Source organism: Pseudomonas sp. BF-RE-21, assembly GCF_019947305.1.
Classification (GTDB): domain Bacteria; phylum Pseudomonadota; class Gammaproteobacteria; order Pseudomonadales; family Pseudomonadaceae; genus Aquipseudomonas; species Aquipseudomonas migulae.
Genome location: NZ_JAGYGF010000036.1, coordinates 1 through 56,209 on the forward strand (window position 1 = coordinate 1; position 56,209 = coordinate 56,209).

The following is a 56,209-nucleotide window of genomic DNA, read 5'->3' on the forward strand; positions in this document are numbered from 1 at the left end:
TCCATGTTGTTTGATCCGCCGCCATCGCCAGCAAGCCGGCTCCTACAAGGGGGTTGCGCAGGTTTCACGGCCATCATCAGATCAATGATCAGAGGTACAGCAATGAGCAAGGTCGAACACAACCCCGCCGGACAACTGATACAAGAACAGGCGCCGATCCGCCTGCTGGACAGCGAGGCTCAAGCCATCGCCGTGGCCAGGGACATCGCCCGGGAGATTGCCGAGATCGCCGCCGACGCCAGTCAAAACGGCCAACTGCCACGGCGTCAGGCGCAGCTGTTGTCGGAGAGCGGCTTGACCGCCATTGGCGTGCCCAAGGCGTTTGGCGGCCTCGGCGCCTCGGTGGAAACCATCGTCGAAACCGTGCGCCTCATCTCGGTGGCCGACGGCGGCGTCGGTCAGTTGCTGCAAATCCACAACGTCATGCTGCGAGGGATTTTTACCGGGTACTCCGACGAGATTCGCGACCGACTGGTTCGCGATGTATTGGCCGGCAAGCGCTTCGGCAATGCCCTGGCGGAAGTCGGCGGCAAGAACAAATTCGCCCTCAAGACTCGCGTCGAACGCCGCGCCGACGGCAAGTTGATCCTCAATGGCAGCAAGTTCTACTCCACCGGCTCTTATCTGGCCGAGTGGATTTCCCTGACCGCCGCCAGCGATGACGGCGGTGCCGGGGTGCTGCTCAATCGCAACACACCGGGCCTGACGCTGGTGGACGACTGGGAAGCGTTCGGCCAGAAAAACTCGGTCAGCGGCACAGTGATTTTCGACAACATCGAACTCGACGAAGGTTTTGTCTCCCAGCGCAAAGGGCCGATGAGACGCACCGGGTTGACCTTCCCGCAGATCCTTCATGCGGCCATCGATACCGGCATTGCCGAAGGCGCGCTGTCAGCTGCGGTGGATTACCTGAATCACAATGCGCGGCCGTGGGTGGAAAGCGGCGTCGATCACGCCAATCAGGAGCCGCACATCATCAAGCAGATCGGCGAATACGCCGTGGCCCTGCGCGGTGCGCAATCGTTGCTGCGCGACGCGGCGCGGGTATTCGATCAGCACGAACTGGACCCGGACAACAAAGAGCTGCAGGACGAGCTGATTCTGTCGGTGGCCACCGCCCGCGCCCACTCCGACGCGGCGTCGCTGAAAATCTCCAGCGACATTTTCTCCCTACTCGGCGCCAGTTCCTCGCTGAGCAAATGGAACCTCGACCGCTTCTGGCGCAACGCAAGGGTCCACACCACCCACGACCCGATCCGCTGGCGCTTGCACCACGTCGGCAACTACTACCTCAACGGCGTCGACCCCGGCGAATACACCGCGATCCTCAACGCCAAGGAAAAACAGGGCGCGACCAGCCCCGGACGGTGATCCCCCAGGCACCGCCTCCCCTTGTAGGAGCGAGGCTTGCCCGCGAAGGCGCCCTAAAGCCCTATGCAAAATCCAAAGGCCCCATCGCCAGCAAGCCGGCTCCTACAAGGACGGCGTTCCACCTGAACAAATGCGAAACCCTGTAGGAGCGAGGCTTGCCCGCGAAGGCGCCCTAAAGCCCTATGCAAAATCCAAAGGCCCCATCGCCAGCAAGCTGGCTCCTACGGGTTCGGCGTTCCACCTGAACAAATGCGAAACCTTGTAGGAGCTGGCTTGCCGGCGATGGCGTCCTCGAAATCGATGCAAATTCAAAGGCCCCATCGCCGGCAACCTGATCGTGTCCGCACACCACACAGAGCTTTTTCATGATCGAAAAACATCCTCTCTTGCGCAGCCTGGCGATTTACCGGGAGATGCCCTGGCGCTTCGCCCTGGTGGCGGCGTTGTACATCGCGGTGAACCTCGGGCTGGTCTGGCAGCAATGGCTGATCGGCCACGCCGTCAACGACGTCAGCGCCGGCCGTGCGGTTGTCCGGCAAGCCGATGGCAGTCTCGACGCCAGCCTCGGCTGGTACTGGTTGTGGCTGATGCTCGCCGTGGCGTTCGGCCGTGGCGTGTTGCAATACGCCGCCAGCGTACTGTCGCTGGTGCTCAGCCAGGAACTGCTGACGCGCCTGCGCGAGCGCATCCTGCAGCAGGTGCAAACCCTGCACCTGGGTTATCACTGGCAGCACGGCATGGGCGAAATGATCACCCGCACCACCCGCGATGCCGACAAGGTGCGCGATGCGCTGATCAGCTTCTGGCGCCAGGTGGTGGAAACCCCGCTGGTGGTGCTGGCCACCGTCGGCCTGCTGAGCTGGTACAACCCGCTGCTGGGGTTGGTGCCGCTGCTGCTGACGGTGTTCGGCCTGTGGATTTTCGTGCGTCAGACCGAGCGTCTGGTCAGCCTCGACCGCACCGTCGGCGAGGCCTACGACCGGGTCAATCAGGACCTCAGCGAAGGCATCGGCGGCGTGCGGGTGATCAAATCGTTTGGTCTGGAACACAGCCGCATCCAGCGTTTCGCCGGGCAGGTGGCGGTGTTCGCCGAGCACGCCCGCCAGGCCCTCGCCTATTCCAGTTCGCGGATTCCGTTGCCTCAAGCGGTCGTCGCGCTGGGGCATGTGTGGATTCTGGTGTACGGCGCGCACCTGGTGGCCACCGCGCAATTGGGTATCGGTGAACTGGTGACCTCACTGCTGATCGCCACCACCCTGGTGTTCCGCATCGAAGGCATTGGCCGGGTGATGCAGACCTTCGCCGACGCACGCTCCAGCGCCGAAAGGATCTGGCAACTGCTGGACGAGCCTGCGGCGATCCGCAGCGGCAACGCAATCCTGCCCGATACGCCGCTGGGGCTGAAACTGGAACACGTCAACGTCAGCGCACCGGGTGGAGGCCTGGACATTCTTCATGACTGCTCACTGACCGTGCAGCCCGGCGAAATCGTCGCGCTCGTCGGCGCCACCGGCACTGGCAAGAGCCTGTTGGCGAGCCTGCTGCCACGCCTCAGCGACATCAGTTCCGGGCGCCTGCTGATCGGTTCGGACAGCGCCGGCTGGCAAGACATTCGCCAGTTGAACCTCGACGAATTGCGGCGCCGGGTGCACGTGGTGCCGCAGGAAAGCTTCCTGTTTTCCGACACCCTGGCGGCCAACCTGCGCCTGACCGCACCCGACGCCAGCGACCAACAACTGCGTCACGGTTTGCGCCTGGCCGCCGCCGAAGATGTGCTGGAACGCCTGCCACACGGCCTGGCCACGCCGCTGGGGGATCGCGGCGTGACCTTGTCCGGCGGCCAGCGCCAGCGTCTGAGCCTGGCCCGCGCACTGCTTGGCGAGCCGGACATTCTGTGCCTGGACGACGCCACCAGCGCGCTGGATGCGATCAGTGAACGCCAGGTACTCAACAACATTCGCCAGTTGCGCCGCGATCAGGGCCGGGCCACCACGTTGCTGGTGATCTCCAGCAAGCTCTCGACCATCCTCCTGGCCGACCGCGTGCTGATGCTGCAGGGCGGCAAAATCGCCGCCAACGGCACCCACGAAGCCTTACTCAAAACCCATTCGGACTACCGCGACCTGCTAGGGATCGACCATGGCTAACCCAATCGCCGGCAAGGCCCTGAGCGATATCGAAATCGAAGAAATGCTCGCCCGCAAGACCCTCGACCGCAGCATGTTCAGTCGGCTATTGCCGCTGCTCAAACCGATTCGCCGGCACATTGTCGGCGTCATCGGCATTGAACTGCTGCTGGTGTTCACGGTGTTTCTGCGGCCGTGGTTTGTCCGCGAATTGCTCGACCGTGGGCTGATTCAACAGAACGATCACTGGCTGCTCGACGAACGCCTGGTGCTGTGGCTCGGTCTCGGATTGGCGGCCAGTTGGCTCGGGCGTTTCCTGCTCGCCGGTGTCTCGCAGTTTGTCGCAGGCAGCGCGGCGATCCGCGTACTCAATGACTTGCGGGTGCGCGTATTTGCCCATGTGCAGAGCTTGAGTGTCAGCTACTTCGACCGGACCAAGGCCGGGCGGATCATTTCTCGCGCCGACCGCGATGTCGACGCCCTCGAACCGCTGCTGATTCAGGGCCCGCCCGAACTGCTGGGCGCATTGCTACGCTGTGGCCTGGCTTCGGTGATGCTGTGGCGGATCGACCCGCGATTCTTTCTCAGCCTCGCCGCCACGGTGCCGTTGCTGGTGTTGGCGACCTGGAGTTTCAAACGCATTTCCCAACGCAACTGGGCCAAGGTCGCGGAAAACCGCAGCCGTTTCACCGCGCATCTGGTGGAGAGCGTCAGCGGCGCACGCATGTTGCAACAATGCGCCCAGCAAGCGCCCAACCTGCGGCGCTATCGCGGCTTGCTGGATGATTTCAATCAGGCGCTGATTCGCGGCAGCCTGCGATCCAGCTGGTTTGCACCGTTCACCGCGCTGCTCAGCTCCGCCGGCATGGCGGTGTTGTTGCTGGTGGGCGCCTATGGTCTGGCGCAGGCGGATGTCACCGTGGGCCAGGTCGCGGAAAGCCTGTTTTATGTGTTCCTGTTTCTTGGGCCGTTGCAGGAACTGTCGGACCTGTTCGAGCGTTACGCCACCGGATCGGCCTCGGCGCAGCGGATCTTTTTGCTGCTCGACACGCGTCCGGAGATCAGCGACAGCACCACCCCGCAACACTTGGGCAAGGCCCGCGGCGAAGTCAGTTTTGAACGGGTGCGGTTTGCCTACGATGCCGGCAGTTCTTCACCGGTGATCAATGACCTCGACCTGCAGATTCCGGCCGGCGAAGTGCTGGCGATCGTCGGCCCCTCGGGCCATGGCAAGAGCACGCTGGTGCAGTTGCTGACGCGTTTTTACGAGGTGCAGTCGGGGGCGGTGAAGCTCGATGGCGTTGATATCCGCGACCTCACCCAGCATGAACTGCGGCGCAACGTCGGCGTGGTGCTGCAGGACAATGTGCTGTTCAGCGGCAGCATCCTCGACAACCTGCGCCTCGCCGCGCCCCAGGCGGACGATGCCCGGCTGATTGCTGCTGCCCGGGAACTGGGAGCGGACGAAGTGCTGGAACGCCTGCCGCATCAGTACCAGACCGAAGTCGGGCCGCTGGGCGGGCACTTGAGCCATGGCCAGCGGCAACTGGTGTGCCTGGTGCGCGCCTACCTCGCGGACCCGGCGGTGCTGGTGCTGGACGAAGCGACTTCGGCGGTCGACATCCACACCGAGCGACGCATTCAGCGCGCGTTCCGCCGACTGTGCGAGGGCCGCACCGCGATCATCATCGCCCACCGCCTGGCAACCATTCGTGATGCCGACCGCATTGCAGTGATCCGTCATGGCCGCCTGGTCGAACAAGGGCCGCACAGCCAATTGATCGACCAGGGTGGCGCCTATGCGGCGTTGTACCAGACCTATCTGCGCAGCGCCGAAGCGGGTGCATCGATCGATGACATCGTCGCCACCACACCGGCGTAACGAAAACCGCAATCGCTTGTAGGAGCCGGCTTGCTGGCGATGCGGATTGCGCGGTGTGTCAGGCAGGCCGCCATCGCTGGCAGGCCAGCTCCCACAGGGGATTGGCGTCGTACACGAAACCTGTAGGAGCCGGCTTGCCGGCGATAGCAATCTGCAAAACACCACAAACCCCTCTGCTGCACCCCGAACAACCATTGCTGACAGACTGCTGCTACAGCAGCACCTCCCACCGCCAACACCGTTTCTCCCCCCGTCAAACCCCTGCCTCCGCTGACTCAAACCCACCCCGCCGACCATGGCATGTCCGTTGCAACCACCCCTGCCAAGGCGTCCTCGCACCTGCGCGACGCAACGCGTACTTGAATCAGGAGCATCCCATGAGCACTGAATTTTTCTGGCGTCTGCCGCTGGGCACCGATGGTCCGCAACTGACCACCGACAAACACAATCGTGGCAATCCGGACTATCGACCGGGCAACATCGCACCGGGGCGCTTGCCCAACGGCGAACCGGATGACTTCACTTACATCGACTACATCGCCCAGGTCGCGAAAGCGGCGGAACTGGCCGGGTTCGAAGGTGCCCTGCTGCCCACCGGCCCGGAGCCGTGGATTGCCGCAGCGGCCCTGGCCCGGGAAACCCGCCGGATCAAATTCCTGATCGCCTTCCAGGCCACCTGGACCTTGCCGGCCTATGCCGCGCAACAAGCGGCCATCCTGCAAAACCTCAGTCGCGGCCGCCTGGAGTGGAACATCATCACCGGCGGCAACCCGGCCAGTCAGCGGGCCAACGGTGACTTCCTCGAACACGACCTGCGCTACAAGCGCACCGGCGAATTCCTCGACATCATCCAGGGTCTTTGGCAGAACGAACGCTTCTCCTACGACGGCGATATCTACCAACTGGAGAACGGCGCCCTGCCCCATGGCTTGCAAAACGAACGCAAACCCGGCGTGTATTTCTCCGGTTTTTCCGATGCCGCACTGGATGTCGCCGCCAAACATGCCGACGTTTACCTGAATTGGGCCGAGCCGATCGACAAGCTCAAGCCGCACATCGAGCGGGTACGCGAATTGGCGGACAAACAAGGTCGCAGCGTGCGCTTCGGCCTGCGCGTCGACCTCTTCGCACGCGAAACCGAAGAGCAGGCCTGGAAAGATCTGCGCCGCCAGTTCGACAAGCTCGAAGGCAAGAGCAGCGTGGTCGCCAAAGGCTTTACCAGCGGTTCCGATTCAGTCGGTGGCGCACGGCAAACGGCTTACCACCAGAACGTCGATCGCTTTGATGACCTGATCATTGGCCCGAACCTGTGGGCCGGTTTCGCCAAGGCCAAACCCGGGCCGACCGTGGGCCTGGTGGGCAGTCACCAGAACATCGCCGAACGCCTGTCGGAATACCGCGACGCCGGTTTCTCGACCTTCATCCTCGCCGGCAATCCGCACCTGGAAGAAGCCCTGCGCATCGGTCAGGAAGTGCTGCCGCTGGTGCACCAGCGCCCTGTCGCCCAACCGCAAACTCACTTGAAGGCCAGCGCCTGAGCGCGGCGGGAGAATCATTGATGACGCAAGCCCTCGACACCCTCTGGTACACCCGCTGCCCGGTCCCGACCGGGCTCGGTATCGCCGTGCAAAAAGGCTGGCTGCAAGACACCGTCGGCGCGCTCGGCACCGAGGTTCAATCGCTGCGCGAGTCCACTGACAAAGCGGTTCGCGAATCGCACTTCGATCACACCTTGCGCAACTCGGTACGCCACGGCGGCAACATCCCGGCAATCTGGGCCCGTGCGCAGGGCCGGGAAACCCGGGTCATCGGCCTGTCCTGGGCTGATGAAGTGCAACTGATCCTGACCCGCGCCGACAGCGGCATCAAAACCGTCAAGGACCTCAGGGGCCGTCGTTTCGGTCTGCCGGACTGGGCCGGCGCGCAGATCGACTTCACCCGCGCCCAGGCCCTGCGCGGCCTGGAAAACGCCCTGAAACTCGAAGGCCTGCAAGTCGGCGACGTGCAATTGGTGAACTTCCGTTATGACGGCACGTTCAGCGACCCGCAGGTGCAAACCGTCAACGGCACACCGGTCAGCGCGCAACGGGTCGAGGGGCGCAACCTGGAACTGGTGGGCCTGCTGCGCGGTGAGGTCGATGCGATTTTCCTCAAGGGCGCGAGTGCCGCCCGGCAGGCCCACGAGTTTGGCCTGCACACGGTGATCGACACCGGCTCGCACCCGGAACCGCTGATTCGCAGCAACAACGGCACCCCGCGCACACTGGCCGTGGACCTGAACCTGCTGGACCAGCATTTCGATGTGGCCACCGGCATTCTTGATTCGGTGCTGCGCGCCGAACAATGGGCGCACACCCATCCGGAAGAAACCCGTCGCTACCTGGCTCGGGAAACCAACAGCAGCGAGTACTGGGTCAGCGCCGCGTACGGCGACGACGCGCACCTGCGCCTGCGCACCGAACTCGACGAACAGGCCATCGCCGCGTTGCAGGATTTCACCCACTTCCTGCATCGCTGGCGCTTCATCCCGAAAAGCTTCGACGTGCGCGACTGGATCGATCCGCGGCCGTTGCAAGCGCTGCTGGCAACACCCACCGCACTGGCTGGCTAACCCGCCGGATTTCATGGATTGGAACTGAAGACCCTTATGAGCAAACCACTCGATACCCTTTGGTACACCCACAGCCCGGTGCCCACCGGGCTTGGCATCGCCGTGCAGTCCGGACGCCTGGCGGAAGCCTTTCTGCCGTTCGGCACCAATATCCAGTCCTTGCGCGAGTCCAGTGAACGGGAAGTTCGCGAAGCTCATTACGACCATCACCTGAAAAATTCGGTGCGTCACGGCGGCAATATTCCAGCGATCTGGGCCTACGCCAGCGGCGTGCAAACCCGCGTACTGGGGTTGTCCTGGAGCGACGAGGTGCAGTTGATCCTGACCACTGCGGAAAGCGGCGTGAAGAGCATTCGCGACCTGAAGAACCGCCGCTTCGGCCTGCCGAAATGGGCCAACGTGCAGATCGATTTCACTCGCGCCCAGGCCCTGCGCGGACTGGAAAACGCCCTCAAGCTTGAAGGCCTGGAGGTGTCCGACGTCGAGCTGGTGGATTACCCCTACGGCGGTACTTACAGCGACGATCAAAAACAGCATGTCTTCGGCTCGGAAGTCAGCCTCGGTGTCACGCGCTTCAGCAAGCGCAACAACGAACTGATCGGACTGCTGCGCGGCGACATCGACGCGATTTTCCTCAAGGGTGCGCACGCCGTGCACCTGGCGAACGAGTTCGGCTTGCAGGTGGTGGTCGATACCGGCTCGCACCCTGACCCGTTGATTCGCTCGAACAACGGCACGCCACGGACCCTGACCGTGGACACGCACCTGCTGCACGAACATTTCGATGCCAGCGTGAAAATCGTCGACACCGTGCTGCGCACCGAGCAATGGGCGTGGGCCAATCCGGAAGAAACCCGACGCTTTTTGGCGCGGGAACTCAATACCAGCGAGTACTGGGTGGCCGCTGCGTATGGTGAGGATGCGCATCGGCGTTTGCGCACAACCCTGGATGCGCGCTCGATTGAAGCGTTGCAGGATTTCACCGATTTCCTGCATCGCTGGGATTTCATTCCACGCCGGTTCGATGTGCGCGACTGGATTGATTTCAGCGTGCTGGAAAAGGTGATTGGTTCGACGTCACGATTGGCGGTTTGAGGTTTTTTTCGTTTGTGAGGGCCCCATCGCCGGCAAGCCGGCTCCTACAGGATCACCGATAACCTGTAGGAGCCGGCTTGCCGGCGATGGCGTATTCAACATCACCGCATTGCTCGCCTGGCAACACACCCTCGCCCCACTCCTGCTGCTCCAGCAACACCCGCCAAGCAACTTTCTGCTGAATCCCCGACAGGCACTTAGCGCCAGACTGGATCCAACTAACTCACTTATTAAAAATCGTCTTTAACGGCAACTTAAAGAAACTATTTAATCGTTATATTTCAATCATTTAACAAAACTAAAACCCCTAAAAAACAATCTGGCACGATCTCTGCTCTACCCCTATTAGCGAAACTTTAACGGGGGAGATTCACATGCATAAACTTAATCCAATCACCAAGAGTATCTGGTTAACCTTGCTGCTGTCCGGGGGGACTGTCAGCGAGGGGCTGCTGGCGGCGCAATCCAAGGACGCAGACAGCGACAAGACCACCACGGAGCCTTCACTCAAGACGGTCACCGTCACCGCTCAACACCGGGAAGAAACCCTGCAAGAGGTTCCGGTGGCCGTGTCGGCGGTACAGGGCACCAGCCTGATAGCCGATGGCGTGCGCAATATCGGCGACATCACCACATTCGTTCCCAACGTAGCGGCGAAGAACCCCGACGGTGATGGCCGGCCGCGTTGGTACATTCGCGGCCTCGGCACCGGTGATACGGGCGCGGCCACGGTGTTCCCGGTGGGGATCTACGCCGATGACGTGTACCTGAACGCGCCGATTGCCGGTGGCGGGCCGTTGTTCGACCTGGAACGCGTGGAGATTCTGCGCGGTCCGCAAGGCACGCTGTACGGCAAGAACACCACCGCCGGCGCGGTGAACATCATTTCCAAAAAGCCGACTTTCGACACTGACGGTTTCGGCACCATCGGCTTCGGCAGCAAGAACGAACGCATCGTCAGCGGTGCCCTCGGCGGCGCGCTGGTGGATGAAAAACTCGCCGCACGGGTGGCGCTGTATTCCGAAGAGCGCGACGGTTTCCAGAAGAACCTCGTCGACGACAACACCTACGGCGACGTCAACAAGAAAGCCGTACGCCTGCAATTCCTCGCCCAGTTGAACCCGGACCTGGATGCCCTGCTGAAGATCCACAGCCGTGAATTCAAAGGCGATGGCAGCAACGGCTCGCTGGCCGTCGGGCGTTACTACAACGTCGGTTATCAACGACCCAACGGGCGCGACACCGCGCTGAACGTCAACGAGGATTCCAAGCTTGATCACGACGGCACGTCGCTGACCCTGAACTGGAATTTGGGTGATTACACCCTGACGTCGATCAGCGCTTATGACTACATCCGTGGCCAGTCCACCAGCGATGCCGACTACACGCCTTTTGAGGTGAACGGCGCGGCGATTTCCGATAACAAATACACCCAGTACTCGCAAGAAATCCGCCTGGCGTCGCCGCAGCAGGAGACCCTGCGCTGGCTTGCCGGTGCGCATTACTTCCACGAAGACCTCGACAGCTCGGCCCAGCGCATCATCACGCCCGGCCCGACGCCCAACGGCACCGGCTCGAACCAGACCGGCGGCGCCACCGATTTTCGTGACCTCAACTTCGACCACACCACCGACAGCTATGCGTTGTTCGGCAACCTGACCTACGACTTCACCGACGATTTCAGCGTCACCGGTGGCCTGCGCTGGACCCAGGAAAAGAAAGACATCGACCTCAACCTGACCCAACTGACCCGCACCACCGCCAACGGCCCGCTGGTGCCACTGGGCGGCGCCGGCACCAACGGCAATCGTCAGGAAGACAAGACCTGGGAAGCCTGGACGTACGACCTGACGCCGGAATACCGGATCAACGACAACGTGCGCGTGTTCTTCCGTTATGCCCATGGTTTCCGTTCCGGCGGCTTCAACACCGGGCTGTCGACCAGCCTTGCGCAACTGACCACGGTTGATCCGGAACAACTCGACGCCTACGAAATCGGTCTCAAGTCCGAGTGGTTCGACCATCGCCTGACGGCCAACGCCAACATCTTCTACTACGACTATTCGGACATTCAGGTGAACCTGCTGACGGTCAACAACGGCGTGTTGACCACCGCGCTGACCAACGGCGCCAAGGGTACGGTCAAGGGCGCCGAGCTGGAGCTCGAAGGCCAGCCGACGGACTACCTGCACTTGCGGGCGGCGGTGTCGTTCCTCGATACCGAATACACCGATTTCAAAAACACTAACCCGACCACAGGCGCCGTCACCGGTGACTACAGCGGCAACAGCTTCGTGCGTTCGCCACGCAACGTGGTGTCGCTCGGTGCCGATTACACCTTCCCGCTGGAGATCGGCGGCAAGCTGGTGGCCGGTGGTGACGTGAGTTTTCGCGACAAGGAATACTTCCTCGCCGATCGCCAGAGCAGCGCCGACAAGACGCTCAGCCAGCCCCATTACACCCTGGCCAACACCCGCCTGACCTGGTTCAGCCCGGATGAAAAACTCAGCGTCACCGGTTTCGTCAACAACCTCACCGACCGTCGCTACCAGGTCCATGGCCGGCCCAACGGCACCCTCGGTCAGTACGTCATCACCTACGGCGACCCACGCACCGTCGGCCTGAGCGTGACCAGCCGCTTCTGATCCCGGTTCACACACCTCTCCTGTAGGAGCCGGCTTGCTGGCGATGGGGCCCGTGAGCCTTGCATCGCCGGTTAGGACGCTATCGCCGGCAAGCCGGCTCCTACAAGGGTCGTGTCGTCCGCAATTTATGTAACACCGCTCAACCTGTAGGAGCTGGCTTGCCAGCGATGGGGCCCTGAAGGCGCGCATCGCCGGTTAGGACGCCATCGCCAGCAAGCCGGCTCCTACAAGGTCCGCGCACTTTTGGAAGGACTCTTTTATGTTCCATCGCACTCCGTTGGCCGGCGCTATTGCGCTGGTCATTGGCAGCCTTGCCGTGCCTGTTTCGGCTGCCGAAACCCAACCCACCGCCAGCAGCGATCACCTGGACACTGTCGTGGTGCTCGGTACCCGGCGCAGTGATGTCACCGCACTGGAAAGCGCCGCGCCGGTAGACGTCTTGACCGGCGAGCAATTGCAGCAGACCGGTGCCAGCGACCTGTCCGGTGCGCTCACGGCCCTGTCGCCCTCGTTCAGCTATCCGCAATCGCCCCAGGGCGCGTTCGCCGGTTCCATCGCCCAGGGCGCTTCGTTGCGAGGCCTCGCTTCCGATCAGGTGCTGGTGCTGGTCAACGGCAAGCGCCGCCACACCAGCGCCAACGTCACGCGGCAAAGCCTGGTCAATGGCCGTGGCGCCGCCGCGGTCGACCTGAGCCTGATTCCCTTGAGCTCGATCCAGCGCGTCGAAATCCTGCGCGACGGCGCCGCCGCTCAATACGGCTCCGACGCCATCGCCGGGGTGATCAACATCGTGCTCAAGGAAAAGGACGACGGCGGCAACCTCGGTTACCGCTTCGGCGGCTACGACAAGGGTGACGGCATCCAGCGCAAGCTCAGCGGCTGGAAAGGTTTCGCCCTGCCCAACGACGGCTTCCTGACCCTGAGTTTCGACGCCGGCAGCCAGGACCCGGCCAGCGACACCAACCCTGACAACCGGATCTTCTACCCCGGTTCCACCAGCATCAACACGCCGCGCGAGCAGAACAACCGCTACCGCACCTGGCGCTGGGGCTCGGGCAATGTCTCGGACCAGTACAACTTCGCCGCCAACAGCGAAGTCGGCATCGGCGACGGCCTGACGGCCTACGGTTTCGCCACCTACTCGCACAAAAACACCGACGCCGAAGGCTTCTTCGACCCGCCCACCACCCTGCGCAACAACTACAGCAGCACCGCGTTGCAGCGCTTCCCGGACGGGCGCCTGCCGATCACGCGCTATTCGCTGGAAGACTATGCGCTGACCGGCGGCCTGCGTTACGAAGACGACCTTCTGGGTAAATTCGACTTCGCCGTGAACCATGGCAACAACACCCTGAAGTCCACCGACCGTAACGCGATCAACCCCAGCTGGGGCGCCACCAGCCCGGAAAAAATCTTCACCGGCGAACGGGAGGCCGATCAGACCAACGTGACGCTGGACTGGGTGCGGGATTTCCCCACCGACCTGCTGTTCAAGCCGCTGACGCTCTCGGCCGGCCTGGCCTGGCGTCAGGAGAATTACGAGCTGAGCGCCGGCGAAGCGGCTGGCTGGCAGAACGGCCCGTTGTTCAACACCGTCGACCCGGTCACCGGCCGGCGCATTCCGGGTTACTACTCGGGCATCACCCAGGTCGATGCGGCTTCACTGGACCGCAACGTGCTGGGTGCCTACATCGACGTCGAAGGGCAGATCACCGAGAAATTCCAGGCCGGCGTCGCGGTGCGCACCGAGCACTATTCGGACTTTGGCGACACCACCAACGGCAAACTGTCGCTGCGTTATGACTTCACCCCGCAGATCGCCGCACGGGCCACGGCCAGCACGGGTTATCGCGCGCCGTCGCTGGTGCAGAGCGGCTTGTCTTCGTTCAGCGTGCAGGTGGTCGAGCAGCCGCCCGGCAGCGGCAACTTCGTCGAAGTGCAGCAACGCACATTGCGCGCCGACAGCCCGGAAGCGGCGCTGCTGGGCGGCAAGTCGCTGAAACCGGAAGAGTCCACCAGTTATTCCCTGGGCCTGGTCTGGCGCCCGTTGGCCAACGCGTCGGTGACGCTGGACGCCTACCGGATCGACATCGACAACCGCATCACCCTCTCCGATCAGTTGCCGGCGACGGTGGTGTCGCCGATTTTCGCCGGCACGCCCTACGCGAACATCCAGAGCGCGGCCTTCTACACCAACGTTGCCGACACCCGCACCGACGGGATCGAGCTGATGGGTAACTATCAGCTGGACCTGCAGCAATGGGGCCGCCTGAACCTGAGCAGCGGCATCAGCCAGAACAACACGAAAATCACCGCGTTGCGCGATGTCGGCAATATCAAGGGCTCGCAGATTGTCGGCCGTACCACCCAGGGCCTGATCGAGGACGGCACACCGGAAACCAAACTGGTGCTGAGCGCCAACTGGCTGTTTGATGAATGGGGTGTGACCGTGGCTCAGCGTCGTTACGGTGAATGGAAAAGCCTCAACGCCACCAACCCGACCCTGGACCAGACCTACAGCCCGCAATGGGTCACGGACCTGGATGTGTCGTACACCTTCAACAAGGCGCTGAAGCTGTCGGTGGGCGCGATCAACCTGTTCGACACGCACCCGGACAAGGCGGAAGGCGCGCAGTTGTACGGCGTACCGAAATACTCGATCACCAGCCCTGAAGGTGCGCAGGGTGCGTTCTATTACACCAGCGTCAGTTACGAATTCTGACGCGGGTGCTGATGGGGTGTTGCTGGGGCAGCAATGGGTGCTGGTGAAGCACCACCGCTCTTGTAGGAGCCGGCTTGCCGGCGATGCGGTCTGCACGATTTCGGGTGTGCATGATGCCGTCATCGCCAGCAAGCTGGCTCCTACAGGGGCTGTGTGTTGCCAGGTGCATCGCGGCTGGCACAGCTCTTGCGATATCCCTGCGGTACTTCGCCGAAATAAGACCCGCCATGCGTACCCGACGTCTGTTGTTTTCCCTGACCTGGCTCATCTCCCCTGCCGCCCTGCTGTTGCTCTGGGCGGTGGTGGCCGAGGCCGGGATTTTCCCGCGCAACCTGCTCGTCCCGCCCGCTCAGGTGTGGCAGACCTTCGAGGAACTGTCGGCCAGCGGTGAGCTGCTCGACCACTTGCTCAACAGCCTGTCACGGCTGGGGCTGGGTTTCGGCATCGGCTCGCTGCTGGGCCTGGCGTTCGGGGTGCTGATGGCGTTGTCGAAGAACGTCGAGATCTACTGCTCGCCGCTGTTCCATACCCTGCGTCAGATCCCCAGCATCGCGCTGATCCCGATGTTTGTGCTGCTGTTCGGCATCGATGAAACCTTCAAGATCATCATCGTCGCCAAGACCGCGTTCTTCCCGGTGGCGTTGGCCGCCAGTGAAGGGGTCAAGGCCATTCCGCGCAGCTACTTCGAAGTCGCCGATGTGTATCGCCTGCGCTGGCCGACGTTTGTTCGCGCCATCGCCCTGCCCGCTGCCGCGCCGCCGATCATCACCGGTTTTCGCATCAGCCTGACCCGCGCCTGGGTGGTGTTGGTGGCCACCGAGTTGCTGGCCGCCGACAGCGGTCTGGGGCAGATGATCGAAATGAGCCGGCAGATGTTGCGCATTGATGTGGTGATGGTCGGGATTGTGGTGACCGGCGTTATCGGTTTCGCCCTGGACTTCACCTTTCGCCAACTGGAACAGCGGCTGTTCCGCTGGCAGACCCGCTAGGAGCCGATGATGATTCGATTGCTTGCCAAATCCCGTGGCCTGCTGCTGCCGCTGCTGTTGATCGGCGGCTGGGAATACCTGTCGCGCCAGGGTGCCGCCGGCGCGTACGCCTTTGTGCCGTTGTCCGCGATCGGCGCAGCGTTGATTGAACTGTTGGCCAACGGCGAGTTGCTGGTGAACCTGCTGGCCAGTCTGGCCCGCACCAGCACCGGCCTGGCACTGGGGATTGTCTTCGGCGTGCTACTGGGGGTGCTGATGGCGCTGTCGGCTGTGGCCAATCGGCTGGTCGGACCGCTGTTTCATTCGATCCGCCAGGTACCGATGCTCGGCTGGATTCCGTTGATCGCCATGTGGTTTGGCAATGGCGAGTTTTCCAAAGTGTTGATCGTCAGTCTCGCGGCGTTCTATCCGATGGTCCTCAACACGTATCAGGGTTTCAGCCATGTCGAGAAGCGCTATCGCGAGGTCGGCCAGGTGCTGGTGCTGAGCCGCCGGCAACGCTTTCGTCATGTGCTGCTGCCGGCGGCGCTGCCGAGCATTGCCACCGGCGTGCTGCATGCGCTGGCGTTTGCCTGGGTCACTGCGGTAGGCAGCGAACTGTTCCTGTCTTCGGGCGCCGGCCTGGGCAACCTGATGATGAACGCCGAAGCCGGCTCACGCATGGAAGTCATCGTCCTCAGCGTGCTGTGCATCGGCCTCTGCGGTTACCTGATGACCCTGCTGTTCACTCTTCTTAGCCGCCATCTGCTGCGCTGGCGCAACATTCGCTGAAAGGCCGATAACCATGAACGCAATTGCCCAACACGCTGTGCCACACAGCACCTCATTACACACCGGTGCGCTGCAGATTCGCGGCCTCAGCAAGGCCTACCGGATCGAAGGCCAGCCTTTGCCGGTGCTGCAGCAGATCAATCTCGACGTTCGTCCCGGTGAGTTCGTCAGCATCGTCGGTGCCAGCGGTTGCGGTAAGTCGACGCTGCTGCGGCTGATCGTCGGGCTGGAGGACGACTATGAAGGCGACATTCTGCTGGATGGCAAACGGGTGGTCGGCACCAGCCTGGAACGCGGGATCGTGTTTCAGGACCATCGGCTGTTTCCGTGGATGACCCTGAACCAGAACATTGCCCTGGCGTTGAAAAACCATCCGTTGTCCAAGGCAGAAAAGGACCGTTTGGTGGCCGAGCACATTGCGCTGGTCAACCTCGAAGGTTTTGAAAACGCCTACCCACACCAGTTGTCCGGCGGCATGGCGCAGCGCGCGGCCATCGCCCGCGCACTGATCAACCAACCGAAAGTGCTGCTGCTCGACGAACCCCTCGGCGCCCTCGACGCCTTGACCCGGGTGCGCCTGCAACACGAGTTGCAACGCATCTGGGTGCAACAGCGCTGCACAGTGATCATGGTCACCCACGACATCGAAGAAGCGCTGTACCTGGGCGACCGGGTCATCGTGATGGACGCCCACCCGGGCCGGATCAAGCACGAAATCAAGGTCGACCTGCCCCACCCACGGGACCGGGCTTCAACGGTTTTGCAGGGGTACAAGGAACAGCTGCTTGAGGAATTGGTGGGGCATTAAACGCTGGACCTGTAGGAGCCGGCTTGCTGGCGATTGAAGCGACGCGGTGTGTCCGATGCGCCGCCATCGCCGGCAAGCCGGCTCCTACAAGGTCATTTGATAAACACAGAATCCTGTAGGAGCTGGCTTGCCGGCGATGGCGTCTGGCTTGACACACCGCGTCGCTTCAATCGCCAGCAAGCCGGCTCCTACAGGGTCAGGGGGCATTTAGAGTCCTCCTGGCAGTTGGCTTTCAAAAGAACCAAAAGGAATTAATAAATACATAAACAGTATTTATCGTTATAAAAATATCCGCGTAGTCTCAGACCATCCCGTCATTCACCACGACAGTGAAGAGCCCTATGAATCCGACCGCCAACATCATCGACTTCGCCAACTACCGCAAACGCAAACAAGCGCAGCAACGGGCACGGGCCATGTGGGAAATGTATGCACGCAATGCTGGCCTGCAGGCCTTTCAGTGGGTTCAGGCTTCGCGTTCGACCGAGACTCGTCAGGCGTGAATACACAAAACCCCTCGCGCTTTCTGGCGAGCGCTGACGAACCCGTGCTGGACCTGAACAACCTCGAATCACTGGAAGAAGACCCGATCTGCGAGCGGGTCGCGCAAAACCTGCAACGCCTGCGGGGCAAGCGTCACCTATCCCTCGACGCCCTTGCGCGACAATGCGGTGTGAGCCGGGCGATGCTCGCGCAGATCGAATCCGGACGCAGCGTGCCGTCGATCAAAGTGCTGTGCAAAATCGCCAAAGGCTTGAAGGTTTCGGTGGCCGCATTTCTTGAACATCGGGCCTTTGAAGGGGTGGCCGTGTTATCGGCGAGCCAGAGCAAACGCCTGGTCAGCGCCAGCGGCGCCTTTGTCAGCCGAGCGCTGTTCCCGTTTGACGTGGCGCGCCAATCGGAGTTTTACGAACTGCGCTTGAGCCCATTGGGGGAGGACGTCTCCGAGGGCCATGGCCCCGGCGTCCAGGAGAACCTGGTGGTTTCGCAGGGCGTACTGGAAATCAGCGTCAACGACGAACGCTACCTGCTTTCCACCGGCGATTCGATCCTGTTTTACGCCGACCAACCCCACCGCTATCGCAACCCGGCGGACAGTGAAGCGGTGGCGTATCTGGTGGTGACTTACCCGGAACGCCTCGACTGACAAAACCGGCTTGCGGGTGATGGCGGCTCTGCTGACGCCATCGCCGGCAAGCCGGCTCCTACAGGGTGGGTGGTCAACTCCAACTCATCGAACGACGCAGACATTGTAGGAGCCGGCTTGCCGGCGATGGCGATCCCAAATACGCCTTCGCCGGCAAGCCTGGCTCCTACAGGGTCGTGGTTACCGCTATTTTTTCGGACGACATCAAACTGTAGGAGCCGGCTTGCTGGCGATGGCGATCTCAAGTACGCATTCGCCGGCAAGCCTGGCTCCTACAGGGTAGGTGGTCAACTCCAACTCATCGAACGACGCAGACATTGTAGGAGCCGGCTTGCCGGCGATGGCGATCCCAAATACGCCTTCGCCGGCAAGCCTGGCGCCTACAAAAAACAGCACATAAAAAAGCCCGGCCAATCTGCATTGGCCGGGCTTTTTAATGGCTGTCGCTCGAGATCAGCAGGTGCAGCACATCATCGGCATGCCATTGCAGCTCATCATCATCGGCATGCTGCAATCGTTCATCATTTTCATCATCAGGGTGCAGCAGTTTTTCATCATGTCCATGTTCATGCCCGCCATCGGCATGATTTTGCACATCATGCCGTCAGCCATCATGGTGCATTCCATCACGCACTTCATCGACGGCATCGGCATGCCCATCATCGGCATTGGCATCATCATGTTCATCATCGGCATGGCCATGGCCGCCTGGGACATGCACATCATGCTCATGTTGCCGCAGTGCATCATCATCGGCATGCCGCAGTTCATCATCATCTGCATCATTTCTGCGCTGTTCTTGAACATCGCCATGTCCATGCCAGCGGCCGGCATCATTTTGCACATCATGCCGTCGTCCATCATTTCGCACGTCATGGTCGCCATCATCATCGGCATGCCCATCATCGGCATCATCGGCATGTTGGCGTTCATCGGCATTTGCATCTGCATGGCGTTCATCATGGTGTTGTTCCCCAAAGGTTTGAATAGTTGGACGAAGCTGATGGCGCCGATTCTAAGGATTGGACCGGGGGCAACAAGATGACCATCGAACAGCGGAATTTGATGCTGGGGCAGCTTTAACGAGGTGGATGGAACGTCTATTTCTGCCTTAACCGCCATTCGGATTTGATTGCAGACACAACCCGATCCACAACGCTGATTTCACGGTTATGGATATGCAGAAGAGGTCTATTTAAATAACCGAAAGAAATAATCGTTCTAACTGAATGAATATTTTTTGAAGCACAGCTTATTTCAGGCAAAAAAAAATCCCAGGCAGCTGATGGACGCCTGGGATTTAAAAATGCATAAACCGTGGTGGTGAACGCGGTGCGGATATTACGGAATATTTCACCGTGTAACAAGATATTTTGACTCACCACCTGGTTACTAATCTTTCCAAGTCCTTAAATATCCACACTTTTTTTAAGGTCGAGTGACGACAAGCAGTCAACTACAAGTACCAGCGATATTCACGTGCATTGATGTCCTGCATAAATGCCAAATGGTCCTGACGCTTGTTTTCGCAGTAGACATTTACAAACTCCGCACCCAATCCCTCACGCAACTGCGCGTTGTGTTGCATGGATTGAACGGCCTCCAGCATCTCCAGCGGGAAGTTGATGCCACTGCTGCGATCTTCATTCAACGGTGCTATCGGTTGACGACCGGTTTCAAGTCCTTGTTCCAACCCGACCAGAATCGCCGCCAACACCAGATACGGGTTGGCATCGGCACCGGCGAGGCGATGTTCGATGCGCAGGTTTTTCGCGTCCGACTCAGGAACCCGCAAGCAGGCGTCCCGATCTTCAAAGCCCCAACTGGCACGCGTCGCGACATTCACGGTGCCGCTCAAGCGACGCAGCGCATTGTGGTTCGGCGCGAAGATCGGCATGCAATGCGGCAACAGTTCAAGGCAACCGGCCACGGCATGGCGCAGCGGCTGTTGGTCATTGGCCGCTAAAAGGTTATTGCCCGCCTCGTCGTACAGGCTCACATGAACATGCATGCCGCTGCCGGGGTGCTGCAAGTAAGGCTTGGCCATGAAACTGGCGCGGTAGTTGTGCTTGAGCGCCACGCCACGGGTGCTGCGGCAAAACAGCGCCGCCCAGTCGGCAGCCCGCAGGCCGTCATCCAGGTGACCGAAGTTGATCTCGAACTGCCCCGGGCCCAGTTCGGCAGTAATCACCGTGGTGTCGATGCCTTGCGCCCGCGCCGTCTCGACCATTTCATCGAGCACCGGCGCAAACCGCGACAGCCGTTCGATGTGCATGTTCGGCTGATCGTCCGCATCGTCGGTCAGCGGATCGCGCGCAAACTGCGGCAAGCCGTCACGCAACTGGCGATCGAACAGGTAGAACTCCAGTTCGAAAGCCACCACCGGAAAGATCCCTTTGCCAGCGAGGCGCTCCAGCACTTGCGCCAGCACTTCCCGTGGCTCGAAGACGATCGGTTTTTCAGTGCCGCTGGAGGTGATCAACATCTGCCCCAGCGGCTGTTTTTCCCAGTCGACGATTTTCAGCGTACCCGGCACCAACCGACGGGGCGCATCCGGGTCGCCGTCGTTGAAACAGTAGTCGCCGATTTTGAACAGCCCGCCTTGAGTGCCGAGCAATACACAATTCTGCGGCAGCTTGAGCGCGCTGCCGGCGGCGACCTTTTCGAGCATCTCGATCGGATAGCGCTTGCCGTAGAAATGCCCCGGGATGTCCAGGGAAATCAGGTCGACGTAGCGCACATCCGGAAAGCGCTGCCGAAATGCGCGCACTTCAGCAACCAGATCAGAGCAGACAGCATCCATCATGTTGTTCCTTGTTGTTTTTATCAGGTGTAAACCCAGAGCACCCGGGTGAGCTGATCGGTGAGATTGCCGTAGCGGCAATGGGTATGGCTGGCGAGTTGAAAGCTGTCCCCGGCCCCCAGAGTGACCGGTTGATTGTCATCCAGCCAAAGTGTCAGTTGCCCTTCGAGCACGTAACCGCCCTGCTCCGAGCTGTCATCCATGTGCCGGTCACCACTGCTGGCGCCGGGTTCAAGACGGCTTTCGAGCATCGAGAACGAGGCGCGCATTTTCGGCGAGACCAGAATGTCGGTGATGCCGTCGGCGTAATACAGCGTGCGGCGCTCGTCCGGACGGGTCACCCACGGCAAGGCCATGGGTTTGGGCAGGCTGTAGAAATAGGTGGTCGGCACGCCGAGGGTTTCGCTGATCGCGGTCAAGTCCGCCACGGTCGGACGTGACAATCCACGCTCGACTTGCGAAAGAAAACCGACGGAGCGACCGATCTTGTCCGCCAGTTCCTTGAGCGTGTATTTCTTGTGTTTGCGCAGGTCCTGAATCAGGATCGCCAGCGCCGAAATCTCTTCTTGCATGTCCATCTGAAAGCTTCCAGAAAATGTGCGTTTCAAAGGCTGTCGCGCAACCGATACCAGGCCTTGCCGATGGCCTCCAGGGGCGCAGCCATGTATTTGCCGCCGGGGAAGCTGCCGTTGACCAGGCCCTGATACAAGCCCAGCTCATCCGCCTGACCAAGTATCGCGTCGGACACGGCGCGGGCGCCGGCCAGGGTCGGCAGCACACCGTGGCCCGAATAACCCTGCAGCCAATAGAGATCGCCGCGTCGGCCAATGTCAGGTGTGCGTTTGAGCGTGAGGTCGATATGGCCGCCCCAGGCGAATTCCAGTTCGACGCCCTGGAGCTGAGGAAATACCCGTTGCAGGAACGGCCGGGTCGCGGCAGCGATGTCCTTCGGCATGCCGCCCAGGTAGGTGCAACCGCCGCCGAACAGCAAGCGGTTATCCGGTGTACGACGGAAATAATCGAGAACGAACTGATTGTCAGTGACGCAGACATTGCTTGGCAGGAGCGCGGTCGCCTGCGCTTGCGAGAGCGGCGCGGTGGCCACCTGATAGGTGCCGACCGGCAACACACAACTTGATAGCTGCGGATCGAGCCGGTCCAGATAGGCGTTGCACGCCAGCACCAGCACATCGGCCCGGATGCGTCCGCGCTCAGTGGTGACCACGTACCGGCCACCCTCCTCGCGGTAATTCAGCGCCTTGCTTTGTTCATGAATACGACCACCGGCGCGCTCGATGGCCGCCGCCAGGCCAAGTGCCAGTTTCAACGGGTTCAGGTGTCCGCCTTCAGGATCAAACAGGCCCGCCTGGTAGCGCTCGCTGGCGACCCATTGCGGCAACTGCTCACGGGGAATGAATTGCAATCCATCGTGGCCCCATTTGTGGCTCGCCTCGTGTTGCCACTCGGTCAGCAGGCTCACCCGTCGCGGCATCACCGATGTCCAGAGGTGGCCGGGCCGATAATCACAATCGAATTCATGCCGGTCGGGCAGCGCGCGCAGTTCCTGCGCAGCCCAGCGCATGCCGTCCCACAAGCGCCGCGCACGCTCATAACCCAGCGCGGCCTCCAGAGGCGGCATATCGCACGACCAACCGAGAATGGCCTGGCCGCCATTGCGCCCCGACGCCGCCCAAGCCACTCGACTGGCTTCCAGCAGCGTCACGCGTTTGCCCGCCAGGGCCAGTCGCAATGCTGTGTGCAAACCACTGAAGCCGGCGCCGATGATCAACACGTCGGTGTCGTGCTCGCCCTCCAACGCCGCACGTTCCACCAAGCGATCTGCGCAAGTGTGAGCGTAGTAACTGGCGACGTGGCGGGTGGATTGCTGGAACATGCGGGCCTCATGAAATTTTATTATTTAAATTTCATGAAAAAATACACACGTTATTTCACGAACGCAAGAACCTGTAGGAGCGAGCTTGTTCGCGATGGTGTGTCAGTCAACCTTATGTGGCTGACACTCCATCGCGAGCAAGCTCGCTCCTACAGGGATTCGGGTGATTTCCGCTCAGCGACTCAAGCGATCGGGATCAGCGGATCTGCTGCGGCCCATGCGGTTGCACGATCAGCTGCCGGCGGGTAGATCCACACAGTGTTGATCTGCGTCTTCAGGTTCTTGCCTTCCTGTTTCACCAATTTGACCTGACGGTCCCAGCCCTCGGTGTACACCGCGCCCCAGGCCCCCAGGTCCAGGCAGGTGACGTATTTGGGTTGGCTGTACGGCGTCGGGTCCACGCCCAGGATCTGCGCGGCAACGTTATTGCCGGCGTGACGCCCCAATACGATGGCGTGTTGGCAGGTCATCAAGGCGTAGTTGCCGATGTCGTCCGAGGCCGCGTAAGCCACATCGCCGGTGGCAAAGATATCGTCCTGACCGATGACTTTCAGGTGGCTGTCCACGTGCAGGCGGCCCAGGTGATCGCGTTCGGCAGGGATCTGCTCGGTCAGCGAACTGGCGCGCACGCCGGTGGTCCAGACCACGGTTTTGGCCTCGATACGCTGGCCGTCGCTCAGAGTGACGCCGTTGGCATCGACGGAAAGTACCGAAGCCTTCAAGTGCCATTTCACGCCGGTTTCAATACTGGCCTCTTCGATCGACTTGGCGATTTCAGCCCCCATCGACCCGCCAATTTTCTCGCCACGATCGACAATGATCACCTCGACGTCGGCCTGATCGCCCAAAATGGCACGCAGACGTGCGGTCATCTCGGTCGCCGTTTCAATCCCGGTGAAGCCGCCGCCGGCCACCACCACGGTGTTGCGGGCTTTGCTTTCCGGCAGGCTGGCCAGGGATTTCAGATGGTTTTCCAGGCGCACGGCTTGTTCGATCTGGTCGACATCGAACGCGTGCTCAGCCACGCCGGCGGTCGCCGGAATCGCCAGACGGCTGCCGGTGGCAAGAACGAGTTTGTCGTAGCTGCACACCTGTTTCGCACCCGAGGCGTCGACATAACCCACGCGTTTTTGCCCGACGTCGATGGTTTCTGCGGCGCCCTTGATGAACTTCACGCCCACCGCATCGAACAACTCGCCAATCGGCGCGGCCAGTTGGTGCGCGTTCGGCTCATAGAACCGCGGACGCACGCGCAGCTCGGCCTGCGGGGCCAGGACGGTGACTTCTACGTCGTTGTGACCATGAATGTCGAACAGACGTGTGGCGCTCAAAGCCGTCCACATGCCACCGAAACCTGCGCCGATTACCAGAATGTGCTGTTTCATCTTTAACTCCGTGAGAAGGCCGATCAATGAATTCGTAGAGGTCGTGCGCTTGCCAGTGCCGACCGAACAACTACGACTGTATTGATCCTAGTTAATTAACGCAATCGGTTTTTTCTGATGGTTGCCATCGAAAGGTTCGATGGCTCGACCGAGAGAGGCTTTACCCATGCACAATGGGTAATACACAGAGAGATGCGCCGACGGGATTCGTTGCCTGCCTAACCTTCAGCTGCTAACATTTGCGACAAGATTAGTCGGAGATCCAAATGTCTCTTTACAGCGCTGGCGTTGAGTACGGCATTCATTGCCTGATTTTCCTGGTGGGCAATTGCGGCGACACCCGTGAGGCAAGCGTGCGTGACCTCGCAGAACTGCAAGGCGTGCCACTGGACTATCTGGCGAAAATTTTCACCAAACTGGCCAAGGCAAAACTGGTGGTCGCCACTGAAGGCGTGCGCGGCGGATTCAAGCTGGCCCGGCCCTCCGACGAAATCAGCGTGCTCGATATCGTCAATGCCATCGACGGCCAAAAGCTGATTTTCGATTGCCGGGAAATTCGCGGGCGTTGCGCCCTGTTCGAAGGTTCCGCCCCGGATTGGGCGGTGTCAGGCCATTGCTCGGTCCATGCGGTCATGATGACGGCGCAGAAACGCATGGAAGATGCCCTCGCCCAGCAGACCATCCTGGATCTCGCCAGGAAAGTCGGACGAAAGGCGCCCTCGGAGTTCAGTGCTCAGGTTGATAACTGGATGAGTGATCGCCGGGACAAGAAAAGCGCTGCCCCGGCCGCTGACGAACAGACCATTGTGGTTACCAACATTTGAAATGTGTTTGGCGACTGACGCCATCGCCAGCAAGCCGGCTCCTACAGGAAATTGCGGTGTCCTTGTAGGAGCCGGCTTGCTGGCGATGGCGATCCATCAAACGCCGCTATAAACAGTCCCGAACCGCCTGACGCAGTGCGCCTGACTTGGCCCATGGCGGCCCTTGATACAGCGAAACCCGGCTGCCGTCTTTCGATTTCACGATATCCAGAATTTCGTCGGCCGTGATGATGCTCGGCGCCTTGATCCGGTAGCCATTGGAAATCGGCGTTTGAGTCGTATTGGAAATCTCTTTCTGCCACGCCGGCAATACGCAGGCGGCATACTCCTTCGGCGCCTTCTCACTGTATTTGCTGACATTCGGCTCACCCGGCACCAGCGACGCAGGCAAGGAGCACCCCGCCAGTAACGCCACCACGACTCCCGCAATCAACGTCCGCATGACGCCCCCCTATTCAAAAAAAAGGAAATGTAGCGCGTCGTCTTGCAGACATCCATTCATTGAGCCTTTCTCAGCGTTTTTCGGTGCTCTGGCCGGGATGCGCAGCGGGCCGTTCGTTCAGGAAAGTCATCCATCGTTCATACGCTTCGTGCTGCCATTGAGTGACCCGCTCCCATTCCGGGCCGCTGAGTTGATGAGCGGAAATCAGCTTCATCATCTCCGTGGTCGCCGCGTCCAGATCGACCATCAGCTCATGCGCGTGAACCCTGAAGTCATCGGTCGTCGTCATTTGAAATTGCCTCGCCCCGGCGGAAATTCGCCACTTCAATACGACAGCAAATCTTTTCGCTCGCGTGCATCTTCCCGACCAAAGGCAGCATTGGCAGTTCGGACGAACAAAACGCCCTGTCCAGGGAAATGGGACTAAAATTTCGTAGCAGAGGTTTTCTGGAGATCGTCATGTGGCTCAACGAATCTGAAAACGAACTTCGACGTGACCTGCAAAGCGTTGCATCGGACCTGAGGTGGTCGGCGGTCGAGCTTTTGCGCCTGGCAGACCAGTTAAAGCTGTCTGGCAATGATGTCGATGCGCAGGCGGTGCTGAGGCTGTGCGACCTGTTTCAGGGCGACGAACAGCGATTGGCAGGCTATGCCGAAGAAGTGAAAGCCAAGGCCATCAGTCGCAACAAAGCTCACTGAACAGGAGCGCGGCCATGAACAAGCCTTTATTCGCGCTGGTTGTCGTACTGGCAGCGCTGGCGGGCTGCAGCACTGAATCACGCCTCTATGGCGACCTCCCGTTGGTCGCCAAAGTCGAGACCGGAATGAGCAAGGATCAGGTCGAGCAAATCGGCGGGCCGCCTCACACCATCACCGAACGCACGGCTGTGCCTGGCACTTGCTATGACTACAAGCTGACGAAAGCCGGCCATCAACAAGCGTACAACGTCAGTTTCGATAACCGGGGCAAGGTCGACCACACGAGCTTCATCACCTGTGCGGAATGGAGCCGCCTGCAAACAAAAGCCAGGGAGTCTTCCCATAGCACCGGCGGCGGTGGCGGCGGTTACTGAGCCAAAATGAAAAGCCCCGGAAAAAACCGGGGCTAGAAGCGTTTTACTTGACCGTCGTCTGGTTGCTCGCCGGCCTTTTGGCCCGGGATTTGTAACCGGGAAGTGCCGCGGCAAAGGCCAGTGCCTCTTCCCGGCTGGCAAAAGCGCCCAGTTGGTCACCTTGGGTGCACACCCGCCATGGGCCATTGCTCACGCTAAGTACGTCATAACCGTTCATGTGCATCTTATTCAGCATCGGAACGCTCATAAGTCACCTCCATTTTCGGTACTGATGTCCAGGATTGACCTGCCTACCTTACACCCGCCCTTTGCCGAGGTGCCGACCAGACGTCGCGACAGGATTCCGCCATTCGGTTGCACTTTCAGCCCCTGTGAGACCTCTAACCAGCCAAGAGGCCCGTGCAGCCTTGGGCGGCCTGAATATTGCATTTTTATTACTGATTTATGACAGCAAGCACTCAGGTAACACATGAAAGTACGCGCAACCGTCATTTGTGAGCAGGACCGGCACGTTCTCCTTGTGCGCAAGCCAAGGTGTCGCTGGACGTTGCCCGGCGGAAAGGTCGAGCCCGGAGAAACCGCGGCAGGCGCCGCCATGCGTGAACTTCAGGAAGAGACCGGGCTTGGGGTCGACGACATGCTGTACCTGATGCAACTGGAAACGGGCGGCACCCGACACCACGTTTACGAGGCGTCGGTGCTCAACTCGTCCAAGGCCCGACCGCAAAATGAAATCTTCGACTGCCTGTGGTATCCGCTGGACGCCGTGCAGAACCTGAAAACCAGCGACGCCACGCTGCGAATCGTCAGAGCGTTTCAGCGTCGCCTGTAAGGTGGGTCAGGCCTTGGCCACTGCCGTTGCCGCCTTGTCGATAAACGCCGCCACTTCGACCGGCATCGAGGCAAGGGAGGCGTGACTGGCGTGCAACGTCAGGATCTCTTTGGCGTTCAACCGCCCCGCCATCCACTGCTGGTTTTGCGGCGCGATCATCCGGTCGTCGGTCGACACCTGATACCACGACGGTTTGCTCTTCCACGCCACCGTAGTGATCGCATCGCCAAACGTGCCGGCCAAGGGGGCTTTTTGGGTGATGCCCATAACCAGTCCTTCGGTTGCGGGCAGGTCCTGGCAGAAGCTTTCGTGGTAACGCTCCGGTCTGACCCACAAATAACCATCACTGTCGGGCGCCAGGTTTGCGGCGGCAGCGGGCGGATGCCGTTGAGTGATGGCGCCGGGACTTTCACCTGCATCCGGCGCGAACGCGGCGATGTACACCAGACCCACGACATTCGCTTGATCGCCGGCCTCAGTGATGACCGCACCGCCATAGGAATGCCCCACCAACAGCACCGGCCCCGCCTCTTGCGCGACCATTTTGCGCGTGCGCTCGGCATCATCGGCCAACGACGTGAGCGGCATCTCGACCGCGCGGATGCGGGTGTAGCCCTTTTTCAGCAGTTCGGCGATAACCTTGTTCCAGTGGGCGGCACCGCCCCAAAAACCATGGACCAGCACGATCGTGGGTTTTTCACTCATCACGTTGACTCCGTTTGATGGGGTTGTTGGCGAACGCTGTCAGCCCTGGTCGCCACCACCCACCGGCATGATCATGCCGGTGATATAGGACGCTTCGTCGCTGGCCAGAAACAGAATAGCGCCTGCCTGCTCATCCAGCGTGCCATAGCGCTTCATCAAACTGCTGTCGAGCGTCTGGTCGACGATCTGCTGGTACCACACTTTTTCTTCGGCGCTCTGTTCGGCGCTGTTGCGCGGAATCACTCGCGGCGGCGCTTCAGTGCCACCGGGCGCCGTGGCATTGACCCGCACGCCACGACCGGCGGTTTCGAACGCCAGGCACGCGGTCAGCGCATTCACCCCGCCCTTCGCCGCACCGTACGGCACACGGTTGATGCTGCGCGTGGCGATGGACGAGACGTTGACGATGGCGCCGCTGCCCTGCTCCAGCATGAACGGCAGCGCGGCATGGCAGCACCATAACGTCGGGAACAGCGAGCGGCGGACTTCGGCCTCGATCTGCTCGGCTTCGTAGTGTTCGAACGGTTTGGCCCAGATCGTCCCGCCGACATTGTTGATGAGGATGTCGAGACGACCGAAGCGCTCGACGGCGGTTTGCATCACCCGGTTGCATTCGCCGTACTGCTCAAGATCGGCAGTCAGCGCGAGCACTTGGCTGTCCTTCCCCAATTGCTGCTGCACTTCAAACACCAGCTCGGAGCGGTCGACCAGAATCAAGCGCGCCCCTTCCGCCGCCATGCGCTCGGCAACACGCCGGCCGATGCCTTGGGCGGCACCGGTGATCAACGCGACTTTTTCGTGAAATCTGTTCATACCTACCTCGAATCGAAAATCGCTCTCGACCTGTAGGAGCTGGCTTGCCAGCGATGGACGCACAGGCACCGCATTAATCCTGTAAAAACGCGTTATCGTTAACGTCCATCGCTGGCAAGCCAGCTCCTACAGGGGGACGTGGTCACTCAGGGTTATGCCGCGCTGGCAGCGAACTTCTCGTAGTAGAAATTCACCGGCGCAATGCCTTGCTCGCGAATGTATTGGCTGACCGCCTCGACCATCGGCGGCGGGCCGCACAGGTACACATCGACGTCGCCCTCGTTCAAGTGTTTGGGCTCGATGTGCTGGGTCACGTAGCCCTTGAGCGGGTGCAGGCTGTCGGGGCTGGCGACGCAGGCGCTGAAGCTGAAATTCGGGATTCGCGCGGCGAAGGCTTCCAGCCGATCCATTTCCACCAGGTCGAAATCGTTGGTCACGCCGTAGATCAAATGCAGCGGATGTTCACTGCCCTGCTCGGCGATTTTTTCCAGCATCGCGGTGAATGGCGCAAGCCCCGTACCACCGGCCAGCAGCAACAACGGCCGACGGATGTCGCGCAGATAAAAACTGCCCAGCGGCCCGGCCAGGCTCATGCTGTCGCCGGCCTTGGCCATGCCGGTGAGGAAGCTGCTCATCAAACCGCCAGGCACATTGCGGATCAGGAAACTGACCTCGCCGTCGCGCTGCAACGAGCTGAACGAATAAGCGCGGGTCTGCTCGCTGCCGGGAACCCCGAGGTTCACGTACTGCCCTGGCAGGAACGCCAGTTTGCTCAGCGCATCGCCCTTGATCGACAGTGCGATGGTGCTGTCGGACAACTGGCGCACGGCGCTGATAGTCGCTTCAAAACTGGCCTGCTGGGTGCGGCAGACTTCCGAAGAGGCCGGCACCCGAACCACGCAATCGCTCTGGGCGCGCATCTGACAGGTCAGGACAAAACCCTGCTCGGCTTCCTCCGCCGTGAGCGCGTCTTCGATGTATTCCTCGCCCAGGTCGTAGCGGCCAGCCTCGGCGAAACACTTGCACGTGCCGCAGGCGCCGTCGCGGCAATCCAGCGGAATATTGATGCCTTGGCGATACGCGGCATCGGCCACGGTTTCGCCGGCATTGGCGTCGATGAAACGGGTGACGCCGTCTTCGAAATTAAATGCGATGGAATGAGTCATGACGGCCGCCTCACAGGTGGTAAACATCGATGACCTGGCGAACGTAGTCGTTCTTCAGGATCACTTTCTTGGCCTTGATCAGCGGGTTTTCGCCGCGCATATCGAGGGTGTAGAAACTGCTGCCGAAATAGCTGTCGACGGTCTTGTAGCGAAAGCTCAAGGTGTGCCAGTTGAAGCGCACCTTGCACAGGCCGTCCGACTGTTCCAGCAGCTCGATGTTGCTGATGTTGTGCGAGGTGCGGGTGTCCGGCACGGTGGCGCTGGAACGCTCGGTCTTGATACGGAAGATGCGGTCTTCCAGACCCGTGCGGTTGCCGTACCAGATCAGCGAAATTTCCCGTTGCGGGTCTTCAGTCAGTTCGTCGTTGTCGTCCCAGGACGGCATCCAGAACGTCGCATCCGTGGCGTACAACTCCAGCCATTCGTCCCATTGCCGGTCATCAAGGTAGCGCGCTTCGCGGTAGAGGAAGTCGCGCACGGATTCATAGGTGATGGTCATTACACGGTCTCCACGGCAATCAGCTTCGATTGCTCGGCAGCCAGAGCCTTGAGCATGGTTTGCTGCCAATACTTGTGCTGCAACACGAACAGGCCTTCGTCCTCGGTGCGCACACCGCTGAGCAACGGATGCAGGTCAATTTCCTTCGCCGCCTCATCGGCGCCTTCGACCCAGTGCTCGGCGCCACGGGACATGTCGTTCCAGGCGGTCACGCTGCCCTGGTAACCGGTCTGGCAGGAGCGAAACTCTTCCAGATCGTCCGGGGTGGCCATGCCGCTGACGTTGAAGAAGTCCTCGTACTGACGAATCCGGCTCGAACGGGCGTGATCGCTTTCGCCTTTGGGGGCGATGCAGTAAATGGTGATTTCCGTGCGGTTGACCGAGATCGGCCGGGCGATGCGGATCTGCGAGCTGAACTGGTCCATCAGGTACACGTTCGGGTACAGGCACAGGTTGCGCGAGTTTTCGATCATCCAGTCGGCGCGGGCCTTGCCGAAGTCCTTGGCCAGCTCATCGCGACGTTCGTACAGCGGACGGTCCTCGGGGTTGGCCCAACGGGTCCAGAGCAGCATGTGGCCTTTGTCGAACGAGTAGAAACCACCGCCCTGCTTGGCCCAGCTGCCGGCGCTCATGGTCGGGTTGGTGTCGCCGGCCTCGCGCTGTTTGCGCTGGTTCTGGGTGGCGGCGTAGTTCCAGTGCACCGAGCTGACGTGGTAACCGTCGGCGCCGTTTTCGGCGGTGAGTTTCCAGTTGCCTTCGTAGATGTAGCTGGACGAACCGCGCAGCACTTCCAGGCCGTCGGCGGACTGGTCGACGATCATGTCGATGATCTTCGCCGACTCGCCCAAATGCTCAACCAGCGGCACCACATCAGCCTTGAGGCTGCCGAACAGGAAGCCGCGATAGGATTCGAAACGGGCGACTTTGGTCAGGTCGTGGGAGCCTTCACAGTTGAAGCTCGACGGGTAGCCGGCCGCTGCCGGGTCTTTGACCTTCAGCAGTTTGCCGGAGTTGTTGAAGGTCCAGCCATGGAACGGGCAGGTGTACGAGCTTTTGTTGCCGGACTTGTGTCGGCAAAGCATCGCACCACGGTGACTGCAGGCGTTGATGAAGGCATTGAGCTCACCGTCCTTGTTGCGCGCGATGAAGATCGACTGGCGCCCCATGGTGGTGGTGTAGAAATCGTTTTTGTTGGGGATCTGGCTTTCGTGCGCCAGGTACAGCCAGTTGCCTTCGAAGATGTGTTCCATCTCAAGGTCGAACAGCCGTGGGTCGGTGAACATCTCGCGCTTGCAGCGGTAGATGCCTTGTTCTGGATCGTCCTCAAGCAGGGATTGAAGATATTCGGGTCGCAGGGTCATGGCCGCCGCCTCCATTGTTATTGTTCAGGCAAGGCTCATGCTAGGACGGGGCAATGGGGTGGACTATCCGCTGGGTGCAGACCTTTATCCGTTTAGTGCAAAGACCGATGTAGGAGCCGGCTTGCCGGCGATCGACGCAACGCGGTGTGCCAGACACACCACCATTCTGTAGGAGTCGGCTTGCTGGCGATTCAGGCGATGCGGCGTGTCAGATAGACCGCGTCGTTTGAATCGCCAGCAAGCCGGCTCCTACAGTTCGTGGTGTACCTGCGATCACTCGCGGCGTTTGAGGGTGTCCGACGGTAACTCGCCGAACTGTTTGCGGTAGTTGTCGGAGAATCGCCCCAAATGCAGAAACCCATAATCCATCGCCACTTCCGTAACGTTACGCACATTACAGGTCGGGTCGCTCAAACAGGCATTGATACGCTCCAGACGTTTCTGCCGGATGTAGTTTTTCGGCGTGGTGCCGGCGTTGCGCTCGAACAAGCCATACAGTGAACGCAGGCTCATCCGTGCCTGACGCGCCAGTTCTTCACTGTCGATGTCCTGCTTGAGGTGGCGTGCGATGTAGTCGGCAATTACCTCGAACGTGGCCGTCTGTGAGCCGAGGTTGATGCGGCTGACGTTGGTCTGCATCAGGCTGAGCATCTTGCTGACGATAATCTGTGCGTAATGCTCCTGCACCTTGGGAATCTGCTCGGTGGCCTCGGCTTCCTGGCAAATCATCGCCAGCAACCCGACAAACCCTTCGAGTTCATTGAGCTGGTAACGGTTCTCCAGAAACCGCACGCCCTGCCCCGGATAGCGCCAGCGCTGCTCGTCGCACACGGACTCAAGCAACGTTGTGGGAACTTTGAGGATGAATTTTTCGCAATCGTCAGAGTACGTCAGGTCCACCGGATCGTCGGGATTGATCAGCAGCAACTCGCCGGGCGCGAAGTAATGTTCCTGGCCGTGCCCGCGCCACAGGCAGTTGCCACGCAGCAACACTTGCAGGTGATAGATGCTTTCCAGTGCGCCCGAGGTGACCCGCACGCTGCCGCCATAGCTGATGCGGCACAGGTCGAGGCTGGCAAACTTGCGATGATTGAGACTGGCCAGGGGTTGCCCGGCGCGCGGCATCAGGATGCAATGATTACCGACATGCTGATTGACGTAGCCCGACACCGCGTACGGGTCGGCATGGTCGAATACGGAGCTGCGCTGACTCAACAGTTGCGCTTGCATCATCGGGTCACTCTCGTTGTTTTTATGGGGTGCGACGGGTCATTCTAAGGCAGTGCTTGCGGCGGTGTGTCAGTTGATCGACATGTGGAATATTCTGGCCCTTTCGCGAGCAAACGAACGTCGCCCGGCCCTTCCCACATTTTGACCGTAGTCCCACTGAAGAAACACGGTCGAATGTGGGAGCGGGCTTGCTCGCGAAGGGGCCATCAGCTTCAACATCAATGTTGACTGACACTCCGCTTTCGCGAGCAGGCTCGCTCCCACAATGGTCCCACCGTTATAGAGATCAGTCCTCCAGAGCGCGAACCCGCTCGTGACGCTGCTGCTCTTGCGGCTGGGCGGACGACTGCAAGGTGAAATCGAATTCGATCTCGGCAAAACGACCGCTGACGCCATGCGCCGCTGCGCGTTGTTGATCATCGCTAAAGGTGATTTTCGCGATCAGCTCGTCACGGGTGGCATAGGCAAAATCGTCGTGCAGGTATTGATCGCCGTCGAGGTTGATCTGGGTGGTCAGGTGACGATGATCCGGCGCCGAGATGAAGAAGTGCACGTGCGCCGGACGCTGGCCGTGACGGCCCAGTTGATCGAGCAGTTGCTGGGTCGGACCATCCGGCGGGCAGCCGTAACCCGACGGCACAATGCTGCGGAAACGGTAGCGACCTTCGGCGTCGGTGACGATGCGTCGACGCAGGTTGAATTCGGATTGCGTGGTATCGAAGTACGAATAAGTGCCGCCGGTATTGGCGTGCCAGACATCCACAATCGCACCGGCCAACGGTTCGCCGGCGGTATTGAACACACGGCCCTGCATGAACAGCGTCACACCCGGATCGACGCCATCATCGAGACGCGCTTCACCTTGGGACAACGGCGCACCGGCCACGTACAGCGGGCCTTCGATCGTGCGCGGCGTGCCGCCAGCCTTGCCGGCCTGTTCGTCTTCGGCGTCCATCAGCAGGTCGAGGTAGTGTTCCAGGCCCAACCCGGCCACCACCAGTCCAGCCTCCTGGCGCGCACCCAGCACGTTGAGGTAATTGACGGCTTTCCAGAACTCTTCCGGGGTCACGGCGAGGTCTTCGATGATGTTCACCGAATCACGCAGGATGCGGTAGATCAGCGCTTTGGTGCGCGGATTGCCGGCATCGTTGTGCAGGCCGCTGGCCTCTTCGAGAAACTTCTGGGCTTTGGCAGTGTGGGAAATTTTTACGTTCATTTTATGGGTTCCTCATCTTGTAATTATTAGCGTGGCGAACTGAACAGGCCAGGTTCAGCGGTCATCCTCGCGGATGGAAGAAGGATGCCGGCACATCGCGGTGACTTCGATCGCCATGTACGGGTACAGCGGCAATTGCATGAGCAAGTCGTGCAGCTCTTGAACGCTGTCGACATCGAACACGCTGTAATTGGCATAGAGCCCGGCAATGCGCCACAGGTGACGCCACTTGCCTTGATCCTGCAGACGCTGGGCCAGGGCTTTTTCGTCAGCCTTGAGCTGCGCGGCGCGTTCGGGGTTCATGTCGACCGGCAAATTCACGGTCATCTTTACGTGGAACAGCATAATGCTCTCCTCAGGCTTGATGAATGGCAGTGGATGTCTTGTCGCGACGGAAAAACGCCAGGCGTTCTTCATCGAGGTTCAGGCCCAGCCCAGGGGTTTTCGGCACGTGCAGCTCGAAATCGCGATAGACCAGCGGCTCGCTGAGAATGTCTTCGGTCAACAGCAGCGGGCCGAACAGCTCGGTGTCCCACGCCAGTTTGTTCAGCGTGACGAAGGCATGGGCCGAAGCCAGCGTGCCGATGCCACCTTCGAGCATGGTGCCGCCGTACAGGCCGATGCCCGCCGCTTCGGCAATCGCGGCGGTTCGCAGCACAGCGCGTGGGCCGCCGTTCTTGGCGATCTTCAGGGCGAACACCGAAGCCGCACCTTCTCGGGCCAGGTTGAACGCATCTTCCACGCACTCGATGGATTCGTCGGCCATGATTGGCGCCGGGCTGATGGCGTTCAGGCGCGCCATGCCCGAGCGGTTATTGCGCGAAATCGGCTGCTCGATCAGGTCGATGCCGTTGCTGCCGAGAATCCGGCAGGCGCGCAACGCGACGGCTTCATCCCAGGCCTGATTGACATCGACCCGCACGCTGGCGCGATCGCCGAGGGCTTTCTTGATCGCGATGACGTGGGCCAGATCGCGATTGACTTCGCCGGCACCGATTTTCAGTTTGAAGATGCGATGGCGGCGCAGGTCGAGCATTTTTTCCGCTTCGGCGATGTCCTTGTCGGTGTCACCGCTGGCCAGGGTCCAGGCCACTGGCAGCGCATCCCGAACGCGGCCGCCCAGCAGTTCGCTGACCGGCAGGCCAAGGCGTTTGCCCTGGGCATCGAGCAACGCGGTTTCGATACCTGACTTGGCGAAGGTGTTGCCACGGATGCTGCGCTCCAGGCGCAACATCGCAGCGTTGACGTTGGCGCTGTCCTGCCCCAGCAGCAGCGGCGCGAAGTGCCGGTCGATGTTGGTCTTGATGCTGTCCGGGCTTTCATTGCCATACGCCAGGCCACCGATGGTGGTGGATTCGCCAATGCCTTCAATGCCATCGGCGCAGCGCACGCGAATGATCACCAGCGTCTGGTTCTGCATGGTGTGCATCGCCAGCTTGTGCGGGCGGATGGTCGGCAGATCGACGATGATCGTCTCGATCGATTCAATGGCAGTTGCAAGCATGTCGATACCCGTCAGGTTCTTAAAATTCTGGAACCGATTCTGGTACGGCTTTTTTCGGGAAGCCAATATAGAATTGGTCTGACTTGATACCTTTAAGGTATGCAAACTGCTTTGCGGAGGCCTCATGGAACTGCGTCACCTGCGGTATTTTCAGGTGTTGGCTCAAACCCTCAACTTCACCCGCGCCGCCGAACTGCTGCACATTGCCCAACCGCCACTGAGCCGACAGATTCAGCAACTGGAGGATGAACTCGGGGTGTTGCTGCTGGATCGCGGACGGCCGCTGAAGCTGACCGACGCCGGACGGTTTTTCCATGAGCACAGCACTGCCCTGCTGGAGCAACTGGGCAAGGTCTGCGACAACACGCGACGCATCGGCCTGGGGGAAAAAACCTGGCTGGGGATTGGTTTTGCGCCGTCGACACTCTATGGCGTGCTGCCGGAACTGATTCGCCGTTTGCGCAGCGGCGAGCCTCTGGAGCTGGAACTGGGCCTCTCGGAAATGACCACGCTGCAACAGGTGCAGGCGCTCAAGGCCGGTCGGATCGATATCGGTTTCGGCCGCATCCGCATCGACGACCCGGCCATTATCCAGACGGTGTTGACCGAAGACCGGCTGGTCGCCGCCCTGCCCGCCGGTCATCCGCTACTGGCCGGGCCGATCAGCCTGCGCGAACTGGCGAAGGAACCTTTCGTGCTGTACCCCGGCAACCCGCGCCCCAGCTACGCCGACCATGTGATCGGGCTATTCGAATCCTATGGCGTCAGCATTCACGTGGCGCAGTGGACCAACGAACTGCAAACCGCCATCGGCCTGGTGGGCGCAGGAATCGGCGTCACCCTGGTGCCGGCCTCGGTGCAATTGCTGCACCGCGACGACATCGGCTTCACGCCGCTGCTGGAAGACAATGCGACCTCGCCGATCATCCTCAGCCGACGCGTGGGCGACGTGTCGCCAGGGTTGAATCATTGTTTGTGGATGATCGATGAATTATCGCCGCAACAGCTGAACGCTTTGTAGGAGCCCGGCTTGCTGGCGATGGCGCCCGCGAGATCGCCATCGCCGGCAAGCCGGCTCCTACAAATTGCGGGCGTGTTCGGGGTTGAGGGTTTACGCAAAACCTGTAGGAGCCCGGCTTGCTGGCGATGGCGTCCGTGAGATCGCCATCGCCGGCAAGCCGGCTCCTACAGATTGTGGGGGTGTTCGGAATTGAGGATTTACGCAAAACCTGTAGGAGTCCGGCTTACTGGCGATGGCGTCCGTGAGATCGCTATCGCCAGCAAGCCGGCTCCTACAGATTGTGGGGGTGTTCGGGATTGAGGGTTCACGCAAAACCTGTAGGAGCCCGGCTTGCTGGCGATGGCGTCCATGAGATCGCCATCGCCGGCAAGCCGGCTCCTACAGATTGTGGGGTATTCGGGATTGAGGGTTTATGCAAAACCTGTAGGAGCCCGGCTTGCCGGCGATGGCGTCCGTGAAATCGCCATCGCCAGCAAGCCGGCTCCTACAGATCGTGGAGGTGTTCGGGATTGAGGGTTTACGCAAAACCTGTAGGAGCCCGGCTTGCCGGCAATGGCGTCCGTGAGATCGCCATCGCCAGCAAGCCGGACTCCTACAGGTTTTGCGGTTATTCCTCAGCCGGCAAACGCGCGGCGACCGGCGCGCATTTCGGTGTGAAATTCGCCAATCAGGTTTGAAATAGCACGAGCGCTGCTCAGTTGCGCGGGTGACACGCCGGTGATCAGCAGATCAATCCTGCCGGTGGAGCGCTCGAAAACCTTGATCCGTAGCGACCCGTCAGGATTCACCGTGCAGGCGCAGGAAAGCGGTTGAAAACCGGACTCCACAATGCGGCAAAGTTCTGGAACTGAAACCATAAAGGGTGTCTCGGGTGGCGGTTGATCGGATTGACCCTTTGAGAATAGATGGGCCTACCAAGCCTGCTCGGGCGAATACTTGGGACAAATGTTATTTGTGTCTCAATTCGGAAAACTTTAGGTGCCGGTTAAGAGCAAAGCATTCAAGGTGTCAGCATGACAAATTTCAAAAGCTTCATTTTTACCTTCAGGTTCAACAAGCAGGCCATTACCTCACTTACGCTTGAAACGCAGGTCGAAAAAGCTGCCGAGTTTTTGCGTCAGGTGGGTGCAATCAGTCCGCTTCTGGCCAACTGGTATTTGCAAGGGAAAAGCCTGAAAGACTCGCTTTCAACTAACGTCAGTAACAACACTCAAGCGCTGATCGACAAAGTTAAGCGCGCTCATGATCCTGACCTTCCCGACCTGACCGAATTTTCGGTCTGGAATGCCATCCAGGATCCGCTTGAGGGCGGAGTCGCCTTTCATTACAGCGCGCACAACCTCGATTCAGTGTCAGCCATGTCCTTCGAGGACGCTGGTGCTTTGTTGATGAAGCTTGCGCACCCGGAAGAGACATTCACAAAAATTATCAATCTGGCCGTGAATATCTGGCCAGAAATTGACTGGGTCACCGTGGTACCGGCCAACTATTTCAGAAAAGGTCGTGTTTTCAAGGACCGACAGACAATTGGATGGATTGGCTTTTGCCCGCAACCGTTGAAACAGGAAGACTTCCCTCAGGCACACAAACTGGTTCCCGTGCCCGACAGGGGGACCATTATCGTCAGCTGTCCTGAAGTCATGAATGAGCAAAACCTCGACCACTTCGGACAGGTTGGGGATATTGATACCAAACTGGTAGAGCTTGGTTATTTGCCGTTGTTTATGAACTGAATCGTGCACATGTGAACGACAGCGATCATCTGCAGGAGCCGGCTTGCCGGCGAAGGGCCCGTGAGTCTTGCGTTTTGATCACTGCGCATCCGCTCCCCAGATCCAGTTCCAGACCCCCGGCAATTTCACCGGTTGCGCACTGTCGCGAACGGTGCGCGCCATGGCCGCCCGTTGCAGTTCAGCCTGATCATCGTAAAACGGCTTCTGCGCCGTTTTCACGCCGGTCGCCTGCGCACTGTCGAGAAGGATTTGCAGGTATTCGCGGGCATGTCGGGCCGTGTAGCGATTGAGGTCGTGGAAGGTCACCACCACCGGGATCACCCCATCCACCGTCGGCAACTCACCCAATGCGATGCGCTCGCGCACCTCCGACATCTGCCGCAGCATGTTGGCCCGACGCCGGGGGCTGGCGTTGAAACCCCAGATCTTGCCGTCGTTGGCGCTCAGGTCGGTCAGCAACACGTGCATGCCGTGCTTTTGATAAGCGGCGAAAACCCGTTTGTCGTAGTTCCAGAAAGGCGGCCGTACCAGGGTCGGCGGCGCACCGGTGATGGCGGCGATGTCGGCACTGCCTTTGGTCAATGACTGTTCCAGTTCTTCCGGGCTCAGAGAACGGTGATTGGTGTGCCAGTGGGTGGCCGTATGGAAACCGAGAATCTGCCCATCGGCATGCTCGCGGCGCATGACCTCACGGCCGATGTCGCTGTCGCCCGCCCGTGGCGCGCCGGTCTGCACAAAGAACACCGCTTTGAGGTTCGGCTGCACCGGGTTGGTGGCGAGACTGTCGAGGATGGTCATCGTCGGGTTCCAGAAACTCGACGCGCTGGGACCGTCGTCGAACGTCAGCAGAAACCGGATCGGTGCTTGCGCGTGCAGACGCTGTTCGGTTTGCGGTGTCATTTCGATGGGAGCAGCGATGCAACCCACCAGCCCGACGGCAATGGCGAGTGCGCTGAGAATCTTGAACAGCTGTTTCATGTTGTGCCTTGAGCCGGACCGTTAAGCCCGCACAGTTGTGCGGGCGCGGTTTGGATCAGGGTACACAGTGTTTGGTTCCGGTGCTGCCCGGCATTGTCGATTACTGGGTAAACGCCTGCTCGAACGAGTTGTCGATAATCGGCGCGGTCGCCAGCGCTGTCGGCAGTGCTTTGACCTTGAACAGAAAATCCGCCGTGCTTTGCAGGTCCTTAGCAGCCTGTGCATCCACCGGGCCGACGGTCATGTGAGCCTGGCGTAACCAGTGACGCGAGACGTTCTGGTCAAGATTGGCCTTCTTCGCCCACAGATCGGCATATTCGTCGGTGTGATTGTCGACCCAGGCCCGTGCCTTTTTCAGGCGAACCAGGAAGTCGGCGATGGCTTCGCGCTTGCTGTCGATTGACGGCGTCGAAGCGGCGATGGCGCTGAGGCCTGGCATGAGGTTCTTGGCGGTGAGAATCGGTCGCGCGCCGGAGAACAGAATCTGTTGGGAAATGTAGGGTTCCCAGACCGGGAAGGCATCAATGCTGCCCTGGGGCAGCGCGGCGGCGGCATCGATCGGCATCAGCTTGATGAAGTCGACGTAGTCCTCCGGCAGGTCAGCTTGTTGCAAGGCGCGCAGGGTCAATTGCTGGCTCCAGGCGCCGGGCCAGTAGGCAACTTTCTTGCCCTTGAGATCGGCGATGGTCTTGACCGGCGAGTCCTTGGGCACCAGCAAGGCGATGGTGTCCGGGTTCTGCCGCGAGACGCCGATCAGCTTGACCGGCGCCTGCTTTGCAGCGAGGAACAGGAAGCCTGAATCGCCCAGAAAACCCACGTCCAGCGCCCCGGTGTTCAACGCTTCGGCCAGCGGTGCAGCGGCCTGAAAATGCTTCCAGTCAACGGTGTAAGGCGCCCCATCCAGCACCCCCGAAGCCTCCACCGAAGCGCGCACGTTGTAGTAATTCTGATCACCGACATGCAGGACAACGGGCTCAGCGGCGTAGGCCATTGGCGCAGCAAACAACGCACTGGTCAGCAAACTGCGAACGAATCTGGACAGGTTCATCGAGGGCTCCTTGAGAGTGAATGGCATAGACCATAACGCTCTTACAGGACGCTTTTTAAATTCGATTTACGCATAAGCTCATGACTGTCAGTCAACACTGTTCACCCGGCAACAGTGAGCCGACAGACTGTTTTCCCTGCAACACCCTTCTGCTTCATTCCTCGCCTCAACGCCTTGAAAACGCCTGATATCCAAGACATGGCACAGAGCCTGCAATATTCCTTTTACACAGGAAGCATTTATAAAAAATGAATTTTTCGACATAAGAAACCCAACGCCTTGTCCGGAGCCGATCCCATGAAGTCCACCTTCCGCTTTCCCAAAGTCAGGTATCTGCTCAGCGCCTGCGCCCTGGCCTTGAGCCTGCAACCCGTCGCGCAGGCCGCTGAAACACCGCCGGCCGAAGTGCATCTGGATTACGCCTACTACTCGCCAGTGAGTTTGGTGCTTAAACACTTTGGATTTCTGGAAAAAGCCCTGCCGCAGACCAAAGTCAGTTGGGTGCTGAGTCAGGGCAGCAACCGCTCGCTGGAGTACCTCAACAGCGGCGGCGTTGATTTCGCCTCCTCCGCCAGCCTCGCCGCCGTGCTCAGTCGCGCCAATGGCAGCCCGATCAAATCGGTTTACGTCTACAGCCGCGCCGAATGGACCGCATTGGTGGTGCGCAAGGATTCGCCCTACCAGACCGTCGCCGACCTGAAAGGCAAGAAGATCGCCGCCACCAAAGGCACCGACCCGTACCTGTTCACCCTGCGCAGCCTGCAACAGGCCGGTCTGAGCAAGGACGATGTGGAACTGGTGCACTTGCAGCACCCGGATGGCCGCACGGCCCTGGAAAAGGGCGACGTCGACGCCTGGGCCGGCCTCGATCCGCACATGGCCGCGAGCCAGGTCCAGGCCGGTTCGCGCCTGTTGTATCGCAACACCAACTTCAACAGTTATGGCGTAGTCAGCGTTACTGACACTTATGCGAAAGAGCACCCGCAGACCATCGAAACCGTACTGAAGGCGTACGAAAAGGCCCGCGACTGGGCGGTAAAAAACCCTGACGAACTGGCGAAACTGCTCGCTACCGAATCCGGTCTGCCGCTGGAAGTGGCCAGGCTGCAACTGTCCCGCACTGACCTGAGCAGCCCGCAACTGACCGCCAGGGATGTGATCGCCTCCAAGGCCGCCGCGCCGATTCTGGTGTCCGAAGAACTGGTGCGTCGTGGGGTGAATGTCGATCAGGTCATCGATCAGTTGATCGACACCGGCTTCAAGGAAACCGTGGCCCGTCAGTAAATCACCGCCAACGGGGCACAACGAATCCGCGCCAGTCGCGGATTCGTCGTGACCGGAGAATCTCATGACCAGCAAAAGCAAAGACCTGCCCCTCGAACAGCCGACGCCACGTCGTGCCGCTCTTTCCCTGAACAATGCCTGGCGTTTGCGTCTCAAGGGTCTGGCGTTGCCGGTGCTGATCCTCCTGGTGCTGGAATTTGTCGTACGCATCGGCTGGTTGCCGTCCTACCAAATGCCGGCGCCCAGCGAAATCGCCCTGACCTTGAGAGACCTCGCCGAAGGCGCGCTGTGGAAACACATCAGCACCAGCCTGTTGCGCGTGTTGCTCGGTTTCGCCATCGGCGCCGGTCTGGCACTGGTGTTTGCCGCCTGGGTCGGTTTGAGCCGCGAAGCCGAAGCCTGGCTTGAGCCGACCTTCGCCGGCCTGCGTTCGATTCCGAGCCTGGCCTGGGTGCCCCTGTTGTTGCTGTGGCTGGGCATCGACGAAACCTCGAAAATCGTCCTGATTGCCATCGGCGCGTTCTTCCCGGTGTACCTCAACGGCGTCGCGGCGATTCGCGACATCGACCGCAAACTGGTGGAAGTCGGGCAGATGTATGGCTTCGGTCGCACACGGCTGGTCCGGCGGATTCTGCTACCCGCCGCCCTACCCGGCCTGTTTACCGGGTTGCGCAGCGGCATGAGCCTGGCGTGGATGTTTCTGGTGGCCGCCGAACTGATCGCCGCGACCAAAGGGTTGGGTTATCTGCTCAGTGACGGTCGCGAGACCTCCCGCCCGGACATCGTGCTCGCGGCAATCATTGTGCTGGCGCTGCTGGGCAAACTCAGCGATGGAATCCTCGCTGGTCTGGAGAAACGCTTCCTGGCGTGGCGCGACACGTTCAACGGCCAAAGCACAGAGGATTGAGCCATGACCGATTACCTGCTGGACATTCGCGTCCAGCGCAAAACTTTCGCCACCACCACGGTGCTCAGGGATATCCACCTGCAATTGCAGCCCCGGGAAACCGTCAGCCTGCTGGGCCCCAGCGGGTGCGGAAAAAGCACGTTGTTGCGGATCGTTGCCGGTCTGGAAAAGGACTTTCAGGGTGAACTGAATCGCAGCGCCGGTGAGGTTGCGTTCGTGTTTCAGGAACCTCGATTGATGCCCTGGCTGACGGTCGAGCAAAACATCGGCTTCAGCGCCGACAACCGATATGACAAGGCCTGGGTCGCACAACTGATCGATGAAGTGGGTCTCAGCGGGTTCGCTCAAGCGTTACCCAAGGCGCTTTCCGGCGGTATGGCGCAGCGGGTCGCCATTGCTCGCGGCCTCTACTCACGGCCCGATGTGCTGTTGCTCGACGAACCGTTCAGCGCGGTGGACGCCTTCACCCGGATGAAACTGCAAGATCTGTTGCTGCAACTGGCCGAGCGTCACGCCATCGCCCTGCTGCTGGTGACCCACGATGTCGATGAAGCGCTGTACCTCAGCGACCGCGTCCTGGTCATGGACAATCGCCCCAGCAGCATTCGCCAGGAACTGGCGGTGCAACTGCCCCATCCGCGTGATCGGCGCGATCCTCTGCTGGCGCAATTGAAGGCCCTGTCGTTGACCGAACTGCAACGGGCGCACGTCATTTGAATCGCCCAGCGTTCCCCGATCCGTAGGAGCCCGGCTTGCCGGCGAAGGCGTCCGTAAGATCGCCATCGCCAGCAAGCCGGCTCCTACAGGGTTCGCGTGAATCCCCACTCCCGAACATCCTGACGATCCGTAGGAGCCAGGCTTGCCGGCGAAGGCGTCCGTAAGATCGCCATCGCCAGCAAGCCGGCTCCTACAGGGTTCGCGTGAATCCCCAATCCCGAACATCCTGGTGATCCGTAGGAGCCAGGCTTGCCGGCTAAGGCGTCCGTAAGATCGCAATCGCCGGCAAGCCGGCTCCTACAGGGTTCGCGTGAATTCCCAATCCCGAACATCCCCCGATCCGTAGGAGCCCGGCTTGCTGGCGAAGGCGTCCGTAAGATCGCCATCGCCAGCAAGCCGGCTCCTACAGGGTTCGCGTGAATCCCCAATCCCGAACATCCTGACGATCCGTAGGAGCCAGGCTTGCCGGCGAAGGCGTCCGTAAGATCGCCATCGCCAGCAAGCCGGCTCCTACAGGGTTCGCGTGAATTCCCAATCCCGAACATCCCCCGATCCGTAGGAGCCAGGCTTGCCGGCGAAGGCGTCCGTAAGATCGCCATCGCCGGCAAGCCGGGCTCCTACAGGTGAAGCGTCTAAGCTGAAGGTTCCAGTCGGAGGTTTCTTTCGATGTGCGGAAGACTCTCGCAATACCGGGGCATTCATGACTTCGTGGCGGTGCTGAGTATTCCCGACGCGCTGATCAACCATGTCGGCGATGAACCGCTGGCCAGGTACAACGCCGCACCGACGAATCAACTCGCGTTGTTTCATCGGCAAAGCAATGGGCTCCAGGCCGACAAGGTGCGCTGGGGATGGCGGCCGCATTGGGCGAAGGATCGTGCGGCGCCGATCAATGCACGGGTGGAGAAAGTCGCCCACGGTCCGTTCTTTCGCGCAATCTGGCCGCACCGCGCGATTGTGCCGATCGACAACTGGTTCGAATGGGTCGATACGCCGGACTCAACGAGACAGCCATGGCTCATCCGGCGGCAGGACCGCGATCCGATTTTCTGTGCCGCGATTGGCCGGTTTCCCACAGATGGCGAGGAACCGAGAGACGACAACGGTTTCGTGATCATTACCGCGGACAGCGCCGGTGGCATGCTCGACATTCACGACCGGCGGCCGGTGGTGTTGTCGCCGGAACTGGCACGGGAATGGCTCGATCCCGCCACGCCCCCGGAACGCGCCGAACAGATGGCCTTGTTTCAAGGCGAAGGCAGCGAAGTTTTCGAGTGGTACAAGGTTGGCAAGGCTGTAGGCAACGTGAGGAATCAAGACGCGTCGCTGATTGACGAGAGTGCATGAATTTATCAATACCAACAGCCTGACGGCAGCCAATAACTGTTAGTTATGCAGACCAATAACTTAAACGTTACACAGACTGTTTCACCCAAGTAACACTTACTGATAGAGGGCGCTTTGCTGCGTCAACCGCTTGTCCGACAATTTGATCGTCATACATACATTTAGAATAACTACGGATAGCATGCGCGCCGCATTTCCACTGGCATCGCCTGGTTGACCAATAAGTCAACAACTAAGGAAATCCCAACTACAACAAGCCTTGCAGAGAATTAAATGCGCGACGATTTTGCAATCAATCAAGTCGTTGGTCTGGAGTGCGTTTATCTTTCGACGACAGAGCACTATCGGCTGGACTGTTTCATCGAGCAATACATAAAGACCCGTAACCTGCTATCGGTTCCGGGGATTGACGGCACCTTGCGTTCAACGCTCATACACTATCCCGGCAAGCCGCCGGTCATGGTCAACGAAGTGAACGCATGGATCGACAAGACCCTGGGCTATCGGGCCTCACATCCCGACGAATTGCAACTCGACGACGCTTGAAACGACGCGCAGGCCTACGTTTGGCAAAAGAACTGAACGAACCCGTCGTCGCCGCACTCTGAACGGTAGAGGCTCACTGAGCCTCCTCCTTTTTCAGCAGTCCTATTTCTGCATCACACTTTCACCGCAGATCTCTCTGAATTTTTATTCGACGACTAAGCCACTGACCTGGCTGGCTCCACGAGAGATAGATGAGTGAACTCATTCCCTATGCCGTGCATTACTTATTCGACGGTGTGCGACAGCACTTTTTCAAGATGGCTGTGCATTTTTCCGATGTCGAAGCGATTCATTCGGCGTCTGCGCATGCTTACCCTGAATCCGGCCGCAAGATCGCCGAGCACGCCACCCTCGAAGCGGCACGCATCAAAGCCCGACAATTGGGCATTACCCAGATTCGCTGGAACGTGTCGATCTGATTGACCGGCAAAAAAAAGCCCCGCGCATTGGCGGGGCTTTGTTGTATGCGCAGATCGGTCAGGGTGCCTGCTAAAACTTTTTATCAAGTTCTGACAGTTCCTTCCCGTCGTCGGGATGCTTCCAGTCAGGCGTCGAACGTTTCTGCCGCTCGATCTCTTCTTCCGTCGGTTCATCCATGTCTTCATCTTCCGGATCAGGACGCTTTTGTTCAGTTGCCATGCTCACCTCTCTCCCTAAGGGATCAGTCATCAACTTTAAGCGTAGAACAGTTTCGCGCTCCCGGCTCAGAGCCACCAGCGCAGCAAAAAGAAGAACCCCATGCTCAACAACATGCTGAGCAAGGTGTTGCGGGTGTACAGCACCAGCCCCACCGCCACCAGCGAACTGATCAGGTACGGGTTGTCCCATTGCAGGTTCAGCTGTTTATCCGGCATGAACACAATCGGGCCGCAGATGGCGGTCAACATGCCCGGCACCGCAAAGCCGAGGAATTGCCGGGCATTGCTGCTCAGGCGTAGCGGCAGCCGTGGCTCGAGAAATACATAACGGTTGAGGAACACCAGAATCCCCATACCGACAATCACCGCCCAGACCATCATGTGCGTCCACCGTAGAATTTGTTGCAGATGAAGCCCGCCGTCATGCCCGCCAACCCCGACAGCACCAGCGCCGAGCCCCATTGCCAGTAACTGAACAACACCGAGCAAAACAGCGAAACTGCCACGCAGACCACGGTCGGTACGTTGCGCACCACCGGGGTGATCAGGGCAATGAAGGTCGCGGCGATGGAGAAGTCCAGGCCCAGATGTTCCAAACCGGGAATGCTGCTGCCCAGCACGATGCCGGCCAGCGTGAAGAGGTTCCAGGCGATGTAAAACGTCAGGCCGACGCCCAGGGCATACCAGCGGTTGAATTGCTGTTTGTCATGCTGGCTGGTCAAGGCGAACAGCTCATCGGTGAGCAAAAAGCCCAGCCCGGCACGCCAGCGACCGGGCAGCGGCGAAATCACCGAGCGCATGCTCATGCCGTAGAGCAAATGCTGCGACGTCAGCAATAACGTGGTCAGCAGAATCGAAAAGATTCCGGCACCACCCTTGAGCATGCCAATGGCCACCAATTGCGCCGCCCCGGCAAACACGATGCTCGACAACCCCTGGCCTTGCAGCGGCGTGAGGTTGGCTTCGATGGCCATGGAGCCGGCCAGCAATCCCCACGGCGCGGTCGCCAGGGACAATGGCATGATCGCCGCAGCGCCGCGAAGAAAGGCGCTGCGCGGCATGAGTGAGTGAGTCATAACGCTCTACAAACAGGAAAAGACGCCTGACTGTGCCAGCAGTCGCGCCCGATGGCTTGAACAATCTTGCGCACTTGTGCCGATTTTGGTGATTGACAAAATTCCCGCCGACTCTTAAAACTGAGCGCCTCATTCAGGGTGTAAGCAAACATGTCCGCAACCTTCAACCTCAACATTGACGCCATTGGCTTGATTGCCAAGGCGCAAGGTTGCGTTGCGCACGCCCTCAAATCGAAGAAACAGTCGCTCATGTGACCGGGGCGCGCTGTCCCGTCAGATGAGCTGACAGGACATTGAGCGCGACGGGCACCCTCCCCCTGCTTACTTCCTTCTACGCTTCTGACGGTGACGAAATCGGTCAACTTTCAGGAGTAAGTGCATGTCATCGTTTCAAGGTATCTGGGTTCCGCTCGTTACGCCGTTTCAACACGGTGCGATCGATTTCGTCGGGTTGCGCCGGCTCGTCAGCCATTTGCTGGCCAAAGGCGTCGATGGCCTGGTGGTCTGCGGCACTACCGCTGAAGCGGCGGCGCTGAGCAAACATGAACAACTGGCGGTGCTGGATGCCGTGCTTGAATGGGTGCCTGCGGATCAGGTGGTCATGGGGTTGGCCGGCAACAACCTGACCGAACTGCTGCAATTGCAGAGCGAAATCCTCAAGCGGCCACTGGCCGGGTTGCTGGTGCCGCCGCCGTACTACATTCGCCCGTCCCAGGCGGGCCTTGAAGCGTTTTTCAAAACGGTTGCCGATGCGTCGAGTGTGCCGATCATTCTGTACGACATCCCGTATCGCACCGGCATCGCCTTCGAACAGGCAACGTTGCTCAACATTGTGGCCCATGAGCGAATCGTCGCGATCAAGGATTGCGGCGGCAATCAGGCCAACACCCTGGCGCTGCTGACCAGCGGCAAGGTCGACGTGTTGTGCGGCGAAGACAACCAGATGTTCAGCGCCCTGTGCCTCGGCGCCAAAGGGGCGATTGCCGCCTCGGCGCATGTGCATCCGGAGTTGTTCGTGACGCTGTATCAACAGATCCGCGACCAGCGGTTGGCGGAAGGACGGGCGACGTTTTTCCGGTTGCTGCCGCTGATTCAAAGCCTGTTCATTGAACCCAATCCTGCCCCGGTGAAAACCGCACTGGCCCTTGAAGGCTTGATCGACGACGAACTGCGCGCGCCGATGCAACGCAGCAGTGAGGCCATGGTGCTGCGTCTGAAGGCCGTGCTCGCTGGGTTGGGCAGCAAACAATAGATAGAGCGCCGACGCCCCGCCCGAGTACCATGGAGTGATTCGCATCACGCGTGAGGGAGTCGCCATGCTTTACCGGATCGCCGCCGATGGGCTGGTGCTGTTTCACCTGTTGTTCATTCTGTTCGTGCTGTTCGGCGGGCTGCTGGTGCTGAAATGGCGCCACCTGGCCTGGTGGCACCTGCCGGCCGCAACATGGGGGGTTGCGGTCGAAGTGTTCCACCTGGCCTGCCCGCTGACACAGTGGGAAAACCTCATGCGTAGCGCGGCCGGGCAGACCGGCTATGGTGGTGGTTTCATCGAGCATTATGTGTGGCCGGTGATTTACCCGGTCGGGCTGACCCCGAGTATCCAGCTGGGACTCGGCGGCGTGGTGCTGGTGATCAACGTGTTGGTCTACGTTCGGGTGTTCAGGCAGCGAAAGTCACGCCGGACGTCCACCCTTTCAAATACCACACGATCCCTGTAGGAGCCGGCTTGCCGGCGATGGCGGCCTCAAATTCAACGTAGTGTTCGAGGGCCTCATCGCTGGCAAGCCAGCTCCTACAGGGGTTGGGTTGGCCGATAAATTTCAGACAGTCCGCGATTTTGTAGGAGCCGGCTTGCCGGCGATGGCGGCCTCAAATCCAACGTAGCGTTCAAGGGCCCCTTCGCGGGCAAGCCTCGCTCCTACAGGGGGTGGATTGGCCGATAAATTTCAGACAGCCCGCGATTTTGTAGGAGCCGGCTTGCTGGCGATGGCGGCCTCAAATCCAACGTAGCGTTCAAGGGTCCCATCGCTGGCAAGCCAGCTCCTACAGGGGGTGGGATTGGCCGATAAATTTCAAACAGCCCGCGATTTTGTAGGAGCCGGCTTGCTGGCGATGGCGGCTTCAAATTCAACGCAGCGTTCGAGGGCCTCTTCGCGGGCAAGCCTCGCTCCTACAGGGGTTGGGTTGGCCAATAAATTTCAGACAGCCCGCGATTTTGTAGGAGCCGGCTTGCTGGCGATGGCGGCCTCAAATTCAACGTAGTGTTCGAGGGCCTCATCGCTGGCAAGCCAGCTCCTACAGGGGTTGGGGTTGGCCTATACATTTCAGGTGGCCGCGATTTTGTTTTCGTTGCTCCAGACATTCATTTCCAGGCCGTTCGTTCGAGGATTCATAACATGTTGTCGATTGAAGACCTGGCGTTGCTGGAGGCCATTCGGGAAACCGGTAGCCTGTCGCGCGCGGCGGTGCACCTGGGCAAGGCGCCATCGACCGTGTCCTATGCGGCGCGGCAACTGGAAGAGCGTTTCGACGCCTTGCTCTTCGATCGCCGCCGTTACCGCTTGCAGCTCACCCCGGCCGGGGAATTGCTGGTGAACGAGGCGGCGCGGCTGATGCAGGACGTCTCGCGCCTGACCCAACGGGTGCAGCAAGTGGCCAATGGCTGGGAGAGTCGGCTGTGGATCGTCACCGACGAACTGCTGGAGTTCGAAACCCTGATCCCGGTGATTCACGAGTTCGATGCACTGGAATCCGGCGTACCGTTGCGCATCACCCAGGAAGTGCTCAAAGGTGTCTGGGAAGCCCTGCGCGAAGGCCGGGCGGACCTGATCATCGGCGCCACCAACGAACCGCCGGCCATCCCTTCCTTGCGCTGGATGCAGTTGGGGGAAATGGAATGGGTGTTTGCGGTCTCACCGAAGCACCCGCTGGCCAAGGCCAAGGAACCGATCTCACGGGCAACGGTGACGCAACACCGGGCGATTGTCGTAGCCGACTCGTCCAAAGTCACCGAAGGCAGCACTTATGGTGTCTCCGGCGGACAACCCGTGCTCGCCGTGCCGACCATGCGCGCCAAAATCCTCGCCCAGTGCGACGGCCTGGGCGTGGGGTGGCTGCCCAAACATCGGGTCGGCTCGCTACTGAAAAACGGCACGCTGGTCGAAAAACAGATGGCCGACCCGCGCGAGCCGAACATTCTGTATGCCGGCTGGCGTGGCGACCATGACGGTCGCGCCCTGGGTTGGTGGCTGGAAAAACTCAAGCAATCGTACCTGGCGACCCAACTGGTTCAGGGCAGCGGTGGGTTTGTTTGAAGTCAGTTGGCAATAACGCTCATGTTCCTGCCGCTGGCCTTGGCCACGTAAAGCGCCTTGTCCGCAGCGCCCACCAGGTCGTTCGGCTGGGCCTGTGAGGCAGGATCGTAAGCGGCGACGCCGATACTGACCGTCACCATGCCTTCTGCGCCTTCACGGTGGGGAATACCGGCCTGCAACACCGCACGACGGATTTTTTCCGCCACCAGAAACGCCCCCACATAGTCAGTCCCCGGCAGCACCGCCGCAAACTCTTCACCGCCGTAGCGCGCCGCCAGATCCCCGGGCCGCTTGATGTTGTCGGTGATGATCGCGCTGATGTTGCGCAAACATTCGTCGCCGGCCACATGACCGTAGTGGTCGTTGAACAGTTTGAAGTGATCGACATCGATCATCAGCAGCGCGAGGCCGTTCAGGCTGCGCCGGGCGCGGCCCATTTCCGAGTGGATGAACAGGTCGAACTGACGCCGGTTGGACAGCCCCGTCAGCGCGTCTTCCAGGGCCAGCAATTCCAGGCCGCGATTGACCTCGAGCAGTTTGTCCTGAGCGTCCAGCAGTTGGTTCTGAATGCGGTTCTGCTGCTTCATCAGATTGATCAGGCGAAAACCCAGTACACCGACAAAACCCAGCAAAAGCGTAACGATGCCAGCACTGAGCATGGATTCCTCACGCCAGCCAGCCAGGACTTCCTCCTTGTCGAGCGCGGCGAAAACAACCAGCGGATACCCCTCGACCCGGCGAAACCCCACCACCCGCACAACGCCATCCACCATGGATTTGAATGTTGCCGTCCCTGAACTCCCCGAGGGCAACAACTGCTTGAACAGCGGGCTGTTGGCGAGGCTGGTGCCGATATCCGCTTCGTTGAACGGCCGGCGAACGATGATGGTGGCATCGTCGGCGATCAGGTTGATTACGCCGTTGCGGCCCATGTCGATGCTGTCGTACAGGAACAGGAAATGATTGAGATAAATCGTCGCCAGCGCCACACCGGCAAAACTCCCATCGGCATGATTGATCCGGCGCGACACCGTCATGATCCATTCGCCGCTGGAGCGGCTTTTGATCGACGGGCCGATATGAGGCCCACGGTCGGGATGATTGCGATGGAAGATGAAATATTCACGGTCGGCATTGTTGGCATCGGTCAGGGCGGCGCCGTTGGAGTTGGCAATCCAGCGCCCCGTTTCGTCATAGACGAACAGGCCATGCAACTGACTCAACTCACTGCGCTGGGCGCTGAGCAAGCGCTCCAGATGTGGCAGCCCGGCCGGGTCGAAGCCGTCGTTTTCGAGGCGTTCCACCAGCGTAAACAGCAGCGTATCGGCCTGCTTGATCGTCGCCTGCGCTTGCGAGGCCAGGGTCTGCGCAAGGTTGGACATCGCCACTTCCTTGTCATGCAGATGATACTGGCGCGAACTCCACGCTTCCCAGATCACGATGACAATCATGGACAGGCATACTGCAACAAGCAGTACCACCGCGGAGCGTACCTTGATCCTGGCACCGGCCTGTTCGGTGACCAAAGGCACGCTGTGGCGCAATTGTTCAATTCGGTCTTTGACAGACGGGTTACCCATGACGCTCCCTGAATCCTGATGAATGGCGACTGATCCCGTTCGCCTTTTTATTATCAATGTGCCTTGGTCCTGTACCGGTTAGCGTGGCGTCTGTTTCACGGCCTCAAGCCACGCGGGGTTCAATTGCGTCTGTTCGGTCTCGATGCCCAGCGCTTCCATTCGTGCCTTGTGCAGATCCATTTCACGTATCAATTGGCTGTGATCACTGGAGTTAGCGTCCAGTTGGTGCATCTGGCTCAGCCCCAGGTGATAAAAACGCAGCAGCTTCATGGCACTCGGATCACCCGCGTCCACCGCCGCCGTCACCTGGTGCATGACGTTGGTGATGCTCATCAGGCTGCGTTTGAGCTGCCAGCCGTAGACCGCCGGCGCCATCCACTCCTGGGTCCAGAATTTGCCGCGCATCAGCGCCGCCATCAACAGCACCGCGACAAACACGCCGCCCACGTTGAAGCGTAGATTGTCGCCCCCCGGTTCGCCGAACATCGCCACCGCCGCGGTGGACAAAACCATCGCCAGGGCGAGGAAAACCAGGGCGATGATGATCGTGCTGCGGCGCGTCTGGCTTCGATAGATTTCTGGGTTCTGCGGCTGGATTTCAAACATCGCGACGGGATTCCTCAGGCGGCGTGAGCAAAAAGACTGCGGGGCATTATCGCCTCTGCGAGGGATTTAGCTATGCTGGGGCTCCTTTTCATCTTTTCATCGTCAAAGGGGAACATGGCGATACTGCGCAGTTCGTGCCATCTTCTTTCGTGGATACATACTATTCGGATGTCATGCGTCCTCGACGGGTGACATCGTTTTAAGGATCATTGAATGTCCCAACGACAAGTAATCAACGCTTCGGTCAGCCCCAAAGGTAGCCTGGAAACCCTCTCTCAACGTGAAGTACAGCAACTGAGCGAAGCCGGATCCGGCAGCACCTATACCCTCTTCCGCCAGTGCGCCCTGGCCATTCTGAATACCGGCGCCCATGTCGATAACGCCAAGACCATTCTCGAAGCCTACAAGGACTTCGAAATCCGTATTCACCAGCAGGACCGCGGTGTACGCCTGGAGCTGCTGAACGCCCCGGCCGACGCATTCGTCGATGGCGAAATGATCGCCAGTACCCGGGAAATGCTGTTCAGCGCCCTGCGCGACATCGTCTACACCGAAAACGAACTCGACAGCCAGCGCATCGACCTGAGCAATTCCCAGGGCATCAGCGACTATGTGTTCCACCTGCTGCGCAACGCCCGCACCCTGCGCCCCGGCGTCGAGCCCAAGATCGTAGTGTGCTGGGGTGGCCACTCGATCAACACCGAAGAATACAAATACACCAAGAAAGTCGGCCACGAACTGGGCCTGCGCAGCCTCGACATCTGCACCGGTTGCGGCCCCGGCGTAATGAAAGGCCCGATGAAAGGCGCGACCATCGCCCATGCCAAACAACGCATTCACGGTGGCCGTTACCTCGGTTTGACCGAACCCGGCATCATCGCTGCCGAAGCGCCGAACCCGATCGTCAATGAGCTGGTGATTCTGCCGGACATCGAGAAACGCCTGGAAGCGTTCGTGCGTGTCGGCCATGGCATCATCATTTTCCCCGGCGGCGCGGGCACGGCTGAAGAGTTCCTGTACCTGCTCGGCATCCTGATGCACCCGGACAACAAGGGCCTGCCCTTCCCGGTCATCCTCACCGGGCCGAAACACGCGGCGCCGTATCTGGAACAACTGGACGCGTTCGTCGGCGCCACCCTGGGTGACGCGGCGAAGCAGCATTACGAGATCATCATCGACGACCCGGCTGAAGTCGCGCGGCAGATGACTGCTGGCCTCAAAGCGGTGAAACAGTTCCGCCGCGAGCGCAACGACGCGTTCCATTTCAACTGGCTGCTGAAGATCGACGAGGGCTTCCAGCGCCCGTTCGACCCGACCCACGAAAACATGGCCAACCTGAAACTGAGCCGCAGCCTGCCGGCCCACGAACTGGCCGCCAACCTGCGTCGCGCGTTCTCCGGCATCGTCGCCGGCAACGTCAAGGACAAGGGGATCCGCCTGATCGAAGAACACGGGCCGTACCAGATCCGTGGCGATGCGGCGGTGATGCAGCCGCTGGATCAGTTGCTCAAGGCGTTCGTGGCCCAGCACCGGATGAAACTGCCGGGCGGCGCGGCATATGTGCCGTGTTATCGCGTGGTTGCATAACCAAACCCTGTAGGAGCCAGCTTGCTGGCGATGAGGCCCTCGAACCGTGCATCGTTCATCCGGCCACCATCGCCGGCAAGCCGGCTCCTACAGTTCCGCGTCGTGTGAAAAACTACCGACACCCACAACTCCTGTAGGAGCCAGCTTGCTGGCGATCAGGCCCTCGAGCCGTGCATCGCTCATCCGGGCGCCATCGCCGGCAAGCCGGCTCCTACAGTTTGGCGTCCTGTGAAAGACTACCGACACCCACGATTCCTGTAGGAGCCGGCTTGCTGGCGATGAGGCCCTCGAACCGTGCATCGTTCATTCGGCCGCCATCGCCGGCAAGCCGGCTCCTACAGTTTGGTGTCGTGTGAAAGGCTACGGGCATCCACGATTCCTGTAGGAGCCAGCTTGCTGGCGATGAGGCCCTCGAACCGTGCATCGTTCATCCGGCCGCCATCGCCGGCAAGCCGGCTCCTACAGTTTGGTGTCGTATGAAAATCTACCAACACCCACGATTCCCGTAGGAGCCAGCTTGCTGGCGATCAGGCCCTCGAGCCGTGCATCGCTCATCCGGGCGCCATCGCCGGCAAGCCGGCTCCTACAGTTTGGTGTCGTGTGAAAAACTACCGACACCCACAATTCCCGTAGGAGCCGGCTTGCTGGCGATGAGGCCCTCGAACCGTGCATCGTTCATCCGGCCGCCATCGCCGGCAAGCCGGCTCCTACAGTTTGGTGTCGTATGAAAATCTACCGACACCCACGATTCCTGTAGGAGCCAGCTTGCTGGCGATGAGGCCCTCGAGCCGTGCATCGCTCATCCGGGCGCCATCGCCGGCAAGCCGGCTCCTACAGTTTGGTTTCGTGTGAAAAACTACCGACACCCACGATTCCCGTAGGAGCCGGCTTGCTGGCGATGGGGCCCTAAAGCCTTGCGCAGCGCATCAAACTACAGGTTATCCGCGTCGATCACAGCCTTGGCAAAGGCCTGCGGATCTTCCTGCGGCAAGTTGTGGCCGATGCCGCCGCTGATGAGGCGGTATTCGTATTTGCCGGTAAAACGCTTGGCGTAATCCTCGGCGGCCGGATGCGGCGCGCCGTTGGCATCGCCTTCCATGGTGATGGTCGGCACCGTAATCACCGGGGCCTTGGCCAGTTGCTGTTCCAGCGCTTCATACTGGGGTTCGCCCTGCACCATGCCCAACCGCCAGCGATAGTTGAAAATCGTGATAGCGACGTGATCCGGGTTGTCCAGGGCCGCCGCGCTGCGGTCGAACGTTGCGTCGCCGAAGCGCCATTTTGGCGATGCCAGCTCCCAGATCAACTTGGCGAAGTCGTGACGATTCTTTTCGTAGCCAGCCTGGCCGCGCTCGGTTGCGAAATAGAACTGGTACCACCATTGCAACTCGGCTTTGGGCGGCAACGGGTTCTTGCCCGCAGCCTGATTGCCGATCAGATAGCCGCTGACGGCGACCAGCGCCTCGACCCGCTCCGGCCAAAGTGCGGCCACGATGTCCGCCGAGCGCGCGCCCCAGTCGTAGCCACCCAGCACCGCTTTCTTGATCTTCAGTGCATCCATGAAGTCGATGACATCACTGGCCAACGCCGCAGGCTGGCCGTTGCGAACAGTCTTTTCGGACAGGAAATGCGTGTCACCGTAGCCCCGTGCGTACGGGATCAACACCCGGTAACCCTTGGCTGCCAACAACGGCGCCACTTCGCTGTAGCTGTGAATGTCGTACGGCCAGCCGTGCAGAAGAATCACCACCGGCCCATCGGCGGGGCCGACTTCGGCGTACGCCACACTCAGTAACCCGGCATTGACATGCTTGAGCGGGCCGAACGTGTCCGCCTTGAGGGTCGCTGCACTCGCCACCACGGGCTCGGCAGTCGCGGCTTGCGCACTGGCAGCCCCGAGAGCACCGAGCTGC

The 56,209-nt window shown here is 60.2% G+C and carries 55 protein-coding genes (1 of these 55 cut by a window edge); 29 read left to right on the forward strand and 26 right to left on the reverse strand.

The window, feature by feature from the left end; genetic code table 11:
* The first annotated feature begins 102 nt into the window (after window positions 1-102).
* The 13 genes from KGB25_RS20600 (at window position 103) to KGB25_RS20660 (ending at window position 18,167) form a co-directional block, all read left to right on the forward strand.
* The gene (locus KGB25_RS20600; RefSeq protein ID WP_223436467.1) at window positions 103-1,371 is read left to right on the forward strand and encodes an acyl-CoA dehydrogenase family protein; all 1,269 of its coding nucleotides are present in this window, start codon (window positions 103-105) and stop codon (window positions 1,369-1,371) included.
* Between the two features lie 365 nt (window positions 1,372-1,736).
* A complete protein-coding gene (locus tag KGB25_RS20605) occupies window positions 1,737-3,518 on the forward strand; it encodes an ABC transporter ATP-binding protein (protein ID WP_223436469.1) in 1,782 nt (593 codons plus the stop codon).
* Window positions 3,511-5,379: an ABC transporter ATP-binding protein gene (locus tag KGB25_RS20610; RefSeq protein ID WP_223436471.1), complete on the forward strand. Its 1,869-nt coding sequence runs from the start codon at window positions 3,511-3,513 to the stop codon at window positions 5,377-5,379. The genes KGB25_RS20605 and KGB25_RS20610 overlap by 8 nt, the downstream gene beginning before the upstream one ends.
* Before the next feature lie 377 nt (window positions 5,380-5,756).
* On the forward strand, window positions 5,757-6,917 hold the full coding sequence (locus tag KGB25_RS20615) for an LLM class flavin-dependent oxidoreductase (protein WP_192417597.1): 1,161 nt from the start codon (window positions 5,757-5,759) through the stop codon (window positions 6,915-6,917).
* 20 nt (window positions 6,918-6,937) lie between these two features.
* A complete protein-coding gene (locus tag KGB25_RS20620) occupies window positions 6,938-7,990 on the forward strand; it encodes an ABC transporter substrate-binding protein (RefSeq protein ID WP_008042558.1) in 1,053 nt (350 codons plus the stop codon).
* A 36-nt stretch (window positions 7,991-8,026) separates the two neighbouring features.
* Window positions 8,027-9,085 carry an ABC transporter substrate-binding protein gene (locus tag KGB25_RS20625; RefSeq protein ID WP_192417595.1) on the forward strand — a complete coding sequence of 353 codons (1,059 nt, stop codon included), beginning with the start codon at window positions 8,027-8,029 and terminating at the stop codon, window positions 9,083-9,085.
* A 374-nt stretch (window positions 9,086-9,459) separates the two neighbouring features.
* Window positions 9,460-11,730: a TonB-dependent receptor gene (locus KGB25_RS20630; RefSeq protein ID WP_223436473.1), complete on the forward strand. Its 2,271-nt coding sequence runs from the start codon at window positions 9,460-9,462 to the stop codon at window positions 11,728-11,730.
* Window positions 11,731-11,989: 259 nt separating this feature from the next.
* Complete coding sequence (locus KGB25_RS20635; protein ID WP_223436475.1) at window positions 11,990-14,452, forward strand: TonB-dependent receptor plug domain-containing protein; 2,463 nt, start codon at window positions 11,990-11,992, stop codon at window positions 14,450-14,452.
* A 227-nt stretch (window positions 14,453-14,679) separates the two neighbouring features.
* Complete coding sequence (locus tag KGB25_RS20640) at window positions 14,680-15,441, forward strand: ABC transporter permease (RefSeq protein ID WP_008029130.1); 762 nt, start codon at window positions 14,680-14,682, stop codon at window positions 15,439-15,441.
* A gap of 9 nt (window positions 15,442-15,450) precedes the next feature.
* A complete protein-coding gene (locus tag KGB25_RS20645; RefSeq protein ID WP_223436477.1) occupies window positions 15,451-16,212 on the forward strand; it encodes an ABC transporter permease in 762 nt (253 codons plus the stop codon).
* 13 nt (window positions 16,213-16,225) lie between these two features.
* Entirely contained in the window at window positions 16,226-17,020 is a 795-nt protein-coding gene (locus KGB25_RS20650; RefSeq protein WP_008039792.1) for an ABC transporter ATP-binding protein, read from the forward strand.
* A gap of 341 nt (window positions 17,021-17,361) precedes the next feature.
* Window positions 17,362-17,523: a hypothetical protein gene (locus KGB25_RS20655; protein WP_207286235.1), complete on the forward strand. Its 162-nt coding sequence runs from the start codon at window positions 17,362-17,364 to the stop codon at window positions 17,521-17,523.
* 53 nt (window positions 17,524-17,576) lie between these two features.
* A complete protein-coding gene (locus tag KGB25_RS20660; protein ID WP_162130711.1) occupies window positions 17,577-18,167 on the forward strand; it encodes a helix-turn-helix domain-containing protein in 591 nt (196 codons plus the stop codon).
* A gap of 453 nt (window positions 18,168-18,620) precedes the next feature.
* On the opposite strand, the gene KGB25_RS20665 is transcribed toward KGB25_RS20660, so the two are convergent.
* The 5 genes from KGB25_RS20665 to KGB25_RS20685 form a co-directional block, all read right to left on the reverse strand.
* On the reverse strand, window positions 18,621-19,130 hold the full coding sequence (locus KGB25_RS20665; protein WP_081500240.1) for a hypothetical protein: 510 nt from the start codon (window positions 19,128-19,130) through the stop codon (window positions 18,621-18,623).
* Window positions 19,131-19,623: 493 nt separating this feature from the next.
* Window positions 19,624-20,970, reverse strand: coding sequence for a glutamine synthetase family protein (locus KGB25_RS20670; protein ID WP_207286238.1), 1,347 nt, complete (start codon window positions 20,968-20,970; stop codon window positions 19,624-19,626).
* 23 nt (window positions 20,971-20,993) lie between these two features.
* On the reverse strand, window positions 20,994-21,548 hold the full coding sequence (locus KGB25_RS20675) for a helix-turn-helix domain-containing protein (RefSeq protein WP_008029115.1): 555 nt from the start codon (window positions 21,546-21,548) through the stop codon (window positions 20,994-20,996).
* Between the two features lie 26 nt (window positions 21,549-21,574).
* Window positions 21,575-22,864, reverse strand: a complete 1,290-nt coding sequence (locus tag KGB25_RS20680; protein ID WP_223436479.1) for an NAD(P)/FAD-dependent oxidoreductase — start codon at window positions 22,862-22,864, stop codon at window positions 21,575-21,577.
* A gap of 182 nt (window positions 22,865-23,046) precedes the next feature.
* Complete coding sequence (locus KGB25_RS20685; RefSeq protein WP_207286240.1) at window positions 23,047-24,249, reverse strand: NAD(P)/FAD-dependent oxidoreductase; 1,203 nt, start codon at window positions 24,247-24,249, stop codon at window positions 23,047-23,049.
* Window positions 24,250-24,515: 266 nt separating this feature from the next.
* Here KGB25_RS20685 and KGB25_RS20690 point away from each other — a divergent pair, with 266 nt between their 5' ends.
* Complete coding sequence (locus KGB25_RS20690) at window positions 24,516-25,073, forward strand: RrF2 family transcriptional regulator (protein ID WP_192229247.1); 558 nt, start codon at window positions 24,516-24,518, stop codon at window positions 25,071-25,073.
* Window positions 25,074-25,179: 106 nt separating this feature from the next.
* Here KGB25_RS20690 and KGB25_RS20695 read toward each other — a convergent pair whose 3' ends face one another.
* The gene (locus KGB25_RS20695; protein WP_008044852.1) at window positions 25,180-25,515 is read right to left on the reverse strand and encodes a hypothetical protein; all 336 of its coding nucleotides are present in this window, start codon (window positions 25,513-25,515) and stop codon (window positions 25,180-25,182) included.
* Window positions 25,516-25,585: 70 nt separating this feature from the next.
* On the reverse strand, window positions 25,586-25,804 hold the full coding sequence (locus KGB25_RS20700) for a hypothetical protein (RefSeq protein WP_008044853.1): 219 nt from the start codon (window positions 25,802-25,804) through the stop codon (window positions 25,586-25,588).
* A gap of 170 nt (window positions 25,805-25,974) precedes the next feature.
* Here KGB25_RS20700 and KGB25_RS20705 point away from each other — a divergent pair, with 170 nt between their 5' ends.
* Both KGB25_RS20705 and osmE read left to right on the forward strand, forming a co-directional pair.
* Window positions 25,975-26,214, forward strand: coding sequence for a hypothetical protein (locus KGB25_RS20705; RefSeq protein WP_008029106.1), 240 nt, complete (start codon window positions 25,975-25,977; stop codon window positions 26,212-26,214).
* A gap of 14 nt (window positions 26,215-26,228) precedes the next feature.
* On the forward strand, window positions 26,229-26,588 hold the full coding sequence (gene osmE / locus KGB25_RS20710) for an osmotically-inducible lipoprotein OsmE (RefSeq protein WP_008044854.1): 360 nt from the start codon (window positions 26,229-26,231) through the stop codon (window positions 26,586-26,588).
* A 43-nt stretch (window positions 26,589-26,631) separates the two neighbouring features.
* Here the strand turns inward: osmE and KGB25_RS20715 are convergent, their stop codons facing one another.
* Complete coding sequence (locus KGB25_RS20715) at window positions 26,632-26,835, reverse strand: hypothetical protein (protein WP_008029102.1); 204 nt, start codon at window positions 26,833-26,835, stop codon at window positions 26,632-26,634.
* A 222-nt stretch (window positions 26,836-27,057) separates the two neighbouring features.
* On the opposite strand from KGB25_RS20715, the gene KGB25_RS20720 reads away from it, so the two are divergent.
* Window positions 27,058-27,420, forward strand: a complete 363-nt coding sequence (locus KGB25_RS20720; RefSeq protein ID WP_032832890.1) for an NUDIX hydrolase — start codon at window positions 27,058-27,060, stop codon at window positions 27,418-27,420.
* Window positions 27,421-27,426: 6 nt separating this feature from the next.
* Here the strand turns inward: KGB25_RS20720 and KGB25_RS20725 are convergent, their stop codons facing one another.
* The 9 genes from KGB25_RS20725 to KGB25_RS20765 form a co-directional block, all read right to left on the reverse strand.
* The gene (locus KGB25_RS20725; RefSeq protein ID WP_223436481.1) at window positions 27,427-28,125 is read right to left on the reverse strand and encodes an alpha/beta hydrolase; all 699 of its coding nucleotides are present in this window, start codon (window positions 28,123-28,125) and stop codon (window positions 27,427-27,429) included.
* 39 nt (window positions 28,126-28,164) lie between these two features.
* On the reverse strand, window positions 28,165-28,938 hold the full coding sequence (locus KGB25_RS20730) for a 1,6-dihydroxycyclohexa-2,4-diene-1-carboxylate dehydrogenase (protein WP_008029096.1): 774 nt from the start codon (window positions 28,936-28,938) through the stop codon (window positions 28,165-28,167).
* 152 nt (window positions 28,939-29,090) lie between these two features.
* Window positions 29,091-30,104 carry a benzoate 1,2-dioxygenase electron transfer component BenC gene (benC, locus tag KGB25_RS20735; RefSeq protein ID WP_223436483.1) on the reverse strand — a complete coding sequence of 338 codons (1,014 nt, stop codon included), beginning with the start codon at window positions 30,102-30,104 and terminating at the stop codon, window positions 29,091-29,093.
* A gap of 10 nt (window positions 30,105-30,114) precedes the next feature.
* Window positions 30,115-30,603 (reverse strand): benzoate 1,2-dioxygenase small subunit, encoded by a 489-nt coding sequence (benB, locus tag KGB25_RS20740; RefSeq protein WP_223436484.1) that lies wholly within the window; start codon window positions 30,601-30,603, stop codon window positions 30,115-30,117.
* A complete protein-coding gene (benA, locus tag KGB25_RS20745) occupies window positions 30,603-31,964 on the reverse strand; it encodes a benzoate 1,2-dioxygenase large subunit (protein ID WP_207286245.1) in 1,362 nt (453 codons plus the stop codon). Before benA ends, benB begins: the two co-directional genes overlap by 1 nt.
* Before the next feature lie 273 nt (window positions 31,965-32,237).
* Window positions 32,238-33,197: an AraC family transcriptional regulator gene (locus tag KGB25_RS20750; protein WP_008044866.1), complete on the reverse strand. Its 960-nt coding sequence runs from the start codon at window positions 33,195-33,197 to the stop codon at window positions 32,238-32,240.
* Between the two features lie 283 nt (window positions 33,198-33,480).
* Window positions 33,481-34,410 (reverse strand): catechol 1,2-dioxygenase, encoded by a 930-nt coding sequence (catA, locus tag KGB25_RS20755; RefSeq protein ID WP_008029084.1) that lies wholly within the window; start codon window positions 34,408-34,410, stop codon window positions 33,481-33,483.
* Window positions 34,411-34,464: 54 nt separating this feature from the next.
* A complete protein-coding gene (catC, locus tag KGB25_RS20760) occupies window positions 34,465-34,755 on the reverse strand; it encodes a muconolactone Delta-isomerase (protein WP_008029082.1) in 291 nt (96 codons plus the stop codon).
* A gap of 10 nt (window positions 34,756-34,765) precedes the next feature.
* Window positions 34,766-35,914 (reverse strand): muconate cycloisomerase family protein, encoded by a 1,149-nt coding sequence (locus tag KGB25_RS20765; protein WP_192229235.1) that lies wholly within the window; start codon window positions 35,912-35,914, stop codon window positions 34,766-34,768.
* Between the two features lie 124 nt (window positions 35,915-36,038).
* On the opposite strand from KGB25_RS20765, the gene KGB25_RS20770 reads away from it, so the two are divergent.
* Window positions 36,039-36,935, forward strand: coding sequence for a LysR family transcriptional regulator (locus KGB25_RS20770; protein WP_223436486.1), 897 nt, complete (start codon window positions 36,039-36,041; stop codon window positions 36,933-36,935).
* A 614-nt stretch (window positions 36,936-37,549) separates the two neighbouring features.
* Here KGB25_RS20770 and KGB25_RS20775 read toward each other — a convergent pair.
* A complete protein-coding gene (locus tag KGB25_RS20775; protein ID WP_008043245.1) occupies window positions 37,550-37,792 on the reverse strand; it encodes a DUF1652 domain-containing protein in 243 nt (80 codons plus the stop codon).
* Between the two features lie 156 nt (window positions 37,793-37,948).
* Here KGB25_RS20775 and KGB25_RS20780 point away from each other — a divergent pair, with 156 nt between their 5' ends.
* The gene (locus KGB25_RS20780) at window positions 37,949-38,668 is read left to right on the forward strand and encodes an Imm52 family immunity protein (protein ID WP_008043243.1); all 720 of its coding nucleotides are present in this window, start codon (window positions 37,949-37,951) and stop codon (window positions 38,666-38,668) included.
* Between the two features lie 78 nt (window positions 38,669-38,746).
* Here the strand turns inward: KGB25_RS20780 and KGB25_RS20785 are convergent, their stop codons facing one another.
* Both KGB25_RS20785 and KGB25_RS20790 read right to left on the reverse strand, forming a co-directional pair.
* Window positions 38,747-39,646, reverse strand: a complete 900-nt coding sequence (locus KGB25_RS20785) for a polysaccharide deacetylase family protein (protein ID WP_223436488.1) — start codon at window positions 39,644-39,646, stop codon at window positions 38,747-38,749.
* Between the two features lie 100 nt (window positions 39,647-39,746).
* A complete protein-coding gene (locus tag KGB25_RS20790; RefSeq protein ID WP_404943260.1) occupies window positions 39,747-40,637 on the reverse strand; it encodes an ABC transporter substrate-binding protein in 891 nt (296 codons plus the stop codon).
* A 354-nt stretch (window positions 40,638-40,991) separates the two neighbouring features.
* On the opposite strand from KGB25_RS20790, the gene KGB25_RS20795 reads away from it, so the two are divergent.
* The 6 genes from KGB25_RS20795 (at window position 40,992) to KGB25_RS20820 (ending at window position 45,914) form a co-directional block, all read left to right on the forward strand.
* Window positions 40,992-41,978 (forward strand): aliphatic sulfonate ABC transporter substrate-binding protein, encoded by a 987-nt coding sequence (locus KGB25_RS20795; protein WP_223436490.1) that lies wholly within the window; start codon window positions 40,992-40,994, stop codon window positions 41,976-41,978.
* Between the two features lie 64 nt (window positions 41,979-42,042).
* On the forward strand, window positions 42,043-42,885 hold the full coding sequence (locus KGB25_RS20800; RefSeq protein ID WP_223436492.1) for an ABC transporter permease: 843 nt from the start codon (window positions 42,043-42,045) through the stop codon (window positions 42,883-42,885).
* A gap of 3 nt (window positions 42,886-42,888) precedes the next feature.
* Complete coding sequence (locus KGB25_RS20805; RefSeq protein WP_223436494.1) at window positions 42,889-43,602, forward strand: ABC transporter ATP-binding protein; 714 nt, start codon at window positions 42,889-42,891, stop codon at window positions 43,600-43,602.
* 666 nt (window positions 43,603-44,268) lie between these two features.
* On the forward strand, window positions 44,269-44,949 hold the full coding sequence (locus KGB25_RS20810) for an SOS response-associated peptidase (RefSeq protein WP_223436496.1): 681 nt from the start codon (window positions 44,269-44,271) through the stop codon (window positions 44,947-44,949).
* A gap of 273 nt (window positions 44,950-45,222) precedes the next feature.
* Entirely contained in the window at window positions 45,223-45,495 is a 273-nt protein-coding gene (locus KGB25_RS20815) for a hypothetical protein (protein ID WP_008043235.1), read from the forward strand.
* 191 nt (window positions 45,496-45,686) lie between these two features.
* Window positions 45,687-45,914 carry a DUF6555 family protein gene (locus tag KGB25_RS20820; RefSeq protein ID WP_223436498.1) on the forward strand — a complete coding sequence of 76 codons (228 nt, stop codon included), beginning with the start codon at window positions 45,687-45,689 and terminating at the stop codon, window positions 45,912-45,914.
* 70 nt (window positions 45,915-45,984) lie between these two features.
* Here KGB25_RS20820 and KGB25_RS20825 read toward each other — a convergent pair whose 3' ends face one another.
* The 3 genes from KGB25_RS20825 to KGB25_RS20835 form a co-directional block, all read right to left on the reverse strand.
* Entirely contained in the window at window positions 45,985-46,134 is a 150-nt protein-coding gene (locus KGB25_RS20825) for a hypothetical protein (RefSeq protein ID WP_223436500.1), read from the reverse strand.
* 65 nt (window positions 46,135-46,199) lie between these two features.
* Window positions 46,200-46,511, reverse strand: coding sequence for an AzlD domain-containing protein (locus tag KGB25_RS20830; protein WP_167362959.1), 312 nt, complete (start codon window positions 46,509-46,511; stop codon window positions 46,200-46,202).
* Window positions 46,511-47,209, reverse strand: a complete 699-nt coding sequence (locus tag KGB25_RS20835) for an AzlC family ABC transporter permease (protein WP_032828797.1) — start codon at window positions 47,207-47,209, stop codon at window positions 46,511-46,513. The genes KGB25_RS20830 and KGB25_RS20835 overlap by 1 nt, the downstream gene beginning before the upstream one ends.
* A 379-nt stretch (window positions 47,210-47,588) precedes the next feature.
* Here KGB25_RS20835 and dapA point away from each other — a divergent pair, with 379 nt between their 5' ends.
* From dapA to KGB25_RS20850, 3 genes are all read left to right on the forward strand, one after another.
* Complete coding sequence (gene dapA, locus KGB25_RS20840) at window positions 47,589-48,461, forward strand: 4-hydroxy-tetrahydrodipicolinate synthase (RefSeq protein ID WP_223436502.1); 873 nt, start codon at window positions 47,589-47,591, stop codon at window positions 48,459-48,461.
* Window positions 48,462-48,525: 64 nt separating this feature from the next.
* A complete protein-coding gene (locus KGB25_RS20845) occupies window positions 48,526-48,927 on the forward strand; it encodes a DUF2784 domain-containing protein (RefSeq protein ID WP_223436503.1) in 402 nt (133 codons plus the stop codon).
* 678 nt (window positions 48,928-49,605) lie between these two features.
* The gene (locus KGB25_RS20850) at window positions 49,606-50,523 is read left to right on the forward strand and encodes a LysR family transcriptional regulator (RefSeq protein WP_223436505.1); all 918 of its coding nucleotides are present in this window, start codon (window positions 49,606-49,608) and stop codon (window positions 50,521-50,523) included.
* Window positions 50,524-50,525: 2 nt separating this feature from the next.
* On the opposite strand, the gene KGB25_RS20855 is transcribed toward KGB25_RS20850, so the two are convergent.
* Both KGB25_RS20855 and KGB25_RS20860 read right to left on the reverse strand, forming a co-directional pair.
* Window positions 50,526-52,103 (reverse strand): sensor domain-containing diguanylate cyclase, encoded by a 1,578-nt coding sequence (locus KGB25_RS20855; protein ID WP_223436507.1) that lies wholly within the window; start codon window positions 52,101-52,103, stop codon window positions 50,526-50,528.
* A gap of 78 nt (window positions 52,104-52,181) precedes the next feature.
* A complete protein-coding gene (locus tag KGB25_RS20860; protein ID WP_223436509.1) occupies window positions 52,182-52,709 on the reverse strand; it encodes a DUF3087 domain-containing protein in 528 nt (175 codons plus the stop codon).
* Between the two features lie 213 nt (window positions 52,710-52,922).
* On the opposite strand from KGB25_RS20860, the gene ppnN reads away from it, so the two are divergent.
* Window positions 52,923-54,296 (forward strand): nucleotide 5'-monophosphate nucleosidase PpnN, encoded by a 1,374-nt coding sequence (ppnN, locus tag KGB25_RS20865; RefSeq protein ID WP_008034560.1) that lies wholly within the window; start codon window positions 52,923-52,925, stop codon window positions 54,294-54,296.
* A 931-nt stretch (window positions 54,297-55,227) separates the two neighbouring features.
* On the opposite strand, the gene KGB25_RS20870 is transcribed toward ppnN, so the two are convergent.
* Window positions 55,228-56,209, reverse strand: partial view of an alpha/beta fold hydrolase gene (locus KGB25_RS20870; protein ID WP_223436510.1) — the 3' portion only. The gene runs 83 nt beyond the window's last position; 982 of the gene's 1,065 nt are visible here — the last part of the coding sequence; its start codon lies off the right edge, out of view; its stop codon occupies window positions 55,228-55,230.

Bases quoted from the DNA above. Each gene is read 5' to 3' on its own strand.
- KGB25_RS20600 (WP_223436467.1), top strand. From the start codon at position 103: ATGAGCAAGGTCGAACACAACCCCGCCGGACAACTGATACAAGAACAG.
- KGB25_RS20605 (WP_223436469.1), top strand. From the start codon at position 1,737: ATGATCGAAAAACATCCTCTCTTGCGCAGCCTGGCGATTTACCGGGAG.
- KGB25_RS20610 (WP_223436471.1), top strand. From the start codon at position 3,511: ATGGCTAACCCAATCGCCGGCAAGGCCCTGAGCGATATCGAAATCGAA.
- KGB25_RS20615 (WP_192417597.1), top strand. From the start codon at position 5,757: ATGAGCACTGAATTTTTCTGGCGTCTGCCGCTGGGCACCGATGGTCCG.
- KGB25_RS20620 (WP_008042558.1), top strand. From the start codon at position 6,938: ATGACGCAAGCCCTCGACACCCTCTGGTACACCCGCTGCCCGGTCCCG.
- KGB25_RS20625 (WP_192417595.1), top strand. From the start codon at position 8,027: ATGAGCAAACCACTCGATACCCTTTGGTACACCCACAGCCCGGTGCCC.
- KGB25_RS20630 (WP_223436473.1), top strand. From the start codon at position 9,460: ATGCATAAACTTAATCCAATCACCAAGAGTATCTGGTTAACCTTGCTG.
- KGB25_RS20635 (WP_223436475.1), top strand. From the start codon at position 11,990: ATGTTCCATCGCACTCCGTTGGCCGGCGCTATTGCGCTGGTCATTGGC.
- KGB25_RS20640 (WP_008029130.1), top strand. From the start codon at position 14,680: ATGCGTACCCGACGTCTGTTGTTTTCCCTGACCTGGCTCATCTCCCCT.
- KGB25_RS20645 (WP_223436477.1), top strand. From the start codon at position 15,451: ATGATTCGATTGCTTGCCAAATCCCGTGGCCTGCTGCTGCCGCTGCTG.
- KGB25_RS20650 (WP_008039792.1), top strand. From the start codon at position 16,226: ATGAACGCAATTGCCCAACACGCTGTGCCACACAGCACCTCATTACAC.
- KGB25_RS20655 (WP_207286235.1), top strand. From the start codon at position 17,362: ATGAATCCGACCGCCAACATCATCGACTTCGCCAACTACCGCAAACGC.
- KGB25_RS20665 (WP_081500240.1), bottom strand. From the start codon at position 19,130: ATGATGAACGCCATGCAGATGCAAATGCCGATGAACGCCAACATGCCG.
- KGB25_RS20670 (WP_207286238.1), bottom strand. From the start codon at position 20,970: ATGGATGCTGTCTGCTCTGATCTGGTTGCTGAAGTGCGCGCATTTCGG.
- KGB25_RS20675 (WP_008029115.1), bottom strand. From the start codon at position 21,548: ATGGACATGCAAGAAGAGATTTCGGCGCTGGCGATCCTGATTCAGGAC.
- KGB25_RS20680 (WP_223436479.1), bottom strand. From the start codon at position 22,864: ATGTTCCAGCAATCCACCCGCCACGTCGCCAGTTACTACGCTCACACT.
- KGB25_RS20685 (WP_207286240.1), bottom strand. From the start codon at position 24,249: ATGAAACAGCACATTCTGGTAATCGGCGCAGGTTTCGGTGGCATGTGG.
- KGB25_RS20690 (WP_192229247.1), top strand. From the start codon at position 24,516: ATGTCTCTTTACAGCGCTGGCGTTGAGTACGGCATTCATTGCCTGATT.
- KGB25_RS20695 (WP_008044852.1), bottom strand. From the start codon at position 25,515: ATGCGGACGTTGATTGCGGGAGTCGTGGTGGCGTTACTGGCGGGGTGC.
- KGB25_RS20700 (WP_008044853.1), bottom strand. From the start codon at position 25,804: ATGACGACGACCGATGACTTCAGGGTTCACGCGCATGAGCTGATGGTC.
- KGB25_RS20705 (WP_008029106.1), top strand. From the start codon at position 25,975: ATGTGGCTCAACGAATCTGAAAACGAACTTCGACGTGACCTGCAAAGC.
- osmE (WP_008044854.1), top strand. From the start codon at position 26,229: ATGAACAAGCCTTTATTCGCGCTGGTTGTCGTACTGGCAGCGCTGGCG.
- KGB25_RS20715 (WP_008029102.1), bottom strand. From the start codon at position 26,835: ATGAGCGTTCCGATGCTGAATAAGATGCACATGAACGGTTATGACGTA.
- KGB25_RS20720 (WP_032832890.1), top strand. From the start codon at position 27,058: ATGAAAGTACGCGCAACCGTCATTTGTGAGCAGGACCGGCACGTTCTC.
- KGB25_RS20725 (WP_223436481.1), bottom strand. From the start codon at position 28,125: ATGAGTGAAAAACCCACGATCGTGCTGGTCCATGGTTTTTGGGGCGGT.
- KGB25_RS20730 (WP_008029096.1), bottom strand. From the start codon at position 28,938: ATGAACAGATTTCACGAAAAAGTCGCGTTGATCACCGGTGCCGCCCAA.
- benC (WP_223436483.1), bottom strand. From the start codon at position 30,104: ATGACTCATTCCATCGCATTTAATTTCGAAGACGGCGTCACCCGTTTC.
- benB (WP_223436484.1), bottom strand. From the start codon at position 30,603: ATGACCATCACCTATGAATCCGTGCGCGACTTCCTCTACCGCGAAGCG.
- benA (WP_207286245.1), bottom strand. From the start codon at position 31,964: ATGACCCTGCGACCCGAATATCTTCAATCCCTGCTTGAGGACGATCCA.
- KGB25_RS20750 (WP_008044866.1), bottom strand. From the start codon at position 33,197: ATGATGCAAGCGCAACTGTTGAGTCAGCGCAGCTCCGTATTCGACCAT.
- catA (WP_008029084.1), bottom strand. From the start codon at position 34,410: ATGAACGTAAAAATTTCCCACACTGCCAAAGCCCAGAAGTTTCTCGAA.
- catC (WP_008029082.1), bottom strand. From the start codon at position 34,755: ATGCTGTTCCACGTAAAGATGACCGTGAATTTGCCGGTCGACATGAAC.
- KGB25_RS20765 (WP_192229235.1), bottom strand. From the start codon at position 35,914: ATGCTTGCAACTGCCATTGAATCGATCGAGACGATCATCGTCGATCTG.
- KGB25_RS20770 (WP_223436486.1), top strand. From the start codon at position 36,039: ATGGAACTGCGTCACCTGCGGTATTTTCAGGTGTTGGCTCAAACCCTC.
- KGB25_RS20775 (WP_008043245.1), bottom strand. From the start codon at position 37,792: ATGGTTTCAGTTCCAGAACTTTGCCGCATTGTGGAGTCCGGTTTTCAA.
- KGB25_RS20780 (WP_008043243.1), top strand. From the start codon at position 37,949: ATGACAAATTTCAAAAGCTTCATTTTTACCTTCAGGTTCAACAAGCAG.
- KGB25_RS20785 (WP_223436488.1), bottom strand. From the start codon at position 39,646: ATGAAACAGCTGTTCAAGATTCTCAGCGCACTCGCCATTGCCGTCGGG.
- KGB25_RS20790 (WP_404943260.1), bottom strand. From the start codon at position 40,637: ATGGCCTACGCCGCTGAGCCCGTTGTCCTGCATGTCGGTGATCAGAAT.
- KGB25_RS20795 (WP_223436490.1), top strand. From the start codon at position 40,992: ATGAAGTCCACCTTCCGCTTTCCCAAAGTCAGGTATCTGCTCAGCGCC.
- KGB25_RS20800 (WP_223436492.1), top strand. From the start codon at position 42,043: ATGACCAGCAAAAGCAAAGACCTGCCCCTCGAACAGCCGACGCCACGT.
- KGB25_RS20805 (WP_223436494.1), top strand. From the start codon at position 42,889: ATGACCGATTACCTGCTGGACATTCGCGTCCAGCGCAAAACTTTCGCC.
- KGB25_RS20810 (WP_223436496.1), top strand. From the start codon at position 44,269: ATGTGCGGAAGACTCTCGCAATACCGGGGCATTCATGACTTCGTGGCG.
- KGB25_RS20815 (WP_008043235.1), top strand. From the start codon at position 45,223: ATGCGCGACGATTTTGCAATCAATCAAGTCGTTGGTCTGGAGTGCGTT.
- KGB25_RS20820 (WP_223436498.1), top strand. From the start codon at position 45,687: ATGAGTGAACTCATTCCCTATGCCGTGCATTACTTATTCGACGGTGTG.
- KGB25_RS20825 (WP_223436500.1), bottom strand. From the start codon at position 46,134: ATGGCAACTGAACAAAAGCGTCCTGATCCGGAAGATGAAGACATGGAT.
- KGB25_RS20830 (WP_167362959.1), bottom strand. From the start codon at position 46,511: ATGGTCTGGGCGGTGATTGTCGGTATGGGGATTCTGGTGTTCCTCAAC.
- KGB25_RS20835 (WP_032828797.1), bottom strand. From the start codon at position 47,209: ATGACTCACTCACTCATGCCGCGCAGCGCCTTTCTTCGCGGCGCTGCG.
- dapA (WP_223436502.1), top strand. From the start codon at position 47,589: ATGTCATCGTTTCAAGGTATCTGGGTTCCGCTCGTTACGCCGTTTCAA.
- KGB25_RS20845 (WP_223436503.1), top strand. From the start codon at position 48,526: ATGCTTTACCGGATCGCCGCCGATGGGCTGGTGCTGTTTCACCTGTTG.
- KGB25_RS20850 (WP_223436505.1), top strand. From the start codon at position 49,606: ATGTTGTCGATTGAAGACCTGGCGTTGCTGGAGGCCATTCGGGAAACC.
- KGB25_RS20855 (WP_223436507.1), bottom strand. From the start codon at position 52,103: ATGGGTAACCCGTCTGTCAAAGACCGAATTGAACAATTGCGCCACAGC.
- KGB25_RS20860 (WP_223436509.1), bottom strand. From the start codon at position 52,709: ATGTTTGAAATCCAGCCGCAGAACCCAGAAATCTATCGAAGCCAGACG.
- ppnN (WP_008034560.1), top strand. From the start codon at position 52,923: ATGTCCCAACGACAAGTAATCAACGCTTCGGTCAGCCCCAAAGGTAGC.